The following is a 56,450-nucleotide window of genomic DNA, read 5'->3' on the forward strand; positions in this document are numbered from 1 at the left end:
TTCAGTTCTGTCGTCACAAACGGATCTTGAACGCCCTCGCTTCATGTCCGCAGCCGAACAGCTGATCTCCACCCCTTGGAATCAATCATCTAGACCGGACTGTTCTCTGGTTCGAAGGCGCTCAGGCTCGGGTCGTAGTCCGAGGCGCCGATGTCGTACATGGGCGTCATCCAGTGATAGAAGTTGTCGCCGCGCTCCCGGAGCAGGTCGTACAGCCTGCGCATGAGGCGCTGACGGACCGGGCGCAGCTCGGGGTGCTCGTAGCGGTTGCTGAGCTCGTGCGGGTCGCCGGCGAGGTCGTACAGCTCGTTGACGGACTCGGGGTTGACCACCAGCTTGTAGCGCTCGTCGCGGATCATCCGCTGCGGGTAGGGGAAGTGGTGGCCGTGGAACTCGGCGACCAGCTCGGGGGCCCACTCCGGCCGCTCGCCGCGCACCAGCGGGACCAGGCTGCGGCTGTCGACCGCCGGTGAGGTGTCGCAGCCGGCCAGGTCGAGGATCGTCGCCGTGCAGTCGGTGAGCGTGACGAACTCGTCCCTGACCTGCGGCGGCGCCCCCGGGACGCGGATGATGCCGGGGATGCGGTAGATGTCCTCGTACATCGCCGGGCCCTTGTCGTGCAGCCGGTGCGCCCCGGTGAACTCGCCGTGGTCCGCGGTGAAGAACACCCCGGTCCGGTCGGAAAGGCCAAGCTCGTCGAGCCTGTCCAGGATGCGGCCGATCTGCTGGTCGATGAGCGTCACGTACCCCCAGTAGACGGCGATCAGCTTGCGCGTCACCTCGATGGGGATCGTGTCGAACGTCCAGTGCTCGCTGTAGTTGCGCTGCACCGGCGGCTTGCCCTCGAACGTCTCGGCGATCGAGGGCGGCAGCTCGACCAGCGCCGGGTCGTACAGGTCGAAGTACTCGTCCGGCAGCAGGTACGGCAGGTGCGGCCCGAAGAAGTGGGTCGCCAGGAAGAACGGCTCCCCGGTGGCCGCGTAACGGTCCAGGTGCTCGATCGCCCGCGTCGCCAGGTAGTGCTCGAACGTGGCCTCCACCGGCTGGTGCAGCCGCGCCGCCAGCAGGTTGCCCGGGTTGCCGTTGGGCGTGGTGCCGCGGATGAGGTCGGAGATCCGGTACGGCGGCAGGTCACGCTCCTTCAGGTACGCCAGGTAGTCGGGGTGGTCGACCGGGTTGTGCCAGCCGGGCAGGTCGGGGCCGTCGAAGCCGTACGAGGCGGCGTTGCGGTGGGTGCCGCCGTGCCACTTGCCGATCAGCCCGAGCCGGTAGCCGCGCTCCTTCAGCGCCTCCGGGAAGGTGAAGGCGTCGTCACGCAGGTCCTCCAGGTAGCCGACGTTGCGCTCGTAGTTGGCCAGCAGCCGGTGCCGGAACGGCGCCTGCCCGGTGAGCAGGCTGGCCCGCGCCGGGGTGCAGATGGCCGTGGGCGTGTAGAACCGGTCGAACCGCGTGCCGGTCTCGGCCAGCCGGTCGAGATTCGGCGTGGCGACGTGCGGGTTGCCGTAGCAGCCCAGCGTGTCGACGCGGTGCTGGTCGGTCATCAGGAACAGCAGGTTCACTTACTGTAGGCCTTCGTGTAGAGATCGCCGGTGTAGTAGGTGGCCGGGTCGGGGGCCGACGGGAGCTGGCCGGTGCTGACGAAGAACTCGCTCAGGCTGTTCAGCCACTTGCCGACGCTGCCGTCCTGGGTCTTGGCGACCAGGTCGGCGGTCGACATCGTCTGCACGTTCGCCGCGTCGGCCGCGACCTTGGCCTTGTCGAGCTTGAGCAGGGCCGCCGCCTCGGCGATCGCCTCGTCCGGGTGGGCGGCGCGCCAGTCGTTGGCCTCCTGCAGCACCTTGAGCACCTTCTCGGTCAGCTCAGGCGCCACCTCGTTGCCGCCGACGAACGCGGTCGGGAACGAGTTGTCCGGGAACTCCTTGGTGCTGGCCAGCTCGACCGTGCCGGGCACCTTGGCCTTGATCGTGTCGATCAGCGGGTACCAGATGCCGGCGCCGTCGATCTGCCCGGCGGCGAACGCGGAGACGACCGTGGCCGGGTCCATCGGCACCTTCTCGATGTCCTCGACGGTCATGCCGGCCTTCCGCAGGGCCAGGTTGAGCACCATGTCTCCGGAGGTGCCCTCGGGCACGCCGACCTTCTTGCCCTTCAGGTCCTGGATGCTCGCGATGCCGGGCCGGGCGATGACGCGGTCGGCGTAGGCGAGGGTGTTGACGGCCACGACCTTGGCCTTGCCGGACGCGGGCAGCCACATGGCGCCCGGGCCGATGTAGCCGAAGTCGAGGTCGCCCGCGCCGAGCGCCTGGATCTGCAGCGGGCCGTTGGTGAAGACCTTGATCTCGGGCGTCAGGCCCTGCTTCTCCCACAGGCCCTGCTTGTCGGCGATGGCCAGCAGGCTGGCGCCGTTGTAGTCGCTGATGTAGCCGAAGCGGACGGTGGAGCCGTCCTCGGAGCACGCGGACACGGACAACGACATCATGATCACCGCTGTGGCGGCCGTCAGGGCGCGGCGAAGCACACGCATGGCGGGTACGTCCTTTCCGGGGGGTTTCGTCGGCCGATCAGGCCGCGGGAGCTTGGTGGTAGACGGAGTGCCAGACCTCGTTGCGGATGCGGCCGAACTCGGGCGACAGGCGGATCTCCTCGGTGCGCGGGTAGGGCAGGCCGACGTCGATGATCCGCTGGACCCGGCCGGGCCTGGCGGCCATGACGATCACCCGGCTGGCCAGGTAGACGGCCTCGTCCACGTCGTGGGTGATGAACATGACCGTGCGCTGGTCCTGGCTCCAGGTGTGCAGGAGCTGGTCCTGGAGCTGCACCCGCGTCAGCGCGTCCAGCGCGCCGAACGGCTCGTCCATGAGCAGCACCTTCGGGTTGACCGCGTAGGCGCGGGCGATGGCGCAGCGCTGCTTCATGCCGCCGGACAGCGTCTTGGGCAGCGCGTCGGCGAAGTCCGACAGGCCGACGAGCTCGATGGCCCGCTCGGCGCGGCGCCTGCGCTCCTCCGCCGGGAGGTCGGCCAGCTTCAGCCCGAACTCGACGTTCTTGCGCACGGTCAGCCAGGGGAACAGCGCGTACTGCTGGAAGATCACGCCGCGGTCGGGGCCGGGGCCGGCGACCGGCTCGCCGTCCACGAGCACCTGGCCCGCCGACGGCTCGACGAGCCCGGCGGCCATGCTCATCAGCGTGCTCTTGCCGCAGCCCGACGGGCCGACGACGGTGACGAACTCCTGGTCGGCGATGTCCAGGCTGACGTGGTCGAGCGCGGTGAACGTTCCCTCGCGCATCGGGTAGGTCTTGACGACGTCCCTGAAGGAGATCTTGGTGGTCATCGGCGCTCCTGCCAGTCGGTGAGTCGTCGCTCGGCCAGGAGCAGCAGCCGGTCCATCAGCAGGCCGAGCACGCCGATGGCGATCAGTCCGACGAAGATCGTGGACAGGTCGTAGTAGAGCTGGGCCTGCTGCATCCGGAAGCCGAGCCCCTCCTGCGCGGCGATCAGCTCGGCGGCCACCAGCGTGCCCCACGCCGAGCCGAGCCCGACCCGCATGCCGACCAGGATGAACGGCGTGGAGGCCGGCACCACGACCTTGAGGAAGATGGTCCGGTCGGAGGCGCCGAGCACCCGGGCGGCGTTGATGAGCGTCTTGTCCACGTCCACCACGCCCTGGAACGTCGCCACGACGCTCGACAGGAACGACGCCAGGAAGATCACGAAGACCTTGGGCACCTCGCCGATGCCCATGAGCACGATGGCCAGCGGGATGATCGCCAGCGGCGGGATCGTGCGGAAGAACTGGACGTACGGCTCCAGCAGGCCGCGCGCGGTGGCGTACCAGCCCATCAGGAAGCCGACCGGCACGGCCAGCAGCGTGCCCAGCAGGAAGCCGAGCAGCACGCGGCGCAGGCTGGCCAGCGCGTCCATCGCCAGCGTGCCGTCGGCGACCAGCTCGACCGCGCGGGCGGCGACCTCGGCCGGGCCGGGCATGCCCTGCACGCCGACCGACGCCAGCAGCGTCCAGATCGCCAGGCCGATGACGACGGCCACCAGGTTGAGCACGATCGAGCGGCGCGGCCCGCGCCCCTCGGCTTGGCCGCCCGTCTTGCGCTGCGGCGCGGAGATCGCGGTCATCGCCGCCTCCCAGGGTTCATGGTCTCCTCCGCTCGCTCCGGCGCCGCCGGAGGCCGCTCCGCCTCGTCGCCGTCCGCCGGATAGCGGGACAGCAGGGGCGATTCATGCAGGACCAGGGCGATCGCCCCGAGCGCGCCCGCGGCCTCGCCCAGGGTGGCCCTGCGCAGGCTCACCCGGTCGCGGGTGACGGGCATGATCTGCGCACCCAGCGTCTCCCCGACCGGGTCCAGCAGCGCGGCCCCGGCCTCCGCCAGCTCGCCGCCGACGACGACCACGCTGGGGCCGATCGCGTTGCACAGCGCGGCGAGCACCGCGCCCACGCGCGAGCCGACGTCGCGCAGCAGGCGGTGCGCGACGGCGTCGCCCTCGCGCACCGCCTTCACCAGCTCCGGCACGTCCTCGGCGCGCCCGCCCGCCGCCCGGTAGGCGTCGAGCACGGCCCTTATCGACGCGACGGTCTCCAGGCAGCCGGTCCCGCCGCAGTCGCAGCGCGCGCCCGCCGGGTCGACCGTGATGTGGCCGAACTCCCCCGACAGCCCGTACGCGCCGCGGTGCAGCGATCCGCCGACCACCAGCCCGCCGCCGACGCCGTGCGACAGCCGCAGGTAGAGCACGTCCTCGACGCCGGTGGCCGCGCCCCAGATGGACTCGGCCAGCGCCGCCAGCCGGGTGTTGTTGTCGGCCAGCACCGGCACGCCGAAGCGTTCGCGCAGCAGCCCGGCGAGCCGTTCGTGCCCCCGGGGATCGTTCCCCCCGCAACCGTCACCGCGACCGTCACCGCGACCGTCACCACGAGCGTCACCGGGGCCGTCCTCGGTTTTCGGGCCGCCGCCCACGGGGCCGACGACGCCGACGCCGATCGCGCTGAGCGCGCCGAGCCGCAGCGCGCCGCCGCCGTGGGCGCCGGTCAGGCCGCGCACCAGCCGGGCGGCGAGCTCCACCCGCTCCTCCCACGGCAGACCGGCCGGGTGCGGCTCACTCGCCGAGCCGACGACCTCGTGCGCCACGTTGACGGCGGCGACGTGCACGGCGCGCCGGGCGAAGTCGATGCCGATGGCCTGGCCGGCGTCGGGGTTGAGGGTGAGGGTCTCGGCGGGCCGGCCGCGTCCGCGCGGCGCCTCCTGCTGGGTGGCGGCGACGACGGCGCCGCTGGCCACGAGTTCGGCCAGGATGTCGTACAGGGTGGTGCGGGACAGGCCGCAGTGCTTGCCGAGCTCGCCGCGGCTCAGCGGGCCGTGCCGGCGCAACAGGCCGAGGACGAGCTCCTCGTGCCCGCGGCGCAACTGTGAGAGTGGACCGGGCATAGGGCAGAGTCTGCCGACCGCCGCTCTTTTTGGTCAATAACCCGGAAAAAACGGTCTACGGGCCGAAATTTCGGCTTTCACCAGGTGAAACACTGCCGTAGGTGATCGTGCACGTCCCGTAACGTTCGCGTAACGAGGGTTGCGGCGCGTGACGAACGGCGGGTTAATTTCGCAACCTGAGCAAATTTCACGGCGGCCTCCGCGGGCCGCCCGTTCCCGCCTGCGAGGCCCCATGCCCCTGCCCCCGATCGACCCCGCCGGCGCGACCGTCGTCCTGCGGCCCGAACGCGACGAGCCCGGCTACTGGGCCGGCAGCGCCGGCGTGCTGCACGACGGCGAGCGGTTCTGGCTCACCTACCGGCAGCGCCGACCCCGGGGTGCCGACGCCGAGCGCGGCTGGCGCTGCGCCGTGGCCGTCTCCGACGACGGCGTCCGCTTCACCGACGTGTGGTCGGTGCGCAAGGACGAGCTCGGCACCCCCTCCATGGAACGCTTCTGCCTGACGCGCACCGCGTCCGGCGGCTACCGGCTGCTGATCTCGTACGTGGATCCCGCCGACAACCGCTGGCGGATCGACGGGCTGACCGCCGCCCACCCCGCGCGCTTCGACCTCGCCGCCCGCCGCCCGGTCCTGACGGCCGCGTCCACCGGCACCGAGGGGGTCAAGGACCCGTACGCGCTGACCTGGGGCGGGGTCACGTACCTGTTCGCCAGCTACGCCGCCCCGTTCGCCGGGCAGCGCGCGGACGCCCACGCGAGCGGCGACGTCTACGCGGTCGGCGCCACCACCCACCCCACCGGCCTGGCCGTCTCCCACGACGGCGGCGAGGAGTTCCGCTGGGAGGGCGAGGCGCTGGCGGTCGGCGGCGACTGGGACCGCTACCAGGCCCGGCTCAACAGCGTCGTGCCCGTCAAGGGCGGCTTCCTCGGCTTCTACGACGGCTCGGCCTCCCACGAGGAGAACTACGAGGAGCGCTGCGGCCTGGCCGTCTCCGCCGACCTGCGCTCCTGGCGCAGCCTCACGCCCGGCGGTCCCTGGTCTGTCTCGCCGTACGCCACCGGGTCCCTCCGCTACGTCAACGCGCTGGCCGTCGGGGACGAGTGGTGGTTCTACTACGAGCTGACCCGCGCCGACGGCTCCCACAACCTCCGCCTCACCAGGAGTTTGACCAGCGGACATGGACTGGCCGTCTAGAAGTCTGTAAGGATCTTCTGCGACGCCTTATTGTCCGGGTTCGTCAAGGAACATCCTGAAAGGCAACACATGCGGGTCGCACACGTCCTGGCCGCCGCCCTCACGGCTTCCACCCTCGTCTCCCTCCCCGCCCACGCGGCCGACCGGCCGTCCTTCCCGGCGGAGGTGTACGGCGGGGCCTGGCAGGCGGGGCACGTCCAGGGGATCGCGGTGGACGAGAAGAAGGGCTTCATGTACTTCTCGTTCACCAACCTCCTCGTCAAGACCGACCTGACCGGCAAGCCCGTCGGCTCGGTGACCGGCTTCACCGGCCACCTGGGCGACCTCGATCTCAACCGGCAGGACGGCCGCGTCTACGGCTCGCTGGAGTACAAGGACGCCAAGGCGTTCTACATCGCGATCTTCGACGTCGACCGCATCACCAGCCTCGGCATGGACGCCGAGAACTCCGACGTGGTCAAGACCGTCTACCTCAAGGAGGTCGTGGCCGACTACAGCGCCGACATGAACGGCGACGGCGTCTTCGACGGCAACGTGGCCGACACCCCCGACCACCGCTACGGCTGCAGCGGCATCGACGGCGTCGCGTTCGGGCCCGAGTTCGGCAAGCGGCACGGCAAGCAGAAGCTCACCGTCGCCTACGGCGTCTACTCCAACACCACCCGCGCCGACAACGACCACCAGGTCCTGCTGCAGTACGACGTCAACCAGTGGCGCAAGTACGAGCGGCCCCTCACCCAGTCGGCCCCGCACACCGCCGGTCCCGACGCCCCCGCCGGCAAGTACTTCGTCCGCACCGGCAACACCAGGTACGGGGTGCAGAACCTGGAGTTCGACGGCCACAGCGGCACCTGGCTCATGGCCGCCTACAAGGGCGCCAAGCCGGGCTTCCCCAACTACTCGCTCTTCACCGTCGACGCCTCGGCCAAGCCCGTCACCGGGCCCGTCGAGGGCCAGCCGCAGCCGGAGCAGGGCGCCATCCTCCCCCTCGCCCCCAAGGGCCTGCACGACCCGCAGAGCGGCGTCCGAGGCTGGGAGTCGGGCGGCCAGTACGGCCTGGCCTCGCTGGACGACGGCCGCTTCTACGTCGTCAAGGACGGCAAGATCGTCGAGGACGGGGTGACCAAGCAGACCGCCCACGCCCAGCTCCACCGCTGGACCGCCCAGCCCCCGAACCCCTTCGAGCCCATCGGCTGACCCCGCACCGCCCGCCGGGCGCCGGAGCACGCCCGCTCCGGCGCCCTACGCGTCCTCGCGCCACCCGTCGTAGCGCTCCACCAGCTCGTCGACCTTCACCGGATCCACCCCGTCGGCCCCGTCGAGCACCACGACCCACTGGGCGTCCTCGGCGTCGTCCTCCCCCGCCAGGGTCTCCCGCACCACCCGCGGCACCCCCAGCCCCGGGAACCACTCCCCCAGCGTCTCGGCCACCTCTTCGGCGTCGTCCCTCTCACCGAACACGAGCAGCTGCCTCATAGAGCCGCATTCTCTCACCACTCGTCAGCCCGGCACTCGTTCACCTACAGTGATCGAAGTAGCTTGCTACGGTAAGAACCATGACGGCCGAAGCGGTGAGCCTGACGATGACGCCACCTTCGCTACCCGACTGGGTGTTCCCGCCACCGCAGGGCTTCACGGCGGAAGACCTCGATCACATTCCGGATCTGCCTGCGCACACGGAGTTGATTGACGGAAGCTTGGTCTTCGTGAGCCCACAGCGAGACTTCCACACCTCGGCGCTGTTCTTGCTGGCCGTGGGGCTGCGGGCGGCGGCTCCCGAAGGGCACCGGGTCCGCCGCGAGATGAGCGTGAAGCTCGGCCCCCGGCAGCGCCCCGAGCCGGACCTCATCGTCCTCGGCCCCCGGGCCGTCATCCGTCCCGACGCCACCTTCTACGAGGCCGCCGACGTGGTGCTGGCGGCGGAGGTGGTCTCGCCCGAGTCGGAGGAGCGCGACCGCGCCCGCAAACCGGCCCTCTACGCCGAAGCCGGCATCCCCCATTTCTGGCGCGTCGAAAGCGACTCCGGCAGGCCCGTCGTCTACGTCCACGAGCTCAACCCGCCCACCCGCTCCTACGTGCCCACCGGCATCTACCACGACCGCCTCAAGGTCACCGTCCCCTTCGACATCGACCTCGACCTCACCGAGATCGACACCTTCTAGCCCGTGACGACCGAGCCGCGAGGCTTCACGGCGGACGACCTCGACCACCTCCCCGGCCTGCCCGCGCACACGGAGCTGATCGACGGCCACCTGGTGCCCGCGGGCCCCCGGACCTCCCTCCGCACCCGCCTGACCGACCTCCTGGTCGTCTCGCTGCGCCGCAGTGTCCCGCGTGACCTCCGGGTGCGGCGGGAGATGAGCGTCGTCCTCGGCCGGGACCAGCGGCCGGAGCCCGACGTGTGCGTCATCAGGGCCGAGGCGGACACCAGCCCGGAGCAGACCTTCTACCACGCCCAGGACGTCACGCTCGTCGTCGAGGTGGTCTCCCCCGAGTCCAGGACCCGCGACCGCGACCGCAAACCCGTCCTTTACGCCGAAGCCGGCATCCCGCACTTCTGGCGCGTCGAAAGCGACTCCGGCAGGCCCGTCGTCTACGTCCACGAGCTCGACCCGCCCACCCGCTCCTACGTGCCCACCGGCATCTACCACGACCGCCTCAAGGTCACCGTCCCCTTCGACATCGACCTCGACCTCACCGAGATCGACACCTTCTAGGCATGGCGAGGGCCGGTACGGGAGTCCGTACCGGCCCTGGGGGTCGGGGTCAGGAGGTGCGCAGGTGGGCGCCGACGCGGTCGGCGGCGAGGGCGACGGCGGCGTCGCGGGCAGCCGTCGTCTCCTCCACCGTCAGCGTGCGGTCCGGGGCGCGGAAGCGCAGGCTGTAGGCGAGTGACTTGTTGCCTTCGCCCACCTGCTCGCCCGCGTAGACGTCGAACAGCCGCACCGACTCCAGCAGCTCGCCCGCGCCGTCACGCAGCGCGGCCTCGACGTCCGCGACCGGGGTGAAGTCGGGGACGACGAGCGCCACGTCCTGGGTGGCGATCGGGTAGGACGAGATGGCCGGGGCGTCGACGGGGCCGGTCAGCGCCGCCTCCAGGCGGGTCAGCTCCAGCTCCAGCGCGGCGGTGCGCGGCGGCAGCCCGTAGGCCTCGACCACGCGCGGGTGCAGCTCCCCGGCGTGGCCGATGAGCGTGTCGCCCAGGTAGAGGGCGGCGCAGCGGCCCGGGTGCCACGGCTCGTGCTGATCGGCGGTGATCGACAGCTCCAGCCCGGCCTCGCCCGCGATCAGGCGGGCGGCCTGGACGGCGTCGGCCCAGGAGGCCTGGCGGCCGGCGCCCCACCAGCCGGAGCGCTCGAACTCGCCGGCGAGCACGGCCGCGACCCGGATCGGCTGGTCGGGCAGCGCCTCCTCGATGGAGGCGAGCTCGTCGGCCGTGGGGCGGCGTTCGACGCCGAGCACCGGCGCGACCGAGGGGGCGCCCTCGCGCGGCCGGTAGACCGCGCCGGTCTCGAACAGCGCCACGTCGGCGAAGCCGCGCCCGGCGTTGCGGACCAAGACCTTGAGCAGCCCCGGCAGCAGCGTGGTGCGCATCAGCGGCTCGTCCTCGGCCAGCGGGTTGGACAGCCGCATGGCCCGGCGGCGCGCGTCGTCGGCGGGCAGCTGGAGCCGGTCGAAGTCGTCGGCGCTGATGAACGGGTAGGCCAGCACCTCGACGTAGCCCGCCTCGGCGAGCGCCCGGCCGACGCGCCTGCGCAGCCGCTGCCCTTCGGTGAGCCCGGCGCCGGCCGGGGCCTTGGGCAGCACGGAGGGCAGCTTCTCGTAGCCCTCCAGCCGGATGACCTCTTCGGCCAGGTCGTTGGGGTCGGTGAGGTCGGGGCGCCACGACGGCGGCGTCACCGTGATCATGTCGTCGCCGGTGACGGCCAGCCGGGCGGCCAGCTCGCCGCCGGTGACGACGCCGGTCGGGTCGACGCCGCCGCTGCGCACCGCCGGGTCGGCGCCGTCGGTGACGACGCAGCCGACCTGCTCCAGGCGGTGGACGACGGTCTCCTTGGAGTAGGGCAGGCCCGCGATGTCGCCGGGGTGGCTCGCCGGGATGGCGATGCGGGCGGGCGTCACGTCCACCTCGGCGTGCGTGACGCCCGGCTGGACGGTGGCGCCGCCGAGCTCGGCCAGCAGCGACACGGCCCGCCAGGAGGCGACGAGCGGCAGCTCGCGGTCGACGCCCCGCTCGAACCGCTTGGACGCCTCGGAGACGAGGTTGTGCCTGCGGGACTCGCGGGAGATGCCGGTCGCGGAGAAGTGCGCGGCCTCGATGACGATGTCGGTCGAGCCCTCGGAGATCTCGGTCTGCAGGCCGCCCATGGTGCCGGCCATCGAGATCGGCCCGGACTCGTCGGTGATGAGGATGTCGTCGGGGTCGAGGTCGCGTACGACGTGGTCGAGCGTCTCCAGCCGCTCGCCCGCGCGCGCCCGGCGCACCACGACGGGGCCGGTGAGCTTGGCGCCGTCGAAGGCGTGCAGCGGCTGGCCGAGCTCCAGCATGAGGTAGTTGGTGATGTCGACGGCGAGCGACACGGGCCGCATGCCGGCGCGGGTGAGGCGTACGCGCATCCACAGCGGGCTCTGCGCGGCCGGGTCGAAGCCGGTGACGCGGCGCAGCACGAACCGGTCGCAGGCGGTCTCGTCGGCGATGGACGCCGGCCAGGACTCCTCGGTCTCGGCGGGCGGCTCGACGGCGGCGGGGTCGCGGAAGGGCACGCCGAAGGCGGTGGCGACCTCGCGGGCCACGCCCCGGATCGACAGCGCGTAGCCGATGTCGGGCGTGATCTCCAGCTCCAGCACGTCGTCGCGCAGGCCGAGCAGCTCGACCACGTCGGCGCCGATGGGCGTGCCCTCGGGCAGCACCATGATGCCGCCGTGGTCGTCGCCCAGGCCCAGCTCGCGCTCGGAGCAGATCATGCCCTCGGACATGCGGCCGTAGGTCTTGCGGGCGCCGACCTCGAACCCGCCGGGCAGCACGCCGCCCGGCAGCACGACCGGGACGCGGTCGCCGGCGGCGAAGTTGGTGGCGCCGCAGACGATCTCGCGGGGCGCGGCCTCGCCGACCTCGACCCTGCAGTGGCGGATCGGCTTCTTGAAGCCGGTCAGCTCCTCGATCTCCAGCACCTCGCCGACGACGACGTTCTTGACGTCATGGCCGTGCGAGGTGATGGACTCCAGCTTGAGCCCTGCCGCGGTGAGCTGGTCGGCCACCTCTTGCGCGGTGACCGCCGCCGGGAGATCGACACACTCCCGCAGCCAGGAAAGCGGGACCCTCATCAGATCTCCATTCCGAACGGGAGCGTGAAGCGCACGTCTCCCTCGATCATGTCGCGCATGTCCTCGGCGTTGTGGCGGAACATCAGCGTCCGCTCGATGCCCATCCCGAAGGCGAACCCGGAGTAGACCGACGGGTCGACGCCGCAGGCGACGAGCACCCGCGGGTTGACCATGCCGCAGCCGCCCCACTCGATCCAGCCCTCGCTCTTGCAGGTGCGGCAGGGCGGGTTGCCGGGCACCGCGGAGGCGCCGCGGCACACGAAGCACTTCAGGTCCAGCTCGGCCGACGGCTCGGTGAACGGGAAGTAGTTGGGCCGGAACCGGGTCGTGATGCCCTCGCCGAACATGACCTCGGCGAACCGGTCGAGCGTGCCCTTGAGGTGGGCCATCGTCAGGCCCTTGTCGACGGCCAGGCCCTCGGTCTGGTGGAAGACCGGGGTGTGGGTGGCGTCGAGCTCGTCGGTGCGGAACGTCTTGCCGGGCGCGATCGCGTAGCAGGGCACGCCGCGCTCCAGCAGCGCGCGGATCTGCAGCGGCGAGGTCTGGGTGCGCAGCACCATGCCCGAGTCGGCGGAGCCGACGAAGAACGTGTCGTGCTCGGAGCGGGCCGGGTGGTCCTTGGCGATGTTGAGCGCCTCGAAGTTGAACCATTCGCCTTCGAGCTCGGGGCCTTCGACGACCTCGTAGCCCATGGCGACGAAGGTGTCGGCGATGCGCTCCTGCATCGTGGTCAGCGGGTGGCGGGCGCCGCGCGGGCGCCGGTCCCAGGGCAGGGTGACGTCGACGGTCTCCTCGACGAGCACGCGGGCGTCGCGTTCGGCCTCCAGCTCGGCCTGGCGGGCGGCCAGCGCCTCGCCGATGGCCCTGCGGGCGGCGCCGACGCGCTTGCCGGCCTCGGCGCGGGCGGCCGGAGGCAGGGCGCCGATCTCGCGGTTGGCCAGGGCGATGGGCGAGCGGTCGCCGGCGTGCGCCAGCCTGGCCTGCTTGAGTGCGTCGAGCGTGTCGGCCGCCTTGATCGCCTCCAGGGCGCCGGCCTCCATGCGCGCCACCTCGTCGGCGTGCAGCGGGGTGACCTCGACGGGGTCGTAGTCAGACAAGAGTGAGCTCCGTATCCAGGGCTTGAGCGGGAAAAGTCTAGTGGCCCGGCCCACCGGTCCTGTTTATGCGAAGTCAGGAGTGCCGGTGGGCATGGTAAATCGGAACTCCGCGCCGCCCTCGGGGGCGCGCTGCACGATGATGGTGCCGCCGTGCGCCTCGACCAGGCCCTTGACGATGAACAGGCCCAGGCCGGTGCCGCCCCGCCGGCGGCTGTTGCCGCCGCGCCAGAACTGCCTGAAGACGCGCGGAGCCAGCTCGGGCTTGACGCCCTCGCCCTCGTCGCGCACCGACACGGCCACTCCCCATTCGACGGACTCGATCTCGATCGTCACAGTTCCGCGCCCGTGACGCACTCCGTTTTCCACCAGGTTAGCCAGGATCTGGTCAACCTTGTCCTGGTCGAGCCACATCTCGGGCAGATCGTCGCCGACGACGAGGCGGAAGCGGTCCTCCTGCTCGCCCGCGGCGACCCGGCCGGCGATGACCCGGCGCGCCCGCGCGGGCAGGTCGACGACCTGGCGGTGCAGCTCCAGCCGGCCCGACTCGATGCGGGAGACGTCGAGCAGCTCGGTGATGAGCCGGGTGACGCGGTCGGCGTCGTTGTTGACGGTCTCCAGCATGACGCGCTTCTGCTCGTCGGTGAAGCGCGTCCATTTGGCGAGCAGCGTGGCGGTGAAGCCCTTGACGCTGGTCAGCGGGGAGCGCAGCTCGTGGGCGACGGTGGAGACCAGGTCGGCGCGGCTGCGCTCCAGCCGGGCGCGGGCGCCGCCGTCGCGCAGGGTGATCGTGACGCGCTCGACGTCGCCGCACCGCTCGGGCTCGCGCACGAGCCTGGCCGCCACGTACAGCTCCTGGCCGCCGGGCAGGTGGAGCGGGCGCTCGGGGACGCGGCTGCGGGTGCGCAGGCCGCCCTCGGGGTCGAGAGCCTTCCACCACTCGCGCCCGTCGTTGTCGCGGAAGGGGAAGACCTCGCTCATGTCGCGGCCGACGGCGCGCTCGGCCGTCACGGAGGTGAGGCGGGCGGCGGCCCGGTTGACGGCGAGGACACGGCCGAACCGGTCGGTCACGATGAGCCCGTCGGGCAGGTCGTCGATGGCGATCGAACACGCGGCGGCCACCACCCGCCCGTCGGTGTCTGCGCCGTGCACGACCTCGCCTCCTCCGCCTACAAGGCCGACAATAGCGGGTTTCCCGCCGCCTAGGGCACTCGCTGAGCCCTCGCGGACGAGTAAAGGCAGACCGCCGCGGCGGTCGCCAGGTTGAGGCTTTCCGCCTGCCCGTAGATGGGCACCCGGACCACGTCGTCGGCGAGCGCGAGCACGTCGTCGGGCAGCCCCCACGCCTCGTTGCCGAAGATCCACGCGGCCGGCCCGGACAGGTCGACGTCGTCGAGGGTGTGCTTGCCCGCGCCGTCGGCCGCCAGCACGCGCAGCCCGCGCTCCTTGAGCCGCGCCACGGCCGCCGCCACCGGCTCGCCGATGACGACCGGCAGGTGGAACAGGCTCCCGGCGCTGGCGCGCACGCACTTGCCGTTGTACGGGTCGACGGAGGCGTCGGTGAAGACCACGGCGTCGGCCCCGGCGGCGTCGGCGGCCCGCATCACGGTGCCGGCGTTGCCCGGGTCGCGTACGTGGGCGAGCAGGGCGACCAGCTTCGGCTCGGCGGGCAGCGCCTCGCCGAGCGGCACGTGGACGTGGCGGCAGACGGCCAGCAGCCCCTGCGGGGTGACGGTCTGCGACAGCTCGGCCATGACCTCGCCGCTGGCCCGGTGGACCGGCAGGCCCTGGAGGGTGGCCTGGGTGACGAGCTCGGGATGGCGCAGCTCGGCCTCGGCGGTGGTGAACAGCTCCAGCGTCACGCCGTCGAGCTTGAGCGCCTCGCGCACCGCCTGCGGGCCCTCGGCCAGGAACTTGCGGTCCTGTTCGCGGAAGGCGCGCTTGGTGAGCCTGCGGGCCGCCTTCACGCGCGGCGACCTCAGGTTGGTCAGCTCGGTCCCGGCCATCTCATCCCCCTCGGCTCTCACAACGGTCGGCCCGGACGACCGGCTCGGGCGAACCGGTCCCGGGCACGGCAAAGGGCCCACCGTCAGGCGGGCCCTTGGCTCAGCTCGGTACGGCTCAGCTCGCGGCCGGCGCGTTCACGTTCGCCGGGAGCGCCTTCTTGGCGGCCTCGACGAGCGTGGCGAAGGTCTGGCTGTCGTTCACCGCGAGGTCGGCGAGGATCTTGCGGTCGACCTCGATGTTGGCCAGACGCAGACCCTGGATCAGGCGGTTGTAGGTGATGCCGTTCTGGCGGGCGGCGGCGTTGATCCGCTGGATCCAGAGACGACGGAACGTGCCCTTACGGTCCTTGCGGTCCCGGTAGGCGTACGTCATCGAGTGGAGCATCTGCTCCTTGGCCTTGCGGTAGAGCCGCGACCGCTGGCCACGGTAACCGCTCGCCCGCTCGAGGACGACCTTGCGCTTCTTCTTGGCGTTGAGCGCCCGCTTCACGCGTGCCATGTTTCTTCTCCCCGGGGAAAGTTCGCGCTACTTGGCGAGCAGCTTCTTGATCTTCTTGGAATCGGCGTCGGAAAGGACGACCTCGTTCTTGAGACGGCGCGTCAGCGTGGACGACTTCCACTCGTTGTAGTGCGCGCGGTTGGCGCGGCGGCGCTTGACCTTGCCGGTGCCGGTGAGCCGGAACCGCTTCTTCGCACCGCTGTGCGTCTTCATCTTCGGCATGTCGCCGTCTCTCCTCATTCGGTCGTGCCGGTGGCCGGGCCGGTGCTGGCCGGCCCGGTCGCGGCGTCTTCGTGTGGCGGGGTGGCCTGCTCGGGTGTCCAGTAAGGCTAAACCCGAGCCGCGGGTCACACTTCCTCTACGGAAGGCTCCTCGCTGCCACGCTGTGCCTTGGCGGCGGCCTTCTCGGCCTTGGCCTCGGCCTTCTTCTTGTGCGGACCGATCACCATGATCATGTTTCGGCCGTCCTGCTTGGGCTGGGACTCGACGAACCCGAGCTCCTGGACGTCCTCGGCGAGCCGCTGCAGCAGCCGGAAGCCGAGCTCCGGCCGGGACTGCTCACGGCCGCGGAACATGATCGTGACTTTGACCTTGTCTCCCGCCTTGAGGAACCGCACCACGTGACCCTTCTTGGTCTCGTAGTCGTGCGGGTCGATCTTCGGCCGGAGCTTGATCTCCTTGATGATCGTGTGCGCCTGATTCTTGCGCGCTTCGCGCGCCTTCATCGCGGACTCGTACTTGAACTTGCCGTAGTCCATGAGCTTGCACACGGGCGGTCGAGCCGTCGCCGCGACCTCGACGAGGTCCAGGTCGGCTTCCTGGGCGAGCTTCAGGGCGTCGTGAATGGACACGATGCCCACCTGCTCGCCGTTCGGGCCCACGAGGCGGACCTCGGGAACTCGGATACGCTCGTTGATGCGGGGCTCAGTGCTGATGGGGCCTCCTAGGTTTGCGATCCCTACGTGCTCGTCGTGCCGGGCAGCTCTTCGCCGCAACGCGAAAAGCCCCGCACGTCGCGCATGCGGGGCCACTGAGCTTTTCGGCTTCGTGGCCTCAAGCTCCCCGGAGTAGTCCGGCGTGATCCTTTACCCGGCCACCTCGCGGCGACTCGGGTGGGAGGGAGACCTCCGCTTGCGCGTCCAGCAAGTCATGCCGGACCGATCAGAGAGCTACATTACCACAACCACGGAGCTTCCTCGAATCATCCCCGCTGGTCATCCGTGCTGGTCATCCTGCTGGTCATGCCCGCTCGCCGGATCGCCTGAGGATTTCCGCCTCGCCGGCCGCGCGCATGGCGTCCACCGGCACGTCCGTGCGGCCGGTCATGAGCTCCACCTGCCGCACCGCCTGGTGCAGCAGCATGGCGAACCCGCCGACCACGGTGCCGCCCGCCGCGCGCACGGCCGCCGCCGCGACGGTCGGCCAGGGCGCGTAGACCACGTCGAAGAGCGCCGGCACCCGCGCCAGCCGGTCGGCGTAGGCGTCGGCGGCACCGCCGGGCAGCGTCGAGACGACCAGGTCGGCCTCCAGCGCGGCGTCGAGCTTGTCGAACGTCCGCACCGAGAGCGTCACCCCGAGCCGTTCGGCCACGGCCGCGGTCTCCCCCGCCCGGGCCGGATCGCGCACGATCAGCGTCACCGCGAACAGCCCCAGCTCGCGCAGCGCCGCGAGCGCCGACCCGGCCGTGGCGCCGCCGCCGAGCACGGTGGCCGAGCGCGGCGCGGGCACCCCGGCCTCCGCCAGCGCCTGGGTGATCCCGTACACGTCGGTGTTGTCGCCGTGCGCGGCGCCGCCGGAGAACACCACGGTGTTGGCGCCGCCCACCTCGACGGCCAGCTCCGAGACGGTGTCGAGCAGGGGCAGCACGGCGCGTTTGAGCGGCATGGTGAGCGACAGCCCCGCCCACGCGCCCGCGTCGCCGGCGCGCTCGCCGCGCACCGGGCGCAGCTCGCGCAGCTTCGCGGGCAGCCGCGCCTCGTCGCACTCGAACGCCTCGTAGCTCCAGCCGGTCAGGCCCATCTCCCGGTACGCCGCCCGGTGCAGGAACGGCGAGAGCGAGTGGCTGATGGGCGAGCCCAGGACCGCGGCCCTCATCCCCGGCTCAGCCGCCGTTCCGTCTGTATTCGGCGAGCAGCGCCTCGAACTCGGCCTCGGTGGTGGCGAACTTGGTCACGCTGCTCCTGCTGGGATCGGTGGCCACGAAGTACAGCCAGGAGCCCCTGGCGGGATTCAGCGCCGCCTCGATCGCGTGGTCGCCGGGGTTGGCGATCGGGCCCGGCGGCAGGCCGAGGTGCTTGTAGGTGTTGTACGGCGAATCGATCTCCAGCTCGGCGTGCGTGGCCGCGGTCTTGTAGCGCTTCCAGGCGTACATCACCGTGCTGTCCATGCGCAGGTGCATCTCCGGCTGGTGGTCGAGCCGGTTGTAGATGACCCGGGCGATCTTGGGCATGTCCTCGTGCCGGCCCGCCTCGGCCTGGATGATGCTGGCGATCGTGAGCATCTGGTGGGCGGTGAAGCCGCGCTTCCTCGCGGCGGCCTTGAGGTCGTGCTTCTCGGCCGACTGGTTGAACCGCTCGACCATCTGGCCCAGCATCTCGGACGCGGTGGCCTTGGGCTGGAACTCGTAGGTGGCGGGGAAGGCGTAGCCCTCCAGCTTGCCCTTGGCGTAGCTGGGCAGGCCGAGCTCGTCGGGCTTCTTGGCCGCGGTCTCGAACTCCTTCACGCTCCTGCCGGTCGCCTCGGCGAGCTGGGTGAAGGTGTCGGACAGGCGCAGGCCCTCCTTGAGCGTCACCGTCAGGCGCAGCCGCGCGTCGGGGTGGAGCAGCTTGACGGCCTCGGCGGCGGCCATCTGCTTGCGGAGCTTGTACGAGCCGGGCTGCAGCGACGAGCTCTTGCCCGCGCTGTCGACCGCGTTGGTGAACGCCCTGGCGCTGGCGACGACCCCCTGCCGCTCCAGCTCCTGGGCCACCTCGGAGGCGCTCTGGCCGTCCTTGATCTCGATCACGACCTCGCCGCTGCCCTTGCCGGCGTAGTCGTCGGGGACGATGGCGTCGCTGACCCACAGGTAGCCGTAGTAGCCGCCACCGCCGATGATGCCCGCCAGCACGATGAACGCGAGCAACGGGGCCAGGAAGCGGCCCCGGCTGCGGCGCCTGCGCCTTCTGCGCCCGCCGCGTCTGCCCGAGCCCCTGGCGCGACGCCCGCCCCGGCCGTCGTCGTCCTCGGCGCCGAGGAGGAAGTCCATGTCGAGATCGTTCATAGGTGAGCCGGCCAATCTCCCGGAACTGCTGGCCCGGGGTCACTCGGTGACACCCGGCGGTGGGGGGTCACCGAGCGGACGAGGGGGATGTGCCGGACACGCTGCGACGGCCGGCAGGGGTCACTGTGAGTAGCCATGCTAGAGGACGGAAAGAGCGTGTGTGTCCCGGGTCGGGAGCTTCGCACGGTGACACCGGCGCGCTCCCGCGGGGTGGGATGCAGCCCGGCGAGCATCAGTTCGTCCCGAGGTTGTCGTTCGACTCTTTCCGGTATCTCACGAACCCGCTCTCTTTGTCGGTGAATTTCGTGATTCTATGCACCGGATTCGTCGCGTTAAACCGGTGCGGATCACCCGTCGCCGGACACGCCACACGCACCTTGTCGTCACGCTGGGTAACGGTTTCCACGCGGCGGCACCGGCCGACGATCACTTTAGCGATCTTCGAGCGGTGGAGCACGGCCGTCATGCGGACGGGCCGTCGCCTGTCGCGGAAGGCGGGTCGACCGGCCGGCCCGGCGGCCTGCGGGTCGCGCGCTCGGCGTCGAGCGCGTCCTGCAGCAGCACCACGGCCGCCGCCTGGTCGATGACGCCGCGCTGCTTCTTGGCGCGCACGCCGCTGGCCCGCAGCCCCTGCTGGGCGGCCACCGTGGTGAGCCGCTCGTCGAAGAGCCGGACGGGCGTGGGGGCCAGCCGGGCGGCCAGCCGCGCGGCGAACTCGCGCGCCAGCTGGGCCGCCTGGCCCTGTCGGCCGGACAGCGAGGTGGGCAGCCCCACCACCACCTCGACGGCCTCGTGCTCTGCCGCGATCGCGGCGATGCGGTCGAGGTCGCCCTCGCCCCGCCTGACGGTCTCCACCGGCGTGGCGAGCATCCCCGAAGGGTCGCTGCGCGCCACGCCGATGCGTACGGACCCGACGTCGACGCCGAGCCGCGTGCCGAACCTCATCTCAGCCGAGCTGCTCGCCGACGGCCTGCTCGACCAGCCGCAACGCGTCGTCGATCGCGTCGGGCCTGGTGCCACCGCCCTGCGCGACGTCGTCCTTGCCGCCACCGCCACCCCCAAGCGCCTTGGCGGCGACGCCGACCAGTCTCCCGGCCTTGAGCCCGCGCTCGCGTCCCGCCTCGTTCACCGCGGCAACCACCACGGGCCGGTCGGAGGGGACTCCGGCGATCACGATGACCGCCGGACGGTCGGCCGGGAACCTCCCGCGCACGTCAAGCGCGAGCTTACGCAGATCGTCGGCGCTGGTGCCATCAGGCGCGCGGTGTGTCACCGCGGAGACTCCGCGCAGGTCGGCCGCCTGCGCGGCGAGCTCGCCCGCCACCTGGAGCACCTGGGCGGAGCGCAGCTTCTCCAGGTCCTTCTCGGCGGTGCGCAGCCGGGTGACGATGCCCTCGATGCGCTCGGGCAGCTCCTCGCGACGCGCCTTGAGCTGCTCGGTGAGCTGGGCGACCAGCAGGCTCTCGCGCGCCAGGAAGCGGAAGGCGTCGATGCCGACCAGCGCCTCGACGCGGCGCACGCCCGCGCCGACCGACTGCTCGCCGAGCACCTTGACCAGGCCGAGCTGGCCGGAGCTGTGCACGTGGGTGCCGCCGCACAGCTCGCGCGAGTAGTCGCCGATCTCGACCACGCGGACCTCGTCGCCGTACTTCTCGCCGAACATCGCCAGCGCGCCCATCGCTCGCGCCTCGGCCTGCGAGGTGTAGAAGGCGTTGACCTTGAGGTCGTTGATCAGGACGGCGTTGACCTCGTCCTCGACGTCGCGCAGCACGCTCGGCGGGACCGCCCCGGCCGCGGTGAAGTCGAAGCGGAAGCGGCCGGGCGAGTTCTCCGAGCCGGCCTGGGCCGCCGACTCGCCGAGCGCGTTCTTGAAGCCGCGGTGGACCAGGTGGGTGGCGCTGTGGCTGCGCGAGATCGCGCGGCGGCGCTCCAGGTCGATCTCCGCGTGCGCCTCGTCGCCCGCGCGCAGCTCGCCGGAGCGGACCTTGCCGCGGTGCACGACCAGGCCGGTGACCGGCGTCTGGACGTCGTGGATCTCCACCTCGGCGCCCGCGGTGCGGATGACGCCCTGGTCGGCGAGCTGGCCGCCGCCCTCGGCGTAGAAGGGGGTGCGGCCGAGGACGACCTCGACCTCGGTGCCCGCGCCCGCCGCCGGGACCGAGACACCGCCGGACAGGATGCCGATGACGGTGGTGTCGGCCTCGGTCTCGTCGTAGCCGAGGAACTCGACCTTGCCCGCGCTCTCCAGGAGCTGCCCGAAGACGGAGATGTCGGCGTTGCCGGTCTTCTTCGCCGCCGCGTCGGCCTTGGCGCGCTCGCGCTGCTCCTTCATCAGCCGGCGGAAGCCCTCTTCGTCGACCTTGAGCCCCTGCTCGGCCGCCATCTCCAGGGTGAGGTCGATGGGGAAGCCGTAGGTGTCGTGAAGCTGGAACGCCTGGTCGCCGGAGAGCGTCGTGGCGGACTTGCGCTTGGTCTCCTCGACGGCCACGTCGAAGATCGCCGTGCCGGTGCGCAGCGTGCCGAGGAACGACGCCTCCTCGGCGTCGATGACCCCGTGGATCTGCGGCGCGTCGACCTTGAGCTCGGGATACTGCTCGCCCATGACGTTGATCGCCACGTCGGTGAGGGTGTGCATGTAGCGCTCGTCACCGGAGCCGAGCAGCCGCAGGTTGCGCACCGAGCGGCGCAGGATGCGGCGCAGCACGTAGCCGCGGCCCTCGTTGCTGGGCAGCACGCCGTCGGCGACCAGCATGGTGCCGGTGCGGACGTGGTCGGCGATGACGCGCAGGCTCACGTCGGTGCGCGGGTCGCTGCCGTAGCGGCTCTTGGTGAGCTCGGCCGCCTTGTCAAGGATCTTGTACGTGGTGTCGATCTCGTAGATGTTGTCGACGCCCTGCAGGATCGCCGCCATGCGCTCCAGGCCCATGCCGGTGTCGATGTTCTTCGCCGGCAGCTCGCCCGCCACGTCGAAGTCGACCTTGGTGCGGACCTGGCTGAGCTGGTACTGCATGAAGACGAGGTTCCACACCTCCAGGTAGCGGTCCTCGTCGGCGACCGGCCCGCCTTCCTTGCCGTACTCGGGGCCGCGGTCGTAGTAGATCTCCGAGCAGGGGCCGCCGGGTCCGGCGACGCCCATGTGCCAGTAGTTGTCCTCCAGGCCGCGGCGCTGGATGCGCTCGTCCGGCAGCCCGACCTTGTTGCGCCAGAGGTCGTAGGCCTCGTCGTCGTCCAGGTAGACGGTCGCCCAGAGCTTCTCCTCGGGGAAGCCGAAGCCGCCGTCGGACTCCGAGCGCGTCAGCAGCTCCCAGGCGAACGGGATCGCCTCGGCCTTGAAGTAGTCGCCGAAGGAGAAGTTGCCGAGCATCTGGAAGAACGTGGCGTGACGGGTGGTCTTGCCGACCTCGTCGATGTCGGGGGTGCGCACGCACTTCTGGGCGGTGGCCAGCCGAGACGCCGGAGGCTTGCGCTGCCCCAGGAAGTACGGCTTGAACGGCACCATACCGGCCGGAACCAGGAGAAGCGTGGGGTCCTCTGCGATCAGGCTGGCCGAGGGCACTACTTTGTGCCCACGCTCCTCGAAGAAGCGCAGGAAGCGGCGCGCGATCTCTGCCGACTCCATGGTGGCCATCCTTTGCTTTAGTGGTTGTCTTCAGCGTTGTCGAGACCGAAGCGGGCCCGCAACTCGATTTCGCGCCCGGCGGCCTCGCCGAGCGCGTCGGAGGTAAAGTCTCTCACCCGCACGAGCATGCCCGCGGCGCCGTCGGCGGTGCGGCGGGCGATGTGGTTGGGGTGCAGCGCCTGCAGCCTGCGCATCACCCACAGCGTGATGAGCGCGCCGAGCGACAGGTAGAACAGCCGTCTGATCATCGCCGTGATCACCGCCGCCCGGCCTTGCGCGGCCTGCGGGCCTCGATGGCCCTGCGGACGCCGTAGCTCAGCGACGACACCTTGATCAGCGGCCCGGTGAAGACGGTCTGGGTCACCGCGCTCAGCTTGGCGGCGTGCCCGCTGACCTGCTTGACGTCCCTGGCGATGGCCTCGACCGCGACGAGCTGCCGGTTGGTCTCGTTGACCGTGACGCTCATGTCGTCGAGCAGCGGCGTCAGGCGCGCGTTGAGCTCGGAGACCGCCTTGGTGGTCTCGGTGAGCAGCCTGGCGAGCTTGACGAGCACCATGGCGAGAACGCAGACCAGGACGATCCATCCCGTGGCGGCGATCAGCCCGGCGACCTCTCCAGCGGTAAGCATCCGCTCATCTCCCTCGTACGCTGGGCCGGAACGCCAAGACCCTATCGCGTCCCGGGGACGAGGTCGGTGAGGACATGTCAGGACGGGTCCGATCCCCTGAGGAACTCGCGGATCTTTCCCCAGCGTCCGGCGACCGGCGCCTCGGCTCCGTGCGTGGTCGGCTCGTAGTAGCGGCGCTCGCGCACCTGCTCGGGCGCGTAGTGCTGGCGGACCAGGCCGTGCTCGAAGTCGTGCGGGTACTTGTAGCCCTCGCCGTGACCCAGTTTGGCGGCGCCCGGGTAGTGGGCGTCGCGCAGGTGGCCGGGGACCTGGCCGATGAGGCCGCGCCGCACGTCGCCGACGGCCGCGCCGATGGCCTTGACGACGGCGTTGGACTTGGGCGCCAGCGCGCAGTGGATGACGGCGTGCGCGAGGTTGATCTGGCCCTCGGGCAGGCCGATGAGCTGCACGGCCTGGGCGGCGGCGACGGCGGTCTGCAGGCAGGTGGGGTCGGCCAGGCCGACGTCCTCGGAGGCGAAGATGACCAGGCGGCGGGCGATGAACCGGGGGTCCTCGCCGGCCTCGATCATCCGGGCCAGGTAGTGCAGCGCGGCGTCGGCGTCGGAGCCGCGCATCGACTTGATGAAGGCGCTGATGACGTCGTAGTGCTGGTCGCCCTGCCGGTCGTAGCGGACGGCGGCCTTGTCGGCGGCCTTCTCCACGACCTCGACCGTGATCTCGTCGTCGAGCAGCGCGGCCGCCTCCAGATAGGTCAGCGAGCGGCGGGCGTCGCCGCCGGCCAGCCGGACCAGGTGCTCCAGCGCCTCGTCGGCGAGCGTGGCGCGCCCGCCGAGCCCGCGCTCGTCGGAGACCGCGCGCCGCAGCACGGCGGCGATGTCGTCGTCGGTCAGCGACTCCAGCGTGAGCAGCAGCGAGCGCGACAGCAGCGGCGAGATGACGGAGAAGGCGGGGTTCTCGGTGGTGGCGCCGATGAAGGTGACCCAGCGGTTCTCCACGGCGGGCAGCAGCGCGTCCTGCTGGGCCTTGTTGAAGCGGTGGACCTCGTCGACGAACAGCACGGTCTGGCGGCCGGACATGCCGAGCTGGCGGCGGGCGTCGTCGATGGCGGCCCGGACGTCCTTGATCCCGGCCGAGACGGCGGAGATCTCCACGAAGCGCCGCTTGGTGACGTTGGAGACCACGTAGGCGAGCGTGGTCTTGCCGGTGCCGGGCGGTCCCCACAGGAACAGCGACATCGGCGCCTCGCTCTCGACCAGCCGGCGCAGGGGCGTGCCGGCGCCGAGCAGGTGGCGCTGGCCGATCACCTCGTCGAGCGTGCGGGGCCGCATGCGGACCGCCAGGGGCTGCGGCGTGGCCTCCTCAGCCGCTGAATCGAACAGACTCTCCACATCGCGAGTTTACGCGCCCGCCGCCACCGGTCGTCCCGGGTCGCGTCCGTGGTCAGGGCCGTCGAGTCACTGCGGTGAGTTTTCGTCACTTACGTCCGGCACATCGCGGGGCCGGTAGCATTCGCGGAGTTATTTGGTCATGTGTCAGCAAAGATGGAGGACATACCGGTGAGCGGCGACGACGACGACCGCCAGAGCCAGCTGGCTCGCGAGCACAAGGAGCGGCAGGCGCAGCGCGCGGCGGGCCAGACGTCCAAGGCCAGGCGCAACACCTTCATCGGCGCCGGCGTGGCCGTGGCCGTGGTGGCGGGCGGCATCTTCGCGGTGACCACCCTCGTCGGCGGCGACGACAAGCAGACGGTCGCGGCGGCGACCACGCCCACGGCCTCCGCCACGCCCTCGCCGCCGGTGACCGAGATGCCGTCGCCCACGGCGACGCCGACCGGCCCCGTGACGTGCGACTACAAGAAGGACACCTCCGGTGTCCCGGTCAAGTACGTGGGCATGCCGGGCAAGAAGCCCAACATGAAGCTCTCGAAGATGACGATCACCACCAACCACGGCGACATCGTCATCCAGGTCGACCCGGCGGTCACGCCGTGCTCGGTCAACTCGATGGCCTTCCTGGCCAAGAAGGGCTTCTACGACAACACCAAGTGCCACCGCCTGGTGACCCCGGAGACGTCCGGCCTGTTCCTGCTGCAGTGCGGCGACCCGAAGGCCAAGGCCGACGGCAAGAACCCGACCGACGGCCAGGGCACGGCCGGCTACGTCTTCCGTGACGAGGCCGCGGGTCTGGTGCCGTACACGAAGGGCGTGGTGTTCCTCACCCAGCCGCAGGACGCCGCCGGACAGAACAGCAGCCAGTTCGCCATCTCGCTCTCGGACGAGAACGCCCAGATCGACCCGGTCTACTCGGTGCTCGGCATGGTCCAGTCGGGCCTGGAGATCATCGAGAAGGTCGCCAAGGACGGCGTCATCGTCAACGAGAACGACATCACCGGCGACGGCGGCTCCACGGCCCCCAAGACGCCGATCATCATCAAGAAGGTCACCCTCACCTGACGAGCGGCGACGGCAACGGCAACGGCAGGCGTCCCGTCGGACGCCTGCCGTTGTCATGCGCGCCGGAGGCTCAGCTCTCCTTGGGCTGGGCGTCGACGCCCGCCTCCTTGCGCTGGACGCCGGTGATGGGCGTGGGCGCGCCGGTGAGCGGGTCGAAGCCGGAGGCGGTCTTCGGGAACGCGATCACGTCGCGGATCGAGTCGCCGCCCGACAGCAGCATGCAGATCCGGTCCCAGCCGTAGGCGATGCCGCCGTGCGGCGGCGGGCCGTACTTGAACGCCTCCAGCAGGAAGCCGAACTTGCTCTCCGCCTCCTCCTTGGAGATGCCGAGCACGTCGAAGACGCGCTGCTGCATCTCGGCGCGGTGGATGCGGATGGAGCCGCCGCCGATCTCCATGCCGTTGCAGACCATGTCGTAGGCGTAGGCCAGCGCCTCGGCCGGGTGGTCCTGGAAGTTGTCGGCCCACTCGGGCTTGGGGCCGGTGAACGGGTGGTGCACGGCCGTCCAGCCGCCCTCGCCGTCCTCCTCGAACATGGGCGCGTCCACGACCCACAGGAACGACCACTGCGACTCGTCGATGAGCCCGCAGCGGCGGCCGATCTCCAGCCGAGCCGCGCCGAGCAGGTCGCGCGAGGCGCCGCGGGCGCCGGCCGCGAAGAAGACGGCGTCGCCCGGCTGCGCGCCGACCTTCGCCGCCAGGCCCGAGGTCTCGGACTCCGACAGGTTCTTGGCCACCGGGCCGCCGAGCGTGCCGTCCTCCTGGACGAGCACGTACGCCAGGCCCTTGGCGCCGCGGCTGCGCGCCCACTCCTGCCAGCCGTCGAGCTCCTTGCGCGTCTGCGAGGCGCCGCCGGGCATGACGACCGCGCCGACGTAGTCGGCCTGGAAGACGCGGAACGACGTGCCGGCGAAGTAGTCCGTCATCTCGACGAGCTCCTGGCCGAAGCGCAGGTCGGGCTTGTCGGAGCCGTAGCGGGCCATCGCGTCGGCGTAGGTCATGCGGGGCAGCGGCATGGGGATCTCGTAGCCGAGGATCTCCCGCCACAGCCTGCCGATCAGCTTCTCGCCGACCTCGATGACGTCCTCCTGGTCGACGAAGGACATCTCGACGTCGATCTGGGTGAACTCCGGCTGCCGGTCGGCGCGCAGGTCCTCGTCGCGGTAGCACTTGGCGAGCTGGTAGTAGCGCTCGAGCCCGGCCACCTGGAGCAGCTGCTTGAACAGCTGCGGCGACTGCGGCAGCGCGTACCAGTTGCCCGGCTGCAGGCGCACCGGCACCAGGAAGTCGCGCGCGCCCTCGGGCGTGGAGCGGGTGAGCGTCGGCGTCTCGACGTAGACGAAGCCGAGCTCGTTCATCACCTCGTTGGCCAGGTAGGTGGCCTTGGAGCGGGTGCGCATCGCGGTGGCGACCTGCTGGCGGCGGATGTCGAGGTAGCGGTACTTCAGCCGCGCCTCCTCCGACACCCCCACGTTGCCCTCGATGGGGAACGGCAGCGGCGCCGACTCGCTGAGCACCTCGACCGTCTCGGCCACGACCTCGATCGCGCCGGTGGGCAGCTCGGGGTTCTCGTTGCCCTCGGGCCGCACCCGTACCAGGCCGGACACCTGCACGCAGTATTCGGCGCGCAGGTCGTGGGCGTGGTCCTCCTCGCGGAAGACCACCTGCGCCGAGCCGGAGGCGTCGCGCAGGTCGATGAAGACCACGCCGCCGTGATCACGGCGGCGGGCCACCCATCCTGCGAGCGTCACCTGCTGCCCGGCGTGCTCCTCGCGGAGCTCCCCGGCCTTATGCGTGCGGATCACTGCACTTTCCCCTTCAAGACGTCGACGACCTGGGCCAGCGGCACCTCGGTCTGCTCAGCGGTGGTCAGGTCTTTCACTTGCGCGGCCCCGGCGGCCAGGTCACGCTCGCCCAGGATGAGCGCGAACCGGGCGCCCGAGCGGTCGGCGCCCTTCATCGCGCCCTTGAGCCCCTTGCCGCCGAAGGCCATGTCGGCGCTGACGCCCGCCCCGCGCAGCTCCGCGACGAGGTGGAACATCCGGCGGCGGGCGTCGTCGCCCAGCGCGACACCGTACACCTGGACGCGGCCTGGCGCGGTCTCGGGCAGCAGGCCCTCGGCCTCCATCGCCAGGAACGTGCGGTCGACACCGAGCGCCCAGCCGACGCTGGGCAGCGGCGGGCCGCCGAGCATCTCGCTGAGGCCGTCGTAGCGTCCGCCGCCGCCGATGGCCGACTGCGAGCCGAGCCCGCCGTGCACGAACTCGAACGTGGTGCGGGTGTAGTAGTCGAGACCGCGCACGAGCTTGGGGTCGTCCTCGAAGGCGACGCCGGAGGCAGTCAGCAGGGACCGCACCTCCTCGTGGTAGGCCTTGCAGCCCTCGCACAGGTGGTCGACGATCAGCGGCGCGCCGGTGAGCTGGGCCTGCACCTCGGGCCGCTTGTCGTCCAGCACGCGCAACGGGTTGATCTCGATCCGGGCGCGGGTGTCGTCGTCGAGGTCGAGGCCGCGCAGGAAGTCCTGCAGCGCCGCCCGGTAGACGGGCCGGCAGGTCTTGTCACCCAGGGAGTTGAGCAGCAGCCGGACGTTGCGCAGCCCCAGCGCGGCGAAGCCCCGGGCGGCCAGCACGATCAGCTCGGTGTCGAGCGCGGGGTCCTCGGTGCCGAGCGCCTCCGCGCCGACCTGCCAGAAGTGCCGGTAGCGGCCCTTCTGCACGTTCTCGTAGCGGAACTGGCTGCCGGAGTACCACAGCTTGACCGGGAGCTGTCCGGCCTGCAGGTTGTGCTGCAGGACGGCGCGCACCACGGACGCGGTGCCCTCGGGCCGCAGGGTCAGTGAGCGGCCGGCCTTGTCGGGGAAGGTGTACATCTCCTTGGAGACGATGTCGGTCGACTCGCCTACGCCCCTGGCGAACAGCTGCGTGTCTTCGAAGACGGGCGTCTCGACATAGCCGTAGCCCGCCAGCCGTACCGGGGCGACGAGCGCCTCGCGGACGGCGAGAACCTGCTCGGAGCGGGGTGGCAGCCAGTCGAAGGTGCCCTTCGGTGCTTGGAAAGTCATCAGATTCCTCGTGTGGGACCGGCGTGCGGCGCGGCCTCCTTGAGATAAGGATTGGTGGCGCGCTCGTGGCCGATCGTGGTCTGTGGTCCGTGGCCCGGCAGGACGACCGTATCGTCAGGCAGCGTCAGGCACTTGGCAGCGAGGCTGCGCAGGATCGTCGGATAGTCACCGCCCGGCAGGTCGGTGCGGCCGATGGAGCCGGCGAACAGCAGGTCACCCGCGAACATGATCTCGTCAGCGGGCAGCCTGAAGCTCACCGACCCCCTGGTATGGCCGGGCGTGTGGTCGACGGTGAACTCCATGCCGGCCAGCTCCAGCACGGCGCCGTCGGACAGCTCGCGGACGTCGTCGGGCTCGCTCAGCGTGATGCCGCCGAACAGCGACGCGCTCGTCGGCGACCAGCCGGCCGCCGGGTCGCTCAGCAGGTGCCGGTCCTCGGGGTGGATCCAGGCGGGGACGTCGCGCGCGCCGCAGACCGGGGCCACCGACCACACGTGGTCGAGGTGGCCGTGGGTGAGCAGGACCGCGACCGGCTTGAGGCGGTGCTCGCGCAGCAGCTCCTCGACTCCCTCGGTGGCGTCCTGACCTGGGTCGATGATGACGCACTCCTCGCCCGCAGCGGGCGCGACGGCGTAACAATTGGTCTGGAAGGCCCCTGCGGGGAAGCCGGCGATGAGCATCTGCCTCAGCTGATCTCGTCAAAAATGCCAATGGGAATGTAACCGAAGGGTACCGGTGCGGGTCGCCGGGCTGCGAATCATTACCCGTTGGCCGATACGATTCGCCCACCTCAGTTGATTGACTATGGGAGGCAAAGCGGTGGCCACGGGGAAGGACCGGCAGAAGCAGCTGGCACGCGAGCACTACGAGCGGCAGATGCAGCGCCGCCTGGAGCGTGAGCAGCGCAACAAGCGCACCGCGATCATCGGCTCCACGGTGGGCGTGGTCGTCGTGGTGGGCGGCATCGTCGCCGCGGTGGCGATGCTGGGCGGTGGTGACTCCGCGACGGAGGCAGCCAGCACCCCGACCGCCTCCGCGCCGCAGGAGACCGCCTCCGCGGCCGCGCAGCCCAAGCCGTACGATCCGGCGACCGGCACGTGCGGCTACGTCGCCGACACGGCGGGCGGACAGGTCAAGGACGTCGGCATGCCGCCGGCGGAGGTGAAGCTCAAGCCGGCCACCAAGACGATGACGCTGGAGACCAATCTCGGCGACATCGTGGTGACGCTGGACAACGCCAAGGCGCCGTGCACCGTCAACTCGCTGGACCACCTGGCGAGCAAGAACTTCTACGACGGCAGCAAGTGCCACCGGCTCGGCAACGACAAGTTCCCGATGCTGCAGTGCGGCGACCCGAAGGCCAAGGCCGACGGCAAGGCCCAGGGCGACGGCTCGGGCGGGCCCGGCTACGTGATGGTCGAGGAGAACCTGGAGGGCGCCACCTACAAGCGCGGCGTGATGGCGATGGCCAAGACGCAGGCGCCGGGCTCGACGGGGAGCCAGTTCTTCCTCGTGTACGGCGACATCGGTCTCACCCCCGATTACACACCGGTGGGTACGATCACGAAGGGGCTCGACATCCTGGACAAGGTGAACAAGGCGGGCGTCATCGGCGATTCGGGTGATGGGACCGGAGCTCCCAAGGAAACCGTCGAAATCAAAGACGTGACAATCAGTGGCAAGAGCTGACGTAATACAAACTAGGGACGAAGAGTCCCGAAGGGTCTGATGGAAAGTGCGGGAGGACACGGTGAGCACCGACCCGTGGGGCCGGGTAGACGACGACGGCACCGTCTACGTGCGTACGGCTGAGGGAGAGCGGGCCGTCGGGTCCTGGCAGGCCGGCGAGCCCGAAGAGGCACTGGCCTACTTCCATCGTAAGTACGACGAACTGGCCGGCCAGGTCCAGCTCCTGGAGCAGCGCGTGCGCGGCACCGACCTGGCTCCGGCGCAGGCCGAGGCCAGCATCGTCAAGCTGCGTGAGGCGGTCTCCGACGCGCACGCCGTCGGCGACCTGGGCGCGCTGACGGCCCGCCTCGACACCCTCTCGGAGCTGGTCGCCCAGCGCCGCGAGGAGGTCAAGGCGGCGCGTGAGCAGGCCCGGGTCGAGGCCAGGGGCGTCAAGGAGCGGATCGTCGCCGAGGCCGAGCGCATCGCCGACGAGACCACTCACTGGAAGTCCGGCGGCGAGCGGCTGCGCCAGCTCGTCGAGGAGTGGAAGGCCGCCGACCGCATCGACCGGGTCACCGAGGCGCAGCTGTGGAAGCGGCTCTCGGCCGCCCGCACGGCCTTCGCCAAGCGGCGCAAGCAGTACTTCGCCGGGCTCGACGAGCAGCGTGAGGGCGTGCGCGCCGCCAAGGAGGCCATCGTGGCCGAGGCGGAGGCGATCGCCGGCTCGACCGACTGGGGCGAGACCGCGGCCGTCTACCGCGACCTGATGCAGCGCTGGAAGAGCGCCGGCCGCGCCTCCCGCGAGGTCGAGGACGAGCTGTGGGCGCGCTTCAAGGGCGCGCAGGACCAGTTCTTCCAGGCGCGTTCGGCCGTCTTCGCCGAGCGTGACGCCTCGCTGGCCGCCAACGCGGAGGTGAAGCAGGAGCTGCTGATCGAGGCCGAGAAGTTGCTCCCGGTCACCGACGTGCGCGCGGCCCGGGCGGCGCTGCGCAACCTGCTGGAGCGCTGGGAGGCCGCCGGCCCGGTGCCGCGCGAGCAGCGCGACCGGCTGGAGGGCGGGCTGCGCAAGGTCGACGACGCCGTGCGCAAGGCCGAGGACGCCGAGTGGAAGCGCTCCAACCCCGAGGCCCGCGCCCGCGCGCAGAGCACGGTCGACCAGCTCCGCACCTCGATCGAGCAGCTGGAGAAGCGGCTGGCCAAGGCCCAGGCCAACGGCCGGGCCAAGGACGCGAAGGAGGCCGAGGAGGCGATCATCGCGCGCCGCTCCTGGCTGGAGGAGGCCGAGCGCACGCTGGCCGAGTTCAGCTGACGCGCGTGGACGAGATCCGGTCCGCCGTCCCCGGCGACTATGACGCGATCGCGGCGGTGGTCGACGAGTGGTGGGGGCGGCCGATACTGCCCGTGCTCCCCCGGCTCTTCCTCGACCACTTCCACCGCACGAGCTTCGTCGCCGAGGGGCCGGCCGGGCTGGCCGGCTTCCTCGTCGGCCTCGTCTCGCCGTCGCTGCCCGGCGAGGCGTACATCCACTTCGTCGGCGTCAGCCCGCGCGAGCGGGCGGCCGGCCTGGGCAGGCGCCTGTACGGGCGCTTCTTCGACCTGGCCCGTGAGCACGGCTGCCACGTGGTCAGGGCGATCACCTCCCCCGTCAACACGGCGTCGATCGCCTTCCATCGGCGTCTGGGGTTCGCGGTGAGCCCGCCGGTGCCCGGCTACAACGGCCCCGGTAACGACCTGGTCACGTTCTCCCGGCAGCTCTGAGACCTATGCTGGCCGTCATGGATCCCGTGACGGCCGCGCGCACCCTCGTCGAGGAGCTCTTTCCCGGCGCCCTGTACGCCTTCCTCGGCGGCAGCTCGGTGACCGGGCGGCGCACGCCCACCTCCGACCTCGACGTCGTCGTGGTGATCGACGGCCTGGCCCGGCCGGTGAAGGAGTCGCGCCGGTGGAGGGAGTGGCCGGTGGAGCTGCTCGTGCACAGCCGCACCAGCCTGCTCGCCTTCGTCGAGCAGGACGTCGCGCGCGACCGGCCCACGCTGATGCGCCTGTGCGCCGACGGCGTCCTGCTCGTGGACCGCTCGGACGGCCAGGCCGCCGAGCTCCAGCGCGAGCTGCGCGCCCGCCTCGACGCCGGTCCTGGCCCGCTGCCCGCGCCCCGGCTCGACCGGGCCCGCTACGTGCTGTCGGACCTGCTGGACGACCTGGCGGGCGGCGGCGACCCCGGCGAGCGCACCTTCACCTCCTGGCACGTCGTCGAGGAGACCGCCCGGCTGGCGCTGTCGCTGGCGGGCCGCTGGCACGGCGACGGCAAGTGGCTGCTGCGCGAGCTGCGCGCCCAGGACCCCGAGCTGGCCGCCGAGCTGCTGGCCGCCCGCGACGACCCGGCCCGGCTGGCCGCCGCCGCGACCGGCGTCCTCGACCGCGCCGGCGGCCGCCTGTGGGAGGGCCACCGCATCGAGGCCGACCCGTTCCACCAGCCGCTGCGCCACGTGCCGTCCTCCGGCCTGTCCGGCGGCACCGCGCAGACGCCCGGCATGCGGCGGCTGGCCGCGATCAGCGACGGCACGACCGGGTCACGGCGGCTGTGGATGGGCCAGACGCACGTCTCCCCCGCCACCCGCTCGGCCGACCACCACCACGGCGCCTCGGAGACCGCCATCTACGTGGTCAGCGGCACCCCGTCGTTCGTCTTCCTGGAGGACGGTCGCCAGCGGCGCGTCGACACCGGGCCCGGCGACTACGTCTTCGTGCCCCCGTACGTGCCGCACCGCGAGGAGAACCGCGACCCGTCGCGGGAGGCCGTCGTCGTCATCGCGCGCAGCACCCAGGAGGCGATCGTCGTCAACCTGCCCGACCTGCGGCCCCGCTAGCTGCCCGCGCCGCTCACCCGGTAGACGTCGAAGACGCCCTGGATGCTCCTGACGGCCTTGAGCACGTGGCCCAGGTGCTTGGGATCGCCCATCTCGAAGGTGAACTTGCTGACCGCCACCCGGTCGCGCGAGGTGGTGACGGAGGCGCTGAGGATGTTGACGTGCTGGTCGGACAGCGTACGGGTGACGTCGGACAGCAGGCGCGGCCGGTCGAGCGCCTCCACCTGGATCGCCACCAGGAACACGCTGTCGTCGCCCGGCGACCAGCTCACCTCGACCAGCCGGTCGGGCTGGGTGCGCAACTGCTGGACGTTGGTGCAGTCGGCGCGGTGCACCGAGACGCCGTGGCCGCGGGTGACGAACCCGACGATCTCGTCACCCGGCACCGGCGTGCAGCACTTGGACAGCCGCACCCACACGTCGGCGTCGCCCGCCACGACCACGCCGGCCCCGCCGCCCCTGGGACGGCCGCGCAGGCGCGTGGGCAGCGACGTCTCGGCGATGTCCTCCTCGGCGCTCTCCACCCCGCCGATGGACGCCACGAGCTTCTGCACGACCGTCTGCGCGGCCGTGTGGCCCTCGCCCACGGCCGCGTACAGGGCCGAGACGTCCGGGTAGCGCAGGTCGCGGGCCAGGGCCAGCAGCGCCTCGCCGGACATCAGCCGCTGCAGCGGCAGGCCCTGCTTGCGCATCGCCCGCCCGATGGCCTCCTTGCCCGCCTCGATCGCGGTCTCGCGGCGCTCCTTGGAGAACCACTGCCGGATCTTGTTACGGGCGCGGCCGGACTTGACGAACTTGAGCCAGTCGCGCGACGGCCCGGCGTCGGGCGACTTGGAGGTGAAGATCTCGACGGTGTCGCCGTTGCCCAGCCGCGACTCCAGCGGCACCAGCCGGCCGTTGACCCGGGCGCCGATGCACCGGTGACCCACCTCGGTGTGCACGGCGTAGGCGAAGTCGACCGGCGTGCCCCCTTCGGGCAGCGGGATGACCTGGCCCTTGGGGGTGAAGACGTAGACCTCCGACACCGACAGGTCGAAGCGCAGCGACTCCAGGAACTCGCCCGGGTCGGCCGTCTCCTTCTGCCAGTCGAGGAGCTGGCGCAGCCAGGCCATGTCGCTGCCCGGCTTGACCTTGCCGGCGGGGCCGGGGCCGCCGACCTCCTCCTTGTACTTCCAGTGCGCGGCCACGCCGTACTCGGCCCTGTGGTGCATGCCGTGGGTGCGGATCTGCAGCTCCACCGGCTTGCCCTCGGGACCGATCACCGTCGTGTGCAGCGACTGGTACATGTTGAACTTGGGCATCGCGATGTAGTCCTTGAACCGGCCAGGGACCGGGTTCCAGCGCGCGTGGATCGTTCCGAGCGCCGCATAGCAGTCGCGCACGCTGTCGACAAGGACCCGGATGCCCACCAGGTCGTAGATGTCGTCGAAGGCCACGTCGCGGGCGATCATCTTCTGGTAGACCGAGTAGTAGTGCTTCGGCCGGCCCTTGACCACGGCGCGGATCTTGGCGTCGCGCAGGTCGCCGGAGACCTTCTCGATGACCTCCTGCAGGAACAGGTCGCGGCGCGGCGCCCGCTCCGACACCATGCGCGCGATCTCGTCGTAGCGCTTGGGGTAGAGCATGGCGAACGCCAGGTCCTCCAGCTCCCACTTGATCGTGTTCATGCCCAGGCGGTGGGCCAGCGGGGCGAAGATCTCCAGGGTCTCGCGGGACTTCTGGTGGCGCTTGTGCTCGGGCAGGTAGCGCATCGTGCGCATGTTGTGGAGCCGGTCGGCCAGCTTGATGATGAGCACCCGGATGTCGCGCGACATGGCGACGACCATCTTGCGCACGGTCTCGGCCTGGGCGGCGTCACCGAACTTGACCTTGTCGAGCTTGGTGACGCCGTCGACCAGCGAGCCGATCGTGTCGCCGAAGTCGCCGCGCAGCTCGTCCAGGCTGTAGGCGGTGTCCTCGACCGTGTCGTGCAGCAGGGCGGCGCAGAGCGTCTCGTCGTCGGTGCCGAGCTCGGCCAGGATCGTCGCCACTGCCAGCGGGTGCGTGATGTACGGGTCGCCGCTCTTGCGCTTCTGATCGCGGTGGTGATAGGCGGCCACGTCGTAGGCGCGCTCGATCAGCCGCAGGTCGGCCTTGGGATGGGTGGCGCGGACGGTCCGGAACAGCGGCTCCAGCACCGGGTTCATGCCACCACCCCCAAATCGCCGTCGACGTGCCGCGGGCGCGCCGGGCACGGTCTCGGCGCTGCCTGCGTCCGCTACGTCGGGCGCGACCACATCACGGGGCACTCAGACTCCTCACTTTCGAGTCCAGGTCCCCCAGTGTATCCAGGCGGCGAACCTGGGCCGCCGCGGGTCCTGCTCAGACGATCACCAGGGCGTGGGTCTCCACCCCCGTCAGGCGCTCGCGCCCCTTGAGGAAGGCGAGCTCCATGAGGACGGCCACGCCGACGACCTCGGCTCCGGCCCTGCGCACCAGCTCGACCGTCGCCTCCGCCGTGCCGCCGGTGGCCAGCACGTCGTCGACGATGAGGACGCGGTCGCCGGGCTGGAACGCGTCGGCGTGCACCTCGATGGTCGCGGAACCGTACTCCAGATCGTAGGACGCCTCCAGCGTGGCGGCAGGCAGTTTGCCCTTCTTCCTGACCGGCACGAATCCCGCGGCGGCCCGGTAGGCGACCGGGGCGGCCAGGATGAAGCCGCGCGCCTCGATGCCGACGATCTTGTCGACCTCGTGCAGCCCCGCCAGCTCGTCCACCACGGCCGCGAACGCCACCGGGTCGTCCAGCAGCGGGGTGATGTCCTTGAACAGCACCCCGGGCTGCGGATAGTCGGGGATGTCCCGGATGCGCTCCAGGATCATCGTGCTCAGCTCGGTCTTCACGTCACTCCTCGGGGGCTGTCCACGCTTGCGGGCTCCATGATGGCCCATGACGGGCGGTAATCCGACCAGCGCCCCGGGAGCCCGCCCGTGGCCCCGCGAGCGCTCAGGGGGCGTTCAGGCGCGCGCACGGGGGCGTTCAGACGCGCGGACGCCCCCGCCCGGTCGCATGGGCGGGGGCGTCGGCGAAGCGGTCAGCCCTTGGCCGTGGCCGCGCTCCTGGAGCCCTTCGACCCCTTGGCGCCCTTGCCGCCCCCGGTGGAGGCCAGCCGGCGGGCGATGGCCTGGTAGCGCGGCTCCCGCTCCTTGAGCGTCACCAGCAGCGGCGTGGCCACGCAGATCGACGAGTAGGTGCCGACGATCATGCCGACGAACAGGGCCAGCGACAGGTCCTTCAGCGTGCCCGCGCCCAGCACCGTGGTGCCGATGAACAGGATCGCCGCCACCGGCAGGATCGCCACCAGCGAGGTGTTGAGCGAGCGGATCAGCGTGTGGTTCAGGGCGTCGTTGGCCGCCATCGAGTAGGTCTGCTTCGACGTGGCGCCCAGCTTGGCCGTGACCTCCTTGATCATGTCGAACACCACGACCGCGTCGTACAGCGAGTAGCCGAGGATCGTCAGGAAGCCCAGCAGCGTCGCCGGCGTGACCTCGAAGCCCGACCAGGCGTAGATGCCGGCCGTGATGACCAGGTCGTGGATGAGCGCGACGATCGCCGCCAGCGCCATCTTCGGCTCGAACGCCATCGACAGGTACAGGATGATCGCCACCATGAAGACGGCCAGGCCCCACCAGGCCTTGGTGGACACCTCACCGCCCCACGAGGCGCCGATCGACTGGATGTTGACGTCGTCGACCGTGACGCCGTACTCCTTGGCGATGACGCTCTGCAGCTCGAGGGTCTTGCTCTCGGGCAGCGTCTCGGTCGTGACCCGGTAGCGCTCGCCGGCCGTCTGCACGATCGGCTGGTGCACGCCCTCGTCCAGGAACGTCTCGCGGACCTGCTCGATGCCGACGGTCGCCTTCGGCTGCCAGGAGAAGACCGATCCGCCCTTGAACTCGACGCCCAGGTTGAGCCCGTTGATCAGCAGACCGGCGATGGAGATCGCCAGCAGGATGCCCGACAGGCTGTACCACAGCCGCCACTTGCCGACGAAGTCGACGTCGATCTCGCCCCGATAGAGGCGACGCCCCAGTCCCATCTCAGGCCTCCTGCGGGGTGGTCTTGTGGCCGGAGCCGGTGGAGGAGTCGAGGCTCATGCGCTCGGCGTCCAGACCGGACAGCGGGTGCCCCTTGGCGAAGAACTTCACCCTCGCCAGCAACGCGATGAACGGCTTCGTGAACATGAACACCACCACGATGTCGATCAGCGTGGTCAGGCCCATCGCGAACGCGAATCCCGCCACACCGCCGACCGCCAGCAGGTAGAGCACCACCGCGGCGATGAACATGACGGCGTCGGCGATCAGGATCGTGCGCCGCGCGCGGACCCAGGCCACCTCGACGGCCGCGCGCAGCGACCGCCTGCCTTCCTTCATCTCGTCACGGATGCGTTCGAAGTACACGATGAAGGAGTCGGCGGTGATGCCGATCGAGACCACCAGGCCGATGATGTGCGGCAGCGACAGCCGGAAGCCGGCGTTGTGGCCGAGCACGACGACCGCGGTGTAGGTGAGGATCGAGGCCACCACGAGGCTCAGCACCGCGACGATGCCCAGGCCGCGGTAGTAGAGGAGGCAGTAGACGACGACCAGCACCAGGCCGATGATGCCGGAGACGAGGCCGCCTTCGAGCTGGTCCTGGCCCAGCGTCGAGGAGACGGTGTCGATGGAGCTGCGCTCGAACTTCAGCGGGAGCGCGCCGTACTTGAGCTGCTCGGCCAGCTCACCGGCGCTCTGCTGGTCGAAGCCACCGGTGATCTCGGCGCGTCCGCCGGGAATCGGGCTGATGATGTTGGGGGCGGTGATGACCACGCCGTCGAGGACGACCGCGACCTTGTTGCGCGGCTCCGCGGAGTTGAAGGCGGCCGAGGTGAGCTTGCTCCACTCCGTCGCGCCCTTGCTCTTGAAGTCGAGCTGGACGACCCACTCGGTGCTGCCCTGCTGGACGCCGGAGGTCGCGGTGTCGATGTCGGTGCCGACGACCTTGGCGACGTCGAGAATGTACTTGAAGCTGCCGTCCGACTCACAGGCGGCGTACTGCTTGTTCGGGTCGTCCTGGACGCCCTGGCCCCGGTTCTTCGGGTCGGTGCAGTCGAGCGCGTGGAACTGCTTGAGCACCGCCGGGTCGACGCCATCGGTGTTGATGCCGGCGTTGGGGTCCTGAGAGGGCTCCGGGGTCGGCGTCGCGGCCTTCTGGTCGCCCTTCTGGTCACCCTTTTGGTCGCCTTGCTTGTCACCCTGCTTGTTGTCGCCCTGACGGTCGTCGCCCTGTCTCGCCGTCTGCGACGGGCTCGGGACGGGCGAGGTCAGCGCCGACGACAGGGCCTTGCCCGTCGGGGACGCGCTGGGCTGGTTGCCGCCCGGCGAGCGCGAGGGCATCGACCGGGGCTGCACCGTGGTGGTCGGGGTGGCGTCGGGGGAGGCGTCCGGCGAGGCCGGGGTGGCGTCGGGCGACGCGTCGGGGGAGGCGCCAGGCGAGGAGGAGACGCCCGGCGACGCGGAGCCGCTGGGCGTCGGGGCCTCGGTGGCGAGCTGCTCCTGGCCGAGCTGCGTCATCTCCATCCAGAGCACCTGCCGGAACCGCAGCTCCGCGGTGGTGGCGACCAGCTTGATGGCCTCGCTCTGCCCGACGCCCGGGATCGAGATGATGATGTTGTCGCCGGACTTGGCGACCTCTGCGTCGGAGATGCCGGTGCCGTTGACCCGGTCGCGGATGATGTTGACCGCGCGGTCAAGGATCTCCTCAGGCGGAGCCGCACCGGTCTGGGTGACGGGTGACAGCGTCACCGTCGTGCCGCCGGCGAGGTCGAGTCCCAGCTTGGGCGTGTACGCCTTCTGCAAGAACATCGTCCCGGCCAGGGCGAGGATGAGCGCCAGGAGCAGCAGGAGCGTGCGCCCCGGCTTGCTGTGGCTGCTGGTCGGTCGGGCCACTGGTCGTCAGTTCTTTCGGATAGGGGTTGGTGGCTGAGCCTTCTCAGGACTTCTTGGAGTCCTCACCGTCGGCGGTGCCGCTCTCACCGGTGACGGTGTCATCGCTCTCATCCGCGGCGGGCTCGTCGGCCACCGGCTCACCCGGCGTCACGACGCGGCCGATGGCGGCCTTGACCCAGCGGGTCTCGATACCGGGGGCCACCTCAAGGACGACGTCCTCGTTGTCCACCACGACGACCGTGGCGAACAGGCCGGTGGTCGTCATCACGCGGGTGCCGGGCGTCAAGGAGTTCTGCATCTTGATCGCCTCCTGCTGGCGCTTGCGCTGCGGGCGGATCAGCAGGAAGTAGAACACCACCACCAGAAGGATCAGCGGCAGGATGCTTCCGAGTTGTCCCATGTCCATCAGGGGCGACCTTCCATCTCGTACAAAGAAGTTTGACACCGGCCTCGCGCCGGAAATTCCGTGCGTTGCTTCGGGCCGCGCCGCTCAGCCCGTCAGCCTACACAGCCAGCCAAGCCACGGAGTGTAGGCGGTTGTTGCGAAACGCGGCAACGAAGCAGCGTTTCGGCGCGCGGGGAAGTTCCCAATTTGAAACGGTTGCAACCGTTCTGTAATCAGTCGAGAGATGTCGCTCCGAATGCATGTGGTGGGGGGGTCATGCCTAGGTGCGTCCAGGCGGCGGCGGTGGCCACACGGCCGCGCGGCGTGCGCGCGAGCAGCCCCTGGCGCACCAGGAACGGCTCGGCCACCACCTCCACGGTCTCCGGCTCCTCGCCCACGGCCACGGCCAGCGTCGACAGCCCGACGGGCCCGCCGCCGAACTTGCGCAGCAGCGCGCCCAGCACCGCCCGGTCGAGCCGGTCGAGCCCTTCGGCATCGACTTCGTAAAGATTGAGCGCCGCCGCCGCGATCTCCCGGTCGATGACCCCGCCGGCGCGCACGTCGGCGAAGTCGCGCACCCGGCGCAGCAGCCGGTTGGCGATGCGGGGCGTGCCGCGCGAGCGGCCGGCGATCTCGCGGGCGCCCTCCTCCGGCAGGTCGACGCCCAGCAGCCCGGCCGAGCGGTGCAGCACCAGCTCCAGCTCCTCGGGCTCGTAGAAGTCCATGTGCGCGGTGAAGCCGAACCTGTCACGCAGCGGCGCGGGCAGCAGCCCCGCCCGCGTGGTGGCGCCGACCAGCGTGAACGGCGCGATCTCCAGCGGGATCGCGGTCGCGCCCGGCCCCTTGCCGACCACGATGTCGACCCGGAAGTCCTCCATCGCCAGGTAGAGCATCTCCTCGGCTGGCCTGGCCATCCGGTGGATCTCGTCGATGAACAGCACCTCGCCCTCGGCCAGCGTCGACAGGATCGCCGCCAGGTCGCCGGCCCGCTCCAGCGCCGGGCCCGAGGTGATGCGCAGCGGGGCGCCCAGCTCCGCCGCGATGATCATGGCGAGCGTCGTCTTGCCGAGCCCCGGCGAGCCGCTCATCAGCACGTGGTCGGGCGGGCGCTGCCGGCGCAGCGCGCTCTCCAGCACCAGCGACAGCTGCTCCCTGACCCGGGACTGGCCGATGAACTCCGCCAGCCGCTTGGGCCGCAGCGCGGCCTCGATCTGCAGCTCGTCGCCGCCGGCGTCGGGCGACACCAGCTCCCGTTCGAAACTCACGTCTCACCCGCCTCCCGCGTCGCCCTCCAGCATCCCACCGCGCCGGGACCGCCCGCGCCACCGGGCTTCATCGCACGCTCAGCGCGCGCAGCGCCGACTTGAGCAGCGCGGCCACCTGCGGGGTGCGCCCGGCGGCCACCTCGGCGTCGGCCTCGGGCTCCACCGCGGCGACGGCCTCGTCGGCGTCACGCGCCGAATAGCCCAGCCCGACCAGGCCCGAGTGCACCTGGTCACGCCACAGCGCCACGCGCCGCTCGCCCCGGATCGCCGCGTTGACGGCCTCCTCCGGGGTGCCGAGACGGTCCTTGAGCTCCAGCACGATCCGCTGCGCGCCCTTCTGCCCGATGCCCGGGACCTGCGTGAGCGCCTTGAGATCGGCGGCGGCCACGGCGACCCGCAGCGCGTTGGGCGTGTGGACGGCGAGCATCGCCAGCGCCAGCTTGGGCCCGACGCCACTGGCCGTCTGCAGCAGCTCGAACACGGCCCGCTCGTCGTCGGTCGCGAACCCGTACAGCGTCAGCGACTCCTCGCGCACCACCAGCGAGGTGGCCAGCCGGGCCTCCTCGCCCAGGCGGAGCGTGGCGAGCGTGCCGGGGGTGCAGTGGGTCAGGATGCCGACGCCGCCGACCTCGATGACCGCCCCGTCGGGAGCGATCGCGGCCACCCGGCCGGCCACCGACGCGATCACGACGCGCTCCCCTCGCCACGACCACCGGACCGCCGCACCACGACGGGCTGTCCAGGCTGCTGTACGGGTTGGTCCGGCTGTACGGATCGTCCAGACTGTACGGGCTTCGCGGGCTCTACGGGTTGGCCCGGCTGCACGTGCTTCCCGGGCTCTACGGATTGGCCCGGCTGCACGGATGGGCCGGACTGCCGGGGCGCGGCGGGCTCCCGTGTCGCGGCGGGCTCTCGCGCTGGGGCGGGCTCCCGCGCTGGGACGGACTGCCGTGCCGGGGCGGGCTCCCGCGTCGCGGCGGACTGTCGGGGCCGTACGGGCTGCCGTGCCGGGGTGGGCTGGGCGGTGGTGCGGCGGCGGGCGGTGGCCAGGGCCTCGGCCAGGCGGTGCTGCGGGCCGCCGCGCCACACGTGGCAGATGGCCAGCGCCAGCGCGTCGGCCGCGTCGGCGGGCTTGGGCATCTCCTTGAGACGCAGCAGCCGCGTCACCATGGCGCCGATCTGCTTCTTGTCGGCCGTGCCGCTCCCGGTGATGGCGGCCTTGACCTCGGAGGGCGTGTGCAGCGCCACCGGGAGGCCGCGCCGGGCGGCGCACAGCACCGCGATGCCGGCGGCCTGGGCGGTGCCCATCACGGTGCGCACGTTGTGCTGGCTGAAGACGCGCTCCACGGCGACCGCGTCGGGGCGCACGTCGTCGAGCCAGCTCTCGATCCCCGCCTCGATGCCCACCAGGCGCGCGCCCAGCTCCTCGTCGGCGCCCGTGCGGATCACCCCGACGGCGACCAGCCCGAGCGGCGCGCCGGGGCGGCCCTCGACGGCCCCGATGCCGCACCGGGTCAGCCCCGGATCGACGCCCAACACCCGCACCGGTCTGCCTCCGTTCGCCGAACACCTGTTCGGCACGAGACTCTACCCCGGCGGGCCCGGTCGCGCACCGGGAAACGCCCGCCGGAAGCAGCCGGCCCGCCGAACTGGCGGCCGCCCGTGGCCATCGGGAGTGGCCCGCCCGTGGCCCACGCGAGGCCGAGCCCCGGGGTGGGCGGGCCCCTCGGGGTGGGGCGAACCCCTCCGAGCGGACGAACCCCTCCGAGCGGGCAAGCCCCCGGGGTGGGCGGGCCGCTCGGGGTGGGCGGCCGCGCAGGGCGGGTGGGCCGCTCGGGTGGGCGAGCCCCTCGGTGTGGGCAAGCTTCTCGGGATGGGGCGAACCCCCCTCCGGGCGGGCAAACCCCTGAGGTGGGCAGGCCGCTCGGTGGGCAGGCCGCTCGGTGGGCGGGCCGCTCGGTGGGCGGGCCGCTCGGTGGGCGGGCCGCTCGGTGGGCGGGCCCCTCCGGGTGGGCAAGCCGGGCCAGGGGGCCCGGCCGGCGAGGGCGGGTTAGAAGTAGTCCAGCATGTACGGCTTGGCGGCGAAGACGGTGTCGAGCACCTCGTCGTAGCGTTCGTCGCCGGACATCAGGCCGCTGCGGCGCAGCGTGGCGGCCGGGACGCCGGAGTAGAGGGCGGACAGGGCGTTGATCCCGAGCAGCGCGACGCCGTCCCCGGGGTCGCGGTCGAGCCGCGTGGCCGCGCCGGAGCCGCCGGAGAACTCCAGCCGCCAGACGCCGGAGTTGGCCGGGCGCAGCGGGTCGTCCACCCGCACCACGGCGGCCGCCGACACGCCCGCCGGGTAGCCCCGCCGCTCGATCGCGGCCGCCAGGTCGAGCACCCGGAACATCCACCGGGTCTGCTCGACCGTCTCCTTGCCGCGCTCGCGCAGCAGCCACAGCACCGGGTCGTCGGGGGCGACGGTGGCGACCACCCGTTTGGCGATCGACGAGGCGGTGCCCACCAGCGACCACAGCGCGGCGGCGGTGTCGGCGGAGCCCGCCACCAGGTTGTCGACCTCCATGTCGCCGCCGCTCCAGCGGTAGACGAGGAACCCGTCGGCGGCCAGGTAGAGGAAGTCGTCCTCCTCGGCCAGCCACTGCCGCCAGATCGTCTCGTCCCAGGAGATGGGGCCGCTGGAGCGGGCGGCGCCGTGAACCCGGTGCAGGACCGAGATCACCTCGGCCGCGTCGTCGGGGCCCATGCGGCGCAGCTTGACCTGCTGCGACGGCGCGAGGACGCGCAGATCCTCGGCGCGTAGCGTCACGATGTGCCGCGCCCCGGCGTGCTCGAAGCCGAGCTTGCGGTAGATCGGCGTCGTGGCCGGGTAGAGGGCGGCCACGGCGTCGCCGAGCGCGACGGCGCGGTCCAGGGCCGCGCGCATGATCATGGTGCCCAGGCCGCGGCCCCGGTCCTCCGGGCTGACCGTGACGCTGGCGACCCCCGCCAGCGACTGCGGCCTGCCGTGCCACCACTGGGTGAACGGTCTCAGCCGGGTGGTGGCGGTCAGCCGGTCGCCGTCGAAGGCGCCGAGGTAGCGGCCTTCGGGCAGGCCGGGCAGCACGGTCGCGCGCCAGCTCCGCACGTCGGCGGCGGACAGCAGCCCGAAGGAGCGCTTACGGATGTCGAGGGCGGCGTCCAGGTCGTCGGCCGTCAGGTCACGGATCTCCACAGTGCCCCAACCTACGCAGCCGGGGCACTCCCCCGCGAACGGGTTTCGCGCCCGGTGGTGACGGCCAGCCGGTCCAGGTAGAGCAGTTGCGCGGCGACGGCGGCGGCCAGCATGAGCACGACGACGACCAAGGGGGTGGCGAGCCCGGCCGGGGCCGGTCCGCCGGCGAACTGGGACAGCGCCATCGCCTGGACGGCCGGGGCGGTGGCCAGGGCCGGATCCTGGACCACCAGGAGGGGCCACAGCAGGTCCTGGGCGTTCACGAACGTGACGGCCAGCACCAGGATGCCCGCCATGGGCAGCGAGGGCAGCAGGACGCCGCTGAGGAAGTCGCGCTCGTTCGCGGCGGCCAGGCCCTTGCACAGCAGCGTCAGCACGAGCAGCGCGGGCACGCTGACGAGCAGCGGCGGGATCAGCGCGACGAACGTGTCGATGAGGCCGAGGCCGCGCAGGGTGTTCCAGTTGGCGATGCTGAGCGGGCCGTCGCCGACGAACAGCCACGGCGCGAACGGCAGCAGCAGCCACTCGCTGCCCCGGCCGAGCGGCCGCAGCCCGCCGATGCCGAGCGCGGCCAGGTACGCCACGCCGACCGACACCACGGCGCCCACCAGGGCGGGCACCCACGTGTTGAGGTGCGTGCGCAGCCCCGGCGGCAGCCCGCGCTCCTCCCCGGGCTCGAACAGCGCCGCCACCCACGGCCAGGTCAGCCAGAGCGTCACGGCCGCGACGACGACCAGCGCCGCCACGCCCACGGCCACCGCCACAGGCGACGCCCGCCGCTCCCCCGCCCCGGGCCCGGAAGCCTCGGCGTCGTACGGGAACGGGCCGCCACCCGGAGCGGAAGGCCCACCGGGGAAACCGTCGCCGGGCGCGGAAGGCCCACCGGGGAAGCCGTCGCGGGGAGCGGAAGGCCCACCGGGGAAGCCGCCGCCGGGAGCGGACGCGCCACCGCCCGGCGTGAAGAACCCGCCCCCGGCCGCGTGCCCTGCGGGGGCGGAGGCGCCCCCTTGGCCGGCGCCGGGCGCGTACCCGAAGGACGGGGCGTTCCCCGGCCCGCCGCCGGGCGCGTATCCGGCGGAGGGGGCGCTTCCCGGCCCGGTGTCAGGCGCGTGCCCGGCGGCCGAAGGGGTGTCCCCCGGGCGGGGGCCGGGTGCGTACGCGGAGGGCGGGACGGTGCTAGGGGTCTTCCCGAGCCCGAGCCCGAGCCCGAGTCCCTGCCCGGCGGCCGAGGCGGGGGTCAGGGGACGGCGGGGGGTGAGGGTGATGCGCAGGCCGCTCGCGGCGGCGATGACGGCCGCGGCGACGCCCAGGACGCCGAGCAGGACGCCCAGGACGGTGGCGACGGAGGCGCCGAGGCCGAGCCGGATGGTCTTGAAGGCGAAGGTGTGCTGCAGCAGCGCGAGCGTCTGGGTCGAGTCGAGCGGCCCGCCCTGCGTGAGGGTGAGGCTCATCGTGAACGTCTGGAGCCCGGCGGCGACGGCGGCGAGCGCGACCAGGGCGCCGACGGCGAGCATCGAGCGGGTCACGGTCCCGCCGCGCAGCGCGGGCAGGAACGCCAGCACGGCGAGCGCGCACACGACGCCGAACATGGCCGCCGCGAAGATCAGCCGGAAGGCCCCGGGGGCGGTGTCCGGCCGGGACAGTTCGCGGGCCACGGCGGTCAGGCCGCCGGTGCGCGGGTCGAGGCCGCGCAGCCAGGAGGCGGCCACGGCCGTCGGCGAGAACGTCACGAGGGCCAGCGACAGCGCGACGCGCCCGGCGCGCCGGGGCCAGGTGCCGGCCCGGTCCAGGGCGAGCGCCAGCAGCGGGGCGACCACGAGCGCCACGAGGAGCGGCATGAGCGTGATCGACAGGGTGAAGCCCAGGGCCGGCCAGAACGGGCCTTCGGCGTCGAGGGCCGTGCCGTAGTTGTCCAGTCCGACGAACGTGCTGGGCCCGGTGAGCCCGCCCCTCTCGAAGCTGAAGGCGATCGTCTGCACGGTGGGCAGGACCAGCGTGATCAGCATGCCGATGACGGCGGGCATGAGGAGCAGCCAGCCCAGTGCGCGCGGCGGGGGTTCGGTGGCGGTGCGGGAGGTCACGACGCCCGACCTTACGCCGACTCGCGGCGGCGCGGCTACGCGACGGGCGAATGTCACAGCGCCCGCCGGCCCCCGCGCGGGGCGGGGGCGCGCGTCAGGCGTCGAGCTTCTCCATGACCTCGTCGGAGACGTCGAAGTTGGCGAAGACGTTCTGCACGTCGTCGCTGTCCTCCAGCGCCTCGATGAGGCGGAAGACCTTCTTGGCGCCCTCCTCGTCGAGGGGCACGCTCATCGTCGGCAGGAAGCTCGACTCGGCCGAGTCGTAGTCGATCCCGGCCTCCTGGAGCGCCTTGCGGACGGGGACGAGGTCACCGGCCTCGGAGACGACCTCGAAGGAGTCGCCGAGGTCGTTGACCTCCTCGGCGCCCGCCTCCAGCACGGCCATGAGGACGGTGTCCTCGTCGAGGCCGTTCTTGGGGACGAGGACGACGCCCTTGCGGTTGAACATGTAGGACACCGAGCCGGGGTCGGCCAGGGAGCCGCCGTTGCGGGTGAGCGCGACGCGCACCTCGGAGGCGGCGCGGTTGCGGTTGTCGGTGAGGCACTCGATGAGCACCGCGACGCCGCCGGGCGCGTAGCCCTCGTACATGATGGTCTGCCAGTCGGCGCCGCCCGCCTCCAGGCCGCCGCCGCGCTTGCGGGCCCGTTCGATGTTGTCGTTGGGCACCGAGTTCTTCTTCGCCTTGAAGATGGCGTCGAAGAGCGTCGGATTGGCGTCCGGGTCAGGGCCGCCGGTCCTGGCCGCCACCTCGATGTTCTTGATGAGCTTGGCGAACAGCTTGCCGCGCTTGGCGTCGAGTGCGGCCTTCTTGTGCTTCGTCGTCGCCCATTTGGAGTGGCCGGACATCGGCTACTAGTCCCTCACTGTCGATACAACCATGTCTACGAAATACCGGTGCACGCGCGTGTCACCCGTGAGCTCCGGGTGGAACGAGGTCGCGAGCAGCGATCCTTGCCGGACCGCGACGATCCTATCCCCAGGCTCGGCCCTGCCCAGCACTGTGACGCCCGATCCGACGGATTCGACCCACGGCGCGCGGATGAAGATGGCGTGCACGGGCTCGCCCGCGAAGTCGAGATCGGCCTCGAAGGAGTCGACCTGGCGGCCGAAGGCGTTGCGGCGCACGACCATGTCGATGCCGCCGAACGTCTGCTGACCGGCGATGCCGTCCTCGATGCGGTCGGCCAGCATGATCATGCCGGCGCAGGAGCCGTAGGCGGGCATGCCGGACTTGATCCGCAGGCGCAGGGGTTCGAGCAGGTCGAAGGTGTCGGCGAGCTTCCAGATGGTGGTCGACTCGCCGCCGGGGATGACGAGCGCGTCGACGGCGTCGAGCTCGGCGGGCCGGCGCACGGTGGTGGCCGTCGCGCCCGCCTCCTGGAGCATGCGCACGTGCTCGCGCACGTCTCCTTGCAGGGCGAGTACACCGATCGAGGGCATGTTCTTCCTTCCGCCTGATGAGCCGACACCGCTTTCAACGTCACGGGCCCCGGACATCTTCCTACACGACGGCGGGGGCGAGCGCGCCGAGGTGGTGCCTGCGGGTGAACAGCACGGCCATGCCCACGCCGCAGCACAGCGCGCCGAGCAGGTACGGGACGGGCGTGCCGAGGTCCTCGCCGAGCTTGGTGGCGAGGTACGGGGCCAGGGCGCCGCCCATCCAGCGGACGAAGTTGTAGCCGGCGGAGGCGACGGGCCGGGGCGCGTCGGAGACCTCCATGGCCGATTCGGTGAAGACGGTGTTGCAGAGCCCGATCGGGACGCCGGTCAGCACGGTGAAGGCGACGATCCCGGCGTGCTGCCCGGCCGAGGCGGTGACGGCGATGCCGATCTGGCCCACGGCCAGCAGCGCGAGCGCCAGGTGGAGCACGCCGACCGGGCCGAGGCGGCGGCGCAGCGCGGGCGCGCCGAGCACCGAGGCGAGGGCGACGCAGACGCCCCAGCCGAAGAAGACGGCGCCGATGCCGTACGGGCTCATGCCGAGGATGAACGGGGTGAAGGCGAGCACGGTGAAGAAGGCGAAGTTGTAGAACAGCGCGGTGAAGGCGGTGGTGGACAGGCCGCCGTGGGCGAGGGCGCGCAGCGGGGCGCTCAGCCGGGTCCTGGTGGCGGGCGGCGGGGTGGCCTTGAGCAGGGTGAGGATGAGCAGGAACCCGGCGGCCATGAGGGTGGCGGTGCCGAAGAAGGGGGCGCGCCAGTTCCAGTCGCCGAGCAGCGCCCCGGCCAGCGGGCCGAGGGAGATGCCCAGGCCGAGCGCGGCCTCGTACAGGATGACGGCCGATTCGGCGCCGCCGGTGGCGGCGCCGACGATGACGGCCAGGGCGGTGGCGACGAACAGGGCGTTGCCGAGGCCCCAGCCGGCGCGGAAGCCGATGAGCTCGGCGACGCTGCCGGAGGTGCCGGCCAGGGCGGCGAACACGACGACGAGGGCGAGGCCGGCGAGCAGCGTGCGCTTGCCGCCGATGCGGCTGGAGACCCAGCCGGTGACGAGCATGGCGACGGCGGTCACCAGGAAGTAGCTGGTGAACAGCAGCGACACCTGGCTCGGGGTGGCGTCGAGGCCCTGGGCGATGGCGGGCAGGATGGGGTCGACCAGCCCGATGCCCATGAAGGCGACGACCGCGGCGAACGCGGTGGCCCACACGGACATCGGCTGGCGGAGGATTCCGCCTGACAAAATGATGCTCCTTACCGATTTTTCCTGCCGAACTTCGCGAGCACCGGGAGGGCGGCGGCGAGCGTGTCGCGTTCGTCGCCGGTGAGCCCGGCCAGCTCCTCCGCGATGGCGGCGATCCTGGCGCGGCGCACGGCGAGCAGGCGCTCGCGGCCCTCGCCGGTGAGCTCGACGGTCCTGACGCGGGCGTCGGCCGGGTCGGCGCCCCGCGCCACGAGACCCGCCTCCTCCAGCCGGTTGATCTGCACGCTCATGGTCGGCAGCTGTACGGCGTGCTCCTCGGCCAGCTCCGTCATGCGGCGCGGGCCGGGCTCCAGCGAGCCGAGCACGGCGTACTGCTGGCTGGTGACCGGCTGGCCCGCGGCGCTGCGCCGCAGGAGCAGCACCAGGTGGCGCAGCACGGTGGAGACCTGTTCGGCGAGCGCGAGTTCGGCGTCCTTCATACTTAGCCAGTCTAAGTTAGCCAAGCTAAGTATTACAAACGAAAGAAGGCGGCACAGAGGCCGCCTTCTTCTCCCTACGGGCGTTCGGTCTCCAGGCGGACCGTCTCCTCGGCGGTCATCGTGCGGCTGCGGAGCGCCGGGTCGAGCGGGCGCAGGTAGGTCTGCTGCACGCCGGGCACCCGGTCCTCGACCACGTACGTGGCCCGCGTGTACGCCTCCGCGCCGGCCTCGCGCACCTGCGGGAGCACCTTGAAGTCGGCGGTGAGCAGGTCGCGCTCGATGCGCGTCAGCACGTAGCCGCGCTGGTTGTTGTAGAACTTCAGGTGCGGGTTGATCTTCAGGAACGGATGCGCCGCCGGGTCGGAGTCGGCGCCGTCGCCGCCCGTGGAGATCGAGCTGGCCACCAGCTCCGAGCCGACCGACGGGCCGGTCGGGTCGTCGTAGTCGAGCTTGAGGTCGCTGGCCCAGTGCGCGTGCACGTCGCCGGTCAGCACCACCGGGTTGCGCACCCCGGCGTCGATCCAGCCCTGGGTGATGCGGCGGCGCGAGGCCACGTAGCCGTCCCAGGCGTCCTGGCTGGTGATCTTGGCGGGTCCGGCGTTGTTGTCACGCTGGGCGAAGAACACCTGCTGGCCGAGGATGTCCCACTGGGCGCGCGAGTGGCGGAAGCCGTCGAGCAGCCACGCCTCCTGCTCGGCCCCGGTGATCGAGCGGGCCGGGTCGACGGCGGCCGGGCAGTCGCGGTAGCCGTCGCCGCAGCCCTGGTCGTCGCGGTACTGGCGGGTGTCGAGCATGTGGAAGGTGGCCATCCGGCCCCACCGGACGCGCCGGTAGAGCTGCATGTCGATGCCGCGCGGCACGGACCTGCGGCGCAGCGGCATGTTCTCGTAGTAGGCGCGGAAGGCGGCCTCGCGCCGGGACAGGAAGCCCGGCTGCGGGATCTCCGGCTTCTCCGGCACCTCGTCGGCCCAGTTGTTGTCCAGCTCGTGGTCGTCCCACACGACCAGCCACGGCGAGGCGGCGTGCGCGGCCTGCAGGTCGGGGTCGGCCTTGTACTGGGCGTGCCGCTGCCGGTAGCCGGCCAGCGTCTCGGTCTCGGGGCCCTCGTGGTGGCGCACGTTGCCGCCGGGGCTGTTGTACGTCTCCCGCTTGTACTCGTACTGGTAGTCGCCCAGGTGCAGGACGATGTCGGGGCGGTCCTCGGCCATGCGGCGGTAGGAGGTGAAGTAGCCGTGCTCGTACTGGGCGCAGGAGGCGAAGGCCATGGTGAGCGCGCCGCCGTACGACAGGGGGTGCGGCGCGGTCAGCGCCCGGCCGACGGGCGAGACGTACGGGCCGACGCGGAAGCGGTACCAGTATTCGCGGCCGGAGCTGAGGTGGCCCACCTCGACGTGCACGCTGTGCCCCCATTCGGGCGCGGCCACGGCCACGCCGGCGCGCACGAGGCGGCGGCAGCGCTCGTCGGCGTACACCTGCCACAGCACCGGGAAGGGGCGGTTCGGCATGCCGCCCATGCCGTCCTCGGCCAGCGGCTCCTGGGCGAGCCGGGTCCACAGCACGAAGCCGTCGTGGTCGGGGTCGCCCGAGGCGACGCCGAGCGTGAAGGGGTCGGTGCGCAGGCCGCGGGAGGCGAGGGACTGGGCGGACTCGGCGGCGGGATCGGGCACGGGGTCGGGCACGGGATCGGGCTGGGCGTGGGCGGCGCCGGCGGGAACGGCCGCCGCGGCGCCCGCCGCCAGTCCGGTGACGAGGAAGTGCCGTCGGTTGAGCTCGGGCATGGCTGCTCCTTGAGACGATCAAGGCCGGGGACGAGCGTAGCCTGACTCAGGATCATGACTCATGAGTGAACGCCATGCGACACGTAAAAGGCGACATCCTTCGCGGATGCCGCCTTTTACGGAAGTTTTCGCCTTACCAGCCGCGCTCGGCGAGCCGGTGCGGCTGCGGGATCTCGTCCACGTTGATGCCGACCATGGCCTCGCCCAGACCGCGCGACACCTTGGCGATGACGTCCGGGTCGTCGTAGAAGGTGGTCGCCTTGACGATCGCCGCGGCGCGCTTGGCCGGGTCGCCCGACTTGAAGATGCCCGAGCCGACGAACACGCCCTCGGCGCCGAGCTGCATCATCATCGCGGCGTCGGCCGGGGTGGCGATGCCGCCCGCGGTGAACAGCACGACCGGCAGCTTGCCCGTCCTGGCCACCTCGGCGACCAGCTCGTACGGGGCCTGCAGCTCCTTGGCCGCCACGTACAGCTCGTCCTCGGGCAGCGTGGTCAGCCGCTTGATCTCGGCGCGGATCGTGCGCATGTGGGTGACGGCGTTGGACACGTCGCCGGTGCCGGCCTCGCCCTTGGAGCGGATCATGGCCGCGCCCTCGGTGATGCGGCGCAGCGCCTCGCCCAGGTTGGTCGCACCGCACACGAACGGCACGGTGAACTGCCACTTGTCGATGTGGTTGGCGTAGTCGGCCGGGGTGAGCACCTCGGACTCGTCGACGTAGTCGACGCCCAGCGCCTGGAGCACGCGGGCCTCGACGAAGTGGCCGATGCGGGCCTTGGCCATGACGGGGATCGACACGGCGGCGATGATGCCGTCGATCATGTCGGGGTCGCTCATCCGCGAGACGCCGCCCTGCGCGCGGATGTCGGCGGGCACCCGCTCCAGGGCCATGACGGCGACCGCTCCGGCGTCCTCGGCGATCTTGGCCTGCTCAGGGGTGACGACGTCCATGATGACGCCGCCCTTGAGCATCTCGGCCATGCCGCGCTTCACACGGGCGGTGCCGGTCTCGGGGCCGGCGGTCTTCTGGGCTTCGGGCGTGCTGCTGGACACGGTCATCCTCACGAGGCTCTGGGGGGCAACGGTAAGTTATCAAACCCATGGTAGGTCCTGATGTGGCACTTCCCCGCCTGCCACGATGTCAGCTTCGGCGGGGAGTTTTGTACGTCAAGGAGTCACAGGCTTGCGGCTGGCGAGCGCCACCCAGACCTGCCCGGGCGCGAAGTTCATCGGCTCGCCGCTCTGAGTGGTGAACGTCGTGCCGCCGTCCTCCGATTCCCGCTCCCACTTCGCCTTGTACGCCTTGCCGTCCCGCAGCACGATCGCCGAGCCCTTGCCGGTGGTGTGCACCAGCGGCGTGTAGCTCTGGTTGCTGTCGTGGAACTGCGAGCGCTCGGTCTTGGTGTACTGGATGACGATCGTCGGGGCGCCGAGCTGGCCGCCCTCGGCCGCCATGTCCTTCTTGCCGTCCTGCCAGATCAGCCACTGCTTCTTGGCCTCCGACCAGGCGAAGGTGAAGCGGGCCGCGGGCCACCTGACCGTGTAGGACTTGCGCTCGACGCCGCCCTCGGCGGGCGGGTCGCCGAAGGTGAAGCCGACGTCCTTGGCCTTGCTCGCCTTCGGCGCGGCGGCCAGCAGCTTCTTGGTGTGGGCGAACAGGTTGTAGGGGGCGAAGCGGCCGGGCTGGCGGAAGTACGCGCCGGGCACCCGGCTGTCGGAGACGTCGAACAGCGACGCCTCGGCGATGAACGGCAGCATCTTGGTCTGCGCGCCCGAGTAGGAGAACGCGGGCTTGCCGAACATGGGCGCGATGTGCAGGTCGGAGATGCGGGCGCTGCGGACCGGGCCGACCTTGGCCGGGATCTTGGACGAGAAGATCGCCATGAGCCGGGTCAGGCCCGCCTCGACCTGCTCGATGTAGACGATGTCCGCGCTCTTGAGCCCCATCTGGGGCTTGCCCGCGGCGGTGTTCTCGATCTTGACGGCGACCACGGGCTTGGCCCCGCCCGTCATCGGCAGGCCCGTGAACGGGTGCAGGTTCTCCGGTGTCGGCTCCTCGACCGGCGCCTGCGACGTGGCGGCCTGCGGCACGTTGCCGGGCGCGGGCTCCTCCGACGAGCAGGCCGCCAGCGGGAGAAGGACGGCCGCTCCGGCCAGCGTCACCGTGATCATCCGGGGTAGCCGCACCTGAAATCTCCTCCGCTCTTGCCTGAAACGGAAGGAAGCTTACCGGTCTACCCAAAATCGGGTCATTCAGTTGCCATGGCTGCCGGCGGATCGTCGTCGATCTCGAAGAAGTCGGGGTACTCGGTGTGCCCGGCCAGCCGCAGCGTGCGCGCCAGCCAGCGGCGCTGCGCCGTGCGCGTCACCCCGACCGCGTTGTTGTAGAAGCGGCGCGAGTAGACGACCTTGGCCACAGCCGCGTCGAGCTCCTCCAGCAGGTCCTCGCCGCCGGGCGCCTCGGCCAGCTTCTCCCGGAAGCGCTCCTGGTCGACCGCCGCCCGCAGCGCCCTCGACAGGTCGCTCTCGGCGTGCTCGCGCTCCTCCGGCCCGGCCGTCCTGGCCTCGTGCGCCGCCGCCGCCAGCACCAGCGACGTCGCCGGGTCGAGCAGCCGCGAGCCGGCCAGCTCCAGCACCACCGCCCGCCGCCGCGTCAGCGCCGCCTCCAGCGCCTCGCGGGCCAGCTCCAGCCGGATGTGCAGCCGGTCCAGGCGGCCCGCCCGCCAGGAGATGTAGACCGCCGTGAGCACCACGACGATGCCCACGATCAGCACGATCATGGTGGATGTCACAGGTCTTCCTCCACCCGGCCCGCCCCGCCGGCCGTCACCGTCTCGTACACCCGCACCACGTCACGCGCCACCGTCGACCAGTCGTACTTCATGACCGCGACCAGCGCCTCCTCCGCCAGCTTGGCCCGCCGCTCCGGCGCGTCGAGCAGCGCGGCCGCCTCCCGCGCGAGCGAGGCCGCGTCGCCGTTGGCGAACAGCGCGCCCGCCTGCCCCTCGCCCAGCACCCGCCGGAACGCCGGGATGTCGCTGGCCAGCACCGTCGCCCCGGAGGCCATCGCCTCGGCCAGCACGATCCCGAAGCTCTCGCCGCGCGTGTTGGGCGCGCAGAACACGTCGACCGAATGGTAGGCGCGGATCTTGTCCGCCTCGCTCACCATGCCCAGCACCGTCACCCGGTCGCGGAACGCCTTCGGCACCTTGTCGTAGACGTCCTTGGCGTCGCCCGGCCCGGCGATCAGCAGCTTCAGCTCCGGCCGCTCGGCCGCCAGCAGCTTGAACGCCTCCAGCAGGATCGGCAGCCCCTTGCGCTCCTCGTCCATCCGCCCCAGGAACCCGATCGTCGCCCCGTCGGGCCCCCACCCGTCGAGCGGCTCCGCCTCGGTGTAGCGGCCGACGGTCACCCCGTTGGGGATCAGCACCGTGTCGCCGCCGAACTGCTCCACCAGGCTCTTGCGGGCCGCGTCGGAGACCGCGATGCGCCCGCTCAGCTTCTCCAGCGCGCTGCGCAGCAGCGGCTCGGCCACCGCGATCGCCCGCGAGCGGGTGAAGGAGGCGTGGAACGTCGCCACGATCGGCCCCCTGGCCGCCCAGCAGGCCAGCACGCCCAGGCTGGGGATCAGCGGCTCGTGGATGTGCAGCACGTCGAAGCCGCCGGTGCGCACCCAGCGCCGCACCCGCGCCGCCGAGATGAACCCGAACGACATCCGCGCCACCGACCCGTTGTAGGGCACCGGCACCGCCCGGCCCGCGCCCGTCACGTACGGCGGGAGCTCGTCGTCGTCACTGGCCGGCGCGATCACCGACACCTCGTGCCCCTGCGCCATCAGCGCCTGCGCCAGATCGTCGACGTGCTGCTTGACCCCGCCGGGCACGTCCCACGAATACGGGCACACGATCCCGACCCTCATGGTCGCAGGTCCTCCAGCCAGAGCCGCTGCAGCATGTGCCAGTCCTCCGGATGCTCGGCGATGCCCTTCTCGAACACCGCGGCCAGGCTCTGCGCCACCGCCGCCACCTTCTCCTTGCGGCTGCCCTCGGCCGGGACCGGGATCTCCTCGTGGATGTGGATGCGCCAGTCGTCGCCCTCGAACGACAGGATCGCCGGCAGCAGCGCCGCGCCCGTCTGCACCGCCAGCAGCGGCGGCCCGGCCGGCATCTTCGTCGTCGCGCCGAAGAACTCCACCTCGACGCCGCTCTTGGTCAGGTCACGCTCGGCCGGCAGGCACACCACGCCGCCCTTGCGCACCCGGGTGGCCAGCGTGCCGAAGTTGTGGCCGTCGCCGCCGGTGAGCGGCAGCACCTCCATGCCGAGGCCCTCGCGGAAGCGCACGTAACGGCGGAACAGCGACTCCGGCCGCAGCCGCTCGGCGACCGTGGTGAACGGGTGGCCGACCGCCACCAGCCAGGCGCCCGCCTGGTCCCAGTTGCCCATGTGCGGCAGCGCCAGCACCACGCCGCGCCCGGCCGCCACCGTGTCGTGCACGTGCTCGGCGCCGACCGTGTGGCTGCGCCGCACGATCTCCTCCGTCGTCATCGACGGCAGCCGGAAGATCTCGTGGAAGTAGCGGAAGTAGGAGCGCATCCCGGCCCGGGTCAGCTCCCGCAGCTCCGCGCTGCCGGGCGCGAGCCCGGTCACCCTGGCCAGGTTGGACTCCAGCCGGCGCACCGACCGGCCGCCCCTGGCCCACACCCGGTCGGCCAGGAACCGGAACACCGCCGCCGTGGGCCGCTCGGGCAGCAGCGGGACCACGGTCCAGCCCGCCGCGAACCCCGCGGCCACGACTCGATCGGTGAAAGACGGCTTGCCGCTCATCGCTCCCTCGTCTGCCGGTAGACGTGAACCACGCGCTGTACCACGGTGACGGCACTGGCCGCCGCGAGCAACCACATGCCGGCCTCCAGGACGTAGGGCACCCCCAGCCCGGAGAAGCAGGTCGCCACCAGCGCGACCACGAGCCGCTCCGGCCGCTCGGCCAGCCCCACGTCGCAGGTCAGCCCGAGCCCCTCGGCCCGCGCCTTCGCATAGGACACCAGCGCGCCCGCCACCAGGCAGAACAGCGTCACCGCCGCCATCAGCGCGTCGCCGGTGGAGATGAAGTAGAGGATCAGCCCGGCGAAGATCGCCGCGTCGGCGACCCGGTCGAGCGTGGAGTCGAGGAAGGCTCCCCAGGTGCTGCCCCCTCCCCCGCCCAGCCGCGCCACCACGCCGTCGAGCAGGTCGAACAGCACGAACACGGTGATCACCAGGGCGCCCGCGGTGAGCAGGCCCAGGGGGAAGAACAGCAGGGCGGACACGACAGTGCCGAGGGTGCCGATCGCCGTGACGGCGTCGGGGCCGATCCCGCGGCGGACCAGGGCCCTGCCCAGCGGGGTGAGTATCCGGGTCATGGCCGGGCGCAGGAGTTTCAGCATCGCGCTGTCGATCGTAGGCCATCCTGAGGGCGGCGACTTTCTTTGCCCTGCCCCCCTTGTGATATTCGCCACAGGGGTATTTGGTGAACACACCGCGTCCATGCGGTTG

53 protein-coding genes and 1 pseudogene are annotated in these 56,450 nt (G+C 71.5%); 9 read left to right on the forward strand and 45 right to left on the reverse strand.

Going from position 1 to position 56,450, the window contains the following annotated elements; all coding sequences use genetic code 11:
- Window positions 1-89 precede the first annotated feature (89 nt).
- From AB0J53_RS38365 to AB0J53_RS38385, 5 genes are read right to left on the reverse strand one after another with little or no spacing between them, the layout of a single operon-like run.
- A complete protein-coding gene (locus AB0J53_RS38365) occupies window positions 90-1,559 on the reverse strand; it encodes a sulfatase-like hydrolase/transferase (protein ID WP_364181562.1) in 1,470 nt (489 codons plus the stop codon).
- Window positions 1,556-2,524, reverse strand: coding sequence for an aliphatic sulfonate ABC transporter substrate-binding protein (locus tag AB0J53_RS38370; protein WP_219502216.1), 969 nt, complete (start codon window positions 2,522-2,524; stop codon window positions 1,556-1,558). Before AB0J53_RS38370 ends, AB0J53_RS38365 begins: the two co-directional genes overlap by 4 nt.
- Window positions 2,525-2,561: 37 nt before the next feature.
- Complete coding sequence (locus AB0J53_RS38375; RefSeq protein ID WP_364181565.1) at window positions 2,562-3,332, reverse strand: ABC transporter ATP-binding protein; 771 nt, start codon at window positions 3,330-3,332, stop codon at window positions 2,562-2,564.
- A complete protein-coding gene (locus tag AB0J53_RS38380) occupies window positions 3,329-4,129 on the reverse strand; it encodes an ABC transporter permease (RefSeq protein WP_364181568.1) in 801 nt (266 codons plus the stop codon). The genes AB0J53_RS38375 and AB0J53_RS38380 overlap by 4 nt, the downstream gene beginning before the upstream one ends.
- The gene (locus tag AB0J53_RS38385) at window positions 4,126-5,433 is read right to left on the reverse strand and encodes an ROK family protein (protein ID WP_364181571.1); all 1,308 of its coding nucleotides are present in this window, start codon (window positions 5,431-5,433) and stop codon (window positions 4,126-4,128) included. Before AB0J53_RS38385 ends, AB0J53_RS38380 begins: the two co-directional genes overlap by 4 nt.
- A 232-nt stretch (window positions 5,434-5,665) precedes the next feature.
- On the opposite strand from AB0J53_RS38385, the gene AB0J53_RS38390 reads away from it, so the two are divergent.
- Together AB0J53_RS38390 and AB0J53_RS38395 are read left to right on the forward strand one after the other, a co-directional pair.
- Entirely contained in the window at window positions 5,666-6,628 is a 963-nt protein-coding gene (locus AB0J53_RS38390) for a hypothetical protein (RefSeq protein WP_364181574.1), read from the forward strand.
- Between the two features lie 69 nt (window positions 6,629-6,697).
- On the forward strand, window positions 6,698-7,825 hold the full coding sequence (locus AB0J53_RS38395; RefSeq protein WP_219502206.1) for a hypothetical protein: 1,128 nt from the start codon (window positions 6,698-6,700) through the stop codon (window positions 7,823-7,825).
- 45 nt (window positions 7,826-7,870) lie between these two features.
- On the opposite strand, the gene AB0J53_RS38400 is transcribed toward AB0J53_RS38395, so the two are convergent.
- The gene (locus AB0J53_RS38400) at window positions 7,871-8,104 is read right to left on the reverse strand and encodes a hypothetical protein (RefSeq protein WP_219502205.1); all 234 of its coding nucleotides are present in this window, start codon (window positions 8,102-8,104) and stop codon (window positions 7,871-7,873) included.
- A gap of 107 nt (window positions 8,105-8,211) precedes the next feature.
- On the opposite strand from AB0J53_RS38400, the gene AB0J53_RS38405 reads away from it, so the two are divergent.
- Window positions 8,212-8,790: a Uma2 family endonuclease gene (locus tag AB0J53_RS38405; protein ID WP_219502284.1), complete on the forward strand. Its 579-nt coding sequence runs from the start codon at window positions 8,212-8,214 to the stop codon at window positions 8,788-8,790.
- A gap of 3 nt (window positions 8,791-8,793) precedes the next feature.
- Complete coding sequence (locus AB0J53_RS38410; protein ID WP_364181578.1) at window positions 8,794-9,345, forward strand: Uma2 family endonuclease; 552 nt, start codon at window positions 8,794-8,796, stop codon at window positions 9,343-9,345.
- 49 nt (window positions 9,346-9,394) lie between these two features.
- Here the strand turns inward: AB0J53_RS38410 and AB0J53_RS38415 are convergent, their stop codons facing one another.
- The 15 genes from AB0J53_RS38415 to AB0J53_RS38485 form a co-directional block, all read right to left on the reverse strand.
- On the reverse strand, window positions 9,395-11,953 hold the full coding sequence (locus AB0J53_RS38415; RefSeq protein WP_364181581.1) for a phenylalanine--tRNA ligase subunit beta: 2,559 nt from the start codon (window positions 11,951-11,953) through the stop codon (window positions 9,395-9,397).
- Entirely contained in the window at window positions 11,953-12,993 is a 1,041-nt protein-coding gene (gene pheS / locus AB0J53_RS38420) for a phenylalanine--tRNA ligase subunit alpha (RefSeq protein ID WP_246644347.1), read from the reverse strand. Before pheS ends, AB0J53_RS38415 begins: the two co-directional genes overlap by 1 nt.
- Window positions 12,994-13,113: 120 nt before the next feature.
- Window positions 13,114-14,199 (reverse strand): ATP-binding protein, encoded by a 1,086-nt coding sequence (locus AB0J53_RS38425; RefSeq protein WP_308125661.1) that lies wholly within the window; start codon window positions 14,197-14,199, stop codon window positions 13,114-13,116.
- A 50-nt stretch (window positions 14,200-14,249) separates the two neighbouring features.
- Entirely contained in the window at window positions 14,250-15,053 is an 804-nt protein-coding gene (locus AB0J53_RS38430) for an RNA methyltransferase (RefSeq protein ID WP_219502201.1), read from the reverse strand.
- 115 nt (window positions 15,054-15,168) lie between these two features.
- Window positions 15,169-15,552, reverse strand: a complete 384-nt coding sequence (gene rplT / locus AB0J53_RS38435) for a 50S ribosomal protein L20 (RefSeq protein WP_049568547.1) — start codon at window positions 15,550-15,552, stop codon at window positions 15,169-15,171.
- A gap of 27 nt (window positions 15,553-15,579) precedes the next feature.
- Window positions 15,580-15,774 carry a 50S ribosomal protein L35 gene (gene rpmI / locus AB0J53_RS38440; RefSeq protein ID WP_219502200.1) on the reverse strand — a complete coding sequence of 65 codons (195 nt, stop codon included), beginning with the start codon at window positions 15,772-15,774 and terminating at the stop codon, window positions 15,580-15,582.
- Between the two features lie 125 nt (window positions 15,775-15,899).
- Window positions 15,900-16,487, reverse strand: coding sequence for a translation initiation factor IF-3 (gene infC, locus AB0J53_RS38445; RefSeq protein WP_219502280.1), 588 nt, complete (start codon window positions 16,485-16,487; stop codon window positions 15,900-15,902).
- Window positions 16,488-16,791: 304 nt separating this feature from the next.
- Window positions 16,792-17,646: a shikimate dehydrogenase gene (locus AB0J53_RS38450; RefSeq protein ID WP_364181587.1), complete on the reverse strand. Its 855-nt coding sequence runs from the start codon at window positions 17,644-17,646 to the stop codon at window positions 16,792-16,794.
- 7 nt (window positions 17,647-17,653) lie between these two features.
- Window positions 17,654-18,811 (reverse strand): endolytic transglycosylase MltG, encoded by a 1,158-nt coding sequence (mltG, locus tag AB0J53_RS38455; RefSeq protein WP_364181590.1) that lies wholly within the window; start codon window positions 18,809-18,811, stop codon window positions 17,654-17,656.
- Between the two features lie 232 nt (window positions 18,812-19,043).
- Window positions 19,044-19,277, reverse strand: coding sequence for a hypothetical protein (locus AB0J53_RS38460; RefSeq protein WP_364181593.1), 234 nt, complete (start codon window positions 19,275-19,277; stop codon window positions 19,044-19,046).
- On the reverse strand, window positions 19,274-19,756 hold the full coding sequence (gene ruvX, locus AB0J53_RS38465) for a Holliday junction resolvase RuvX (RefSeq protein ID WP_219502196.1): 483 nt from the start codon (window positions 19,754-19,756) through the stop codon (window positions 19,274-19,276). Before ruvX ends, AB0J53_RS38460 begins: the two co-directional genes overlap by 4 nt.
- A 1-nt stretch (window position 19,757) precedes the next feature.
- Entirely contained in the window at window positions 19,758-22,430 is a 2,673-nt protein-coding gene (gene alaS / locus AB0J53_RS38470; RefSeq protein ID WP_364181596.1) for an alanine--tRNA ligase, read from the reverse strand.
- 17 nt (window positions 22,431-22,447) lie between these two features.
- The gene (locus AB0J53_RS38475) at window positions 22,448-22,678 is read right to left on the reverse strand and encodes a hypothetical protein (RefSeq protein ID WP_219502194.1); all 231 of its coding nucleotides are present in this window, start codon (window positions 22,676-22,678) and stop codon (window positions 22,448-22,450) included.
- 8 nt (window positions 22,679-22,686) lie between these two features.
- Complete coding sequence (locus AB0J53_RS38480; protein WP_049568533.1) at window positions 22,687-23,058, reverse strand: DUF948 domain-containing protein; 372 nt, start codon at window positions 23,056-23,058, stop codon at window positions 22,687-22,689.
- Between the two features lie 77 nt (window positions 23,059-23,135).
- Window positions 23,136-24,386 (reverse strand): replication-associated recombination protein A, encoded by a 1,251-nt coding sequence (locus tag AB0J53_RS38485; protein WP_364181870.1) that lies wholly within the window; start codon window positions 24,384-24,386, stop codon window positions 23,136-23,138.
- A gap of 228 nt (window positions 24,387-24,614) precedes the next feature.
- Here AB0J53_RS38485 and AB0J53_RS38490 point away from each other — a divergent pair, with 228 nt between their 5' ends.
- Complete coding sequence (locus tag AB0J53_RS38490) at window positions 24,615-25,511, forward strand: peptidylprolyl isomerase (RefSeq protein WP_364181599.1); 897 nt, start codon at window positions 24,615-24,617, stop codon at window positions 25,509-25,511.
- 70 nt (window positions 25,512-25,581) lie between these two features.
- Here AB0J53_RS38490 and aspS read toward each other — a convergent pair whose 3' ends face one another.
- From aspS to AB0J53_RS38505, 3 genes are read right to left on the reverse strand one after another with little or no spacing between them, the layout of a single operon-like run.
- Window positions 25,582-27,315: an aspartate--tRNA ligase gene (aspS, locus tag AB0J53_RS38495; protein ID WP_364181601.1), complete on the reverse strand. Its 1,734-nt coding sequence runs from the start codon at window positions 27,313-27,315 to the stop codon at window positions 25,582-25,584.
- Window positions 27,312-28,571, reverse strand: a complete 1,260-nt coding sequence (hisS, locus tag AB0J53_RS38500; RefSeq protein WP_364181603.1) for a histidine--tRNA ligase — start codon at window positions 28,569-28,571, stop codon at window positions 27,312-27,314. The genes aspS and hisS overlap by 4 nt, the downstream gene beginning before the upstream one ends.
- Window positions 28,571-29,251: an MBL fold metallo-hydrolase gene (locus AB0J53_RS38505; RefSeq protein WP_364181605.1), complete on the reverse strand. Its 681-nt coding sequence runs from the start codon at window positions 29,249-29,251 to the stop codon at window positions 28,571-28,573. The genes hisS and AB0J53_RS38505 overlap by 1 nt, the downstream gene beginning before the upstream one ends.
- Window positions 29,252-29,390: 139 nt before the next feature.
- Here AB0J53_RS38505 and AB0J53_RS38510 point away from each other — a divergent pair, with 139 nt between their 5' ends.
- The 4 genes from AB0J53_RS38510 to AB0J53_RS38525 all read left to right on the forward strand — a co-directional run bounded on the left by AB0J53_RS38510 (window position 29,391) and on the right by AB0J53_RS38525 (window position 33,109).
- Window positions 29,391-30,260 (forward strand): peptidylprolyl isomerase, encoded by an 870-nt coding sequence (locus AB0J53_RS38510; RefSeq protein ID WP_308125660.1) that lies wholly within the window; start codon window positions 29,391-29,393, stop codon window positions 30,258-30,260.
- 61 nt (window positions 30,261-30,321) lie between these two features.
- The gene (locus AB0J53_RS38515; protein WP_219502179.1) at window positions 30,322-31,551 is read left to right on the forward strand and encodes a DUF349 domain-containing protein; all 1,230 of its coding nucleotides are present in this window, start codon (window positions 30,322-30,324) and stop codon (window positions 31,549-31,551) included.
- A complete protein-coding gene (locus tag AB0J53_RS38520; protein WP_364181873.1) occupies window positions 31,548-32,000 on the forward strand; it encodes a GNAT family N-acetyltransferase in 453 nt (150 codons plus the stop codon). The genes AB0J53_RS38515 and AB0J53_RS38520 overlap by 4 nt, the downstream gene beginning before the upstream one ends.
- Window positions 32,001-32,017: 17 nt before the next feature.
- Window positions 32,018-33,109 (forward strand): cupin domain-containing protein, encoded by a 1,092-nt coding sequence (locus AB0J53_RS38525; protein ID WP_364181610.1) that lies wholly within the window; start codon window positions 32,018-32,020, stop codon window positions 33,107-33,109.
- Here the strand turns inward: AB0J53_RS38525 and AB0J53_RS38530 are convergent.
- The 21 genes and pseudogenes from AB0J53_RS38530 to pgsA all read right to left on the reverse strand — a co-directional run bounded on the left by AB0J53_RS38530 (window position 33,106) and on the right by pgsA (window position 56,341).
- Window positions 33,106-35,295 carry a bifunctional (p)ppGpp synthetase/guanosine-3',5'-bis(diphosphate) 3'-pyrophosphohydrolase gene (locus AB0J53_RS38530; protein WP_219502174.1) on the reverse strand — a complete coding sequence of 730 codons (2,190 nt, stop codon included), beginning with the start codon at window positions 35,293-35,295 and terminating at the stop codon, window positions 33,106-33,108. The genes AB0J53_RS38525 and AB0J53_RS38530 overlap by 4 nt on opposite strands.
- A gap of 175 nt (window positions 35,296-35,470) precedes the next feature.
- Window positions 35,471-35,992, reverse strand: a complete 522-nt coding sequence (locus tag AB0J53_RS38535; protein WP_219502173.1) for an adenine phosphoribosyltransferase — start codon at window positions 35,990-35,992, stop codon at window positions 35,471-35,473.
- Window positions 35,993-36,183: 191 nt separating this feature from the next.
- Window positions 36,184-37,188, reverse strand: coding sequence for a protein translocase subunit SecF (secF, locus tag AB0J53_RS38540; protein ID WP_364181614.1), 1,005 nt, complete (start codon window positions 37,186-37,188; stop codon window positions 36,184-36,186).
- Between the two features lies 1 nt (window position 37,189).
- Window positions 37,190-39,079: a protein translocase subunit SecD gene (gene secD, locus AB0J53_RS38545; RefSeq protein WP_364181616.1), complete on the reverse strand. Its 1,890-nt coding sequence runs from the start codon at window positions 39,077-39,079 to the stop codon at window positions 37,190-37,192.
- Between the two features lie 43 nt (window positions 39,080-39,122).
- Complete coding sequence (yajC, locus tag AB0J53_RS38550) at window positions 39,123-39,479, reverse strand: preprotein translocase subunit YajC (RefSeq protein WP_246644319.1); 357 nt, start codon at window positions 39,477-39,479, stop codon at window positions 39,123-39,125.
- Window positions 39,480-39,697: 218 nt separating this feature from the next.
- A complete protein-coding gene (gene ruvB, locus AB0J53_RS38555) occupies window positions 39,698-40,729 on the reverse strand; it encodes a Holliday junction branch migration DNA helicase RuvB (RefSeq protein ID WP_219502170.1) in 1,032 nt (343 codons plus the stop codon).
- 67 nt (window positions 40,730-40,796) lie between these two features.
- Window positions 40,797-41,417, reverse strand: coding sequence for a Holliday junction branch migration protein RuvA (gene ruvA, locus AB0J53_RS38560; protein WP_219502169.1), 621 nt, complete (start codon window positions 41,415-41,417; stop codon window positions 40,797-40,799).
- 362 nt (window positions 41,418-41,779) lie between these two features.
- Window positions 41,780-42,274, reverse strand: a pseudogene (gene ruvC / locus AB0J53_RS38565) (crossover junction endodeoxyribonuclease RuvC); the annotation flags it as partial.
- Window positions 42,275-42,779: 505 nt separating this feature from the next.
- The gene (locus tag AB0J53_RS38570) at window positions 42,780-43,940 is read right to left on the reverse strand and encodes a GNAT family N-acetyltransferase (RefSeq protein ID WP_364181620.1); all 1,161 of its coding nucleotides are present in this window, start codon (window positions 43,938-43,940) and stop codon (window positions 42,780-42,782) included.
- Between the two features lie 11 nt (window positions 43,941-43,951).
- Entirely contained in the window at window positions 43,952-46,021 is a 2,070-nt protein-coding gene (locus tag AB0J53_RS38575) for a hypothetical protein (RefSeq protein WP_364181623.1), read from the reverse strand.
- Window positions 46,022-46,115: 94 nt separating this feature from the next.
- Window positions 46,116-46,868 carry a YebC/PmpR family DNA-binding transcriptional regulator gene (locus tag AB0J53_RS38580; RefSeq protein ID WP_219502167.1) on the reverse strand — a complete coding sequence of 251 codons (753 nt, stop codon included), beginning with the start codon at window positions 46,866-46,868 and terminating at the stop codon, window positions 46,116-46,118.
- 6 nt (window positions 46,869-46,874) lie between these two features.
- The gene (pdxT, locus tag AB0J53_RS38585; protein WP_364181626.1) at window positions 46,875-47,462 is read right to left on the reverse strand and encodes a pyridoxal 5'-phosphate synthase glutaminase subunit PdxT; all 588 of its coding nucleotides are present in this window, start codon (window positions 47,460-47,462) and stop codon (window positions 46,875-46,877) included.
- Window positions 47,463-47,523: 61 nt separating this feature from the next.
- Window positions 47,524-48,699, reverse strand: coding sequence for an MFS transporter (locus tag AB0J53_RS38590; protein ID WP_364181630.1), 1,176 nt, complete (start codon window positions 48,697-48,699; stop codon window positions 47,524-47,526).
- 11 nt (window positions 48,700-48,710) lie between these two features.
- A complete protein-coding gene (locus AB0J53_RS38595) occupies window positions 48,711-49,139 on the reverse strand; it encodes a MarR family transcriptional regulator (protein WP_219502165.1) in 429 nt (142 codons plus the stop codon).
- 74 nt (window positions 49,140-49,213) lie between these two features.
- Window positions 49,214-50,917 carry an alkaline phosphatase D family protein gene (locus AB0J53_RS38600; RefSeq protein WP_364181634.1) on the reverse strand — a complete coding sequence of 568 codons (1,704 nt, stop codon included), beginning with the start codon at window positions 50,915-50,917 and terminating at the stop codon, window positions 49,214-49,216.
- A gap of 133 nt (window positions 50,918-51,050) precedes the next feature.
- The gene (gene pdxS / locus AB0J53_RS38605) at window positions 51,051-51,977 is read right to left on the reverse strand and encodes a pyridoxal 5'-phosphate synthase lyase subunit PdxS (RefSeq protein ID WP_364181637.1); all 927 of its coding nucleotides are present in this window, start codon (window positions 51,975-51,977) and stop codon (window positions 51,051-51,053) included.
- A 108-nt stretch (window positions 51,978-52,085) separates the two neighbouring features.
- A complete protein-coding gene (locus tag AB0J53_RS38610; protein ID WP_357587487.1) occupies window positions 52,086-53,105 on the reverse strand; it encodes a DUF3048 domain-containing protein in 1,020 nt (339 codons plus the stop codon).
- A gap of 62 nt (window positions 53,106-53,167) precedes the next feature.
- Window positions 53,168-53,710: a hypothetical protein gene (locus AB0J53_RS38615; RefSeq protein ID WP_308125656.1), complete on the reverse strand. Its 543-nt coding sequence runs from the start codon at window positions 53,708-53,710 to the stop codon at window positions 53,168-53,170.
- Complete coding sequence (locus AB0J53_RS38620) at window positions 53,707-54,837, reverse strand: glycosyltransferase family 4 protein (RefSeq protein ID WP_219502161.1); 1,131 nt, start codon at window positions 54,835-54,837, stop codon at window positions 53,707-53,709. The genes AB0J53_RS38615 and AB0J53_RS38620 overlap by 4 nt, the downstream gene beginning before the upstream one ends.
- Complete coding sequence (locus AB0J53_RS38625) at window positions 54,834-55,742, reverse strand: phosphatidylinositol mannoside acyltransferase (protein ID WP_219502159.1); 909 nt, start codon at window positions 55,740-55,742, stop codon at window positions 54,834-54,836. The genes AB0J53_RS38620 and AB0J53_RS38625 overlap by 4 nt, the downstream gene beginning before the upstream one ends.
- Complete coding sequence (pgsA, locus tag AB0J53_RS38630; RefSeq protein WP_219502156.1) at window positions 55,739-56,341, reverse strand: phosphatidylinositol phosphate synthase; 603 nt, start codon at window positions 56,339-56,341, stop codon at window positions 55,739-55,741. Before pgsA ends, AB0J53_RS38625 begins: the two co-directional genes overlap by 4 nt.
- Between the last annotated feature and the right edge of the window lie 109 nt (window positions 56,342-56,450).

The sequence above is a fragment of the Nonomuraea sp. NPDC049725 genome (assembly GCF_040674795.1).
Lineage (GTDB): Bacteria > Actinomycetota > Actinomycetes > Streptosporangiales > Streptosporangiaceae > Nonomuraea > Nonomuraea ceibae.

Coding starts and splice junctions, on each gene's coding strand:
- AB0J53_RS38525 (WP_364181610.1), top strand. CDS start 32,018: ATGGATCCCGTGACGGCCGCGCGCACCCTCGTCGAGGAGCTCTTTCCC.
- ruvX (WP_219502196.1), bottom strand. CDS start 19,756: ATGAGGTTCGGCACGCGGCTCGGCGTCGACGTCGGGTCCGTACGCATC.
- AB0J53_RS38505 (WP_364181605.1), bottom strand. CDS start 29,251: ATGCTCATCGCCGGCTTCCCCGCAGGGGCCTTCCAGACCAATTGTTAC.
- AB0J53_RS38415 (WP_364181581.1), bottom strand. CDS start 11,953: ATGAGGGTCCCGCTTTCCTGGCTGCGGGAGTGTGTCGATCTCCCGGCG.
- hisS (WP_364181603.1), bottom strand. CDS start 28,571: ATGACTTTCCAAGCACCGAAGGGCACCTTCGACTGGCTGCCACCCCGC.
- rplT (WP_049568547.1), bottom strand. CDS start 15,552: ATGGCACGCGTGAAGCGGGCGCTCAACGCCAAGAAGAAGCGCAAGGTC.
- AB0J53_RS38625 (WP_219502159.1), bottom strand. CDS start 55,742: ATGAGCGGCAAGCCGTCTTTCACCGATCGAGTCGTGGCCGCGGGGTTC.
- AB0J53_RS38450 (WP_364181587.1), bottom strand. CDS start 17,646: ATGAGGGCCGCGGTCCTGGGCTCGCCCATCAGCCACTCGCTCTCGCCG.
- pgsA (WP_219502156.1), bottom strand. CDS start 56,341: ATGCTGAAACTCCTGCGCCCGGCCATGACCCGGATACTCACCCCGCTG.
- pheS (WP_246644347.1), bottom strand. CDS start 12,993: ATGGAGGCCGGCGCCCTGGAGGCGATCAAGGCGGCCGACACGCTCGAC.
- secF (WP_364181614.1), bottom strand. CDS start 37,188: ATGGGACTGGGGCGTCGCCTCTATCGGGGCGAGATCGACGTCGACTTC.
- AB0J53_RS38375 (WP_364181565.1), bottom strand. CDS start 3,332: ATGACCACCAAGATCTCCTTCAGGGACGTCGTCAAGACCTACCCGATG.
- AB0J53_RS38370 (WP_219502216.1), bottom strand. CDS start 2,524: ATGCGTGTGCTTCGCCGCGCCCTGACGGCCGCCACAGCGGTGATCATG.
- AB0J53_RS38580 (WP_219502167.1), bottom strand. CDS start 46,868: ATGTCCGGCCACTCCAAATGGGCGACGACGAAGCACAAGAAGGCCGCA.
- AB0J53_RS38390 (WP_364181574.1), top strand. CDS start 5,666: ATGCCCCTGCCCCCGATCGACCCCGCCGGCGCGACCGTCGTCCTGCGG.
- AB0J53_RS38530 (WP_219502174.1), bottom strand. CDS start 35,295: ATGAACCCGGTGCTGGAGCCGCTGTTCCGGACCGTCCGCGCCACCCAT.
- AB0J53_RS38480 (WP_049568533.1), bottom strand. CDS start 23,058: ATGCTTACCGCTGGAGAGGTCGCCGGGCTGATCGCCGCCACGGGATGG.
- AB0J53_RS38405 (WP_219502284.1), top strand. CDS start 8,212: ATGACGCCACCTTCGCTACCCGACTGGGTGTTCCCGCCACCGCAGGGC.
- AB0J53_RS38400 (WP_219502205.1), bottom strand. CDS start 8,104: ATGAGGCAGCTGCTCGTGTTCGGTGAGAGGGACGACGCCGAAGAGGTG.
- AB0J53_RS38620 (WP_219502161.1), bottom strand. CDS start 54,837: ATGAGGGTCGGGATCGTGTGCCCGTATTCGTGGGACGTGCCCGGCGGG.
- AB0J53_RS38395 (WP_219502206.1), top strand. CDS start 6,698: ATGCGGGTCGCACACGTCCTGGCCGCCGCCCTCACGGCTTCCACCCTC.
- AB0J53_RS38595 (WP_219502165.1), bottom strand. CDS start 49,139: ATGAAGGACGCCGAACTCGCGCTCGCCGAACAGGTCTCCACCGTGCTG.
- AB0J53_RS38475 (WP_219502194.1), bottom strand. CDS start 22,678: ATGATCAGACGGCTGTTCTACCTGTCGCTCGGCGCGCTCATCACGCTG.
- pdxT (WP_364181626.1), bottom strand. CDS start 47,462: ATGCCCTCGATCGGTGTACTCGCCCTGCAAGGAGACGTGCGCGAGCAC.
- AB0J53_RS38600 (WP_364181634.1), bottom strand. CDS start 50,917: ATGCCCGAGCTCAACCGACGGCACTTCCTCGTCACCGGACTGGCGGCG.
- alaS (WP_364181596.1), bottom strand. CDS start 22,430: ATGGAGTCGGCAGAGATCGCGCGCCGCTTCCTGCGCTTCTTCGAGGAG.
- AB0J53_RS38485 (WP_364181870.1), bottom strand. CDS start 24,386: ATGCGGCCCCGCACGCTCGACGAGGTGATCGGCCAGCGCCACCTGCTC.
- AB0J53_RS38460 (WP_364181593.1), bottom strand. CDS start 19,277: ATGACGGCCGTGCTCCACCGCTCGAAGATCGCTAAAGTGATCGTCGGC.
- AB0J53_RS38380 (WP_364181568.1), bottom strand. CDS start 4,129: ATGACCGCGATCTCCGCGCCGCAGCGCAAGACGGGCGGCCAAGCCGAG.
- mltG (WP_364181590.1), bottom strand. CDS start 18,811: ATGAACGATCTCGACATGGACTTCCTCCTCGGCGCCGAGGACGACGAC.
- rpmI (WP_219502200.1), bottom strand. CDS start 15,774: ATGCCGAAGATGAAGACGCACAGCGGTGCGAAGAAGCGGTTCCGGCTC.
- AB0J53_RS38385 (WP_364181571.1), bottom strand. CDS start 5,433: ATGCCCGGTCCACTCTCACAGTTGCGCCGCGGGCACGAGGAGCTCGTC.
- pdxS (WP_364181637.1), bottom strand. CDS start 51,977: ATGACCGTGTCCAGCAGCACGCCCGAAGCCCAGAAGACCGCCGGCCCC.
- yajC (WP_246644319.1), bottom strand. CDS start 39,479: ATGGGACAACTCGGAAGCATCCTGCCGCTGATCCTTCTGGTGGTGGTG.
- AB0J53_RS38430 (WP_219502201.1), bottom strand. CDS start 15,053: ATGGCCGGGACCGAGCTGACCAACCTGAGGTCGCCGCGCGTGAAGGCG.